The organism is Rickettsia honei RB (assembly GCF_000263055.1).
GTDB lineage: Bacteria > Pseudomonadota > Alphaproteobacteria > Rickettsiales > Rickettsiaceae > Rickettsia > Rickettsia rickettsii.
Window position 1 is genome coordinate 57,672 of sequence record NZ_AJTT01000002.1, and the last position, 57,671, is coordinate 115,342.

Consider the following 57,671-nt stretch of genomic DNA (forward strand, 5'->3'; position numbering starts at 1 on the left):
CGTATTTTGCTTGTTCTTTAGATAAATTATTTAGAGGTATATAGGTAGTACCATCAATTTGGTTGTGCAATACTGAATGACGATGCGAGAAAGTACCGCGTCCCGAATCTTGTCCGGTTAACCTTATATTTGTGCCTGAAGCAAGCAAGCTTGCAAAAGCTAGCTGCTCTGCCGTTGCCCAATCAATAGGTTGATCAGCTGTTAGAGTGGCTTTTCGAGCTTCAAATAGTTTTACAAGTTTTGGATTAACGGCAAAATCTTTCGGTATTTCGCATAGTTTAGTGCCTAAATCGTGTAATGTTTTTTTACTGATACCCGTTATTGTAGCTTGTGTACGAGTACGAAAAATACCTTGCCATAATCCGCCTAAGAAATGTGCTTCTTGCTTATAACTTTTTGCCTGCTCATATTCCTTATCTAGTTTTGCTTTAAATTCTTCTTTTAACTTAGCAAAATAATTATTGTCGATTACACCGCTTTTTACTAACTCATTTGCGTAAATATTTCCAGGGGTCAGTTTGTTTTTAATAATGTTATACATCTTGCCTTGAGTATACATCGGCTCATCGCCCTCATTATGCCCATATTTACGGTAACAAATAATTTCTACTACAACATCCTTACCAAATTTCTGTCTGTATTCTACCGCAATATTGGTGGCTTTTAACACTGCTTCTATATCGTCACCGTTAACGTGTAAAATCGGGGCAGCTATGATTTTAGCAAACTCCGTAGAATATCTACTAGCTCTAGTATCTGCAGCATTAGCCGTAAAACCTAACTGATTATTAATGACGAAATGCAATATCCCGCCGATATCATAAGCAGCTAAAGGTGACATTGATAGACTCTCGGCAACCACGCCCTGACCGCAAAAAGCAGCATCGCCATGCACTAAAATAGCTTTGACTTTGCTGCGTTTAGTATCTCCAAGAATATCTTGCTTTGCTCTTACTTTTCCTGCAACTATAGGATTTACCGCTTCTAAATGTGAAGGGTTATCGGCTAGCGACAAGTGTATTTTCTTATCCTCTAGAGTTCTATCGGACGAATAGCCTAAATGGTATTTTACATCGCCTGAAACATTTAGCTCATCAGGAAATACGCTGCCGCTTATGAAGCTCGCAATAACGGCTTTATATGGCTTACCTACTACTTTAGTTAGAGTGTTTAATCTCCCTCGATGTGGCATACCGATAACGATTTCTGAGACTCCCTGATGCATGGATAAATCTATAGCTTTACTCATAGCAACTATAGAAGCATCACCACCCTCAATGGAAAAACGCTTAGCTCCGGGAAATTTTGTATGTAAATACTGCTCAAACCCTTCTACTTCTACTAAATCATTTAAGATAGTTTTTTTGTCTTCAGAAGAAAACGTAACTTCGCTTTCTAGCTTATTATATAACCAGTTTTTTCCTGCTACATTTTCTATTTGCTCAAACTCTACACCTATAGAACCTGTATAAACTTTATCGAACTTGGTCACTAATTCAGATAATTTACAGTTCCAAGTACCGACAAATTCATCCGTAATATTGATATTTTCTTCTAGCTGACCGCTATCAAGACCAAAAGTTTCTATATTAAGCTTTAAATCATTTTTTGTTTTACGTAGCTCAAGACCAAGCGGATCAAGATTCGCTAAATAGTGAGCATGCTTGCGATAAGCATTGATCATTTCCTTAGCTTTTAAACTATTTAAGTCTTCAGAAGATAAATTATTATTTAACAATTCTTTTTTTATTTCATCAGGGATAATTATTTTTGCCGTACTTTTATTGAGTAAAGTATTATTATCCTTAATGCCGGCAAAAAATTCTTGCCAAGTTTGATCAACCGAGGCAGGGTTGGCTAGATATTGCTTATATAGCTCTTCAATAAAAACAGCATTCTCGCCAAATAAATAACCTGTTTTTTTAAAGTCTTCTTCCATAGTATTGTTTGTATTGTTTAGTTGTTGTCATAAGCCGTCATTGCAAGCGACTGCAAGGAGCGTGGCAATTTCAGCAATTTTTCCGGGATTGCTTTGTCAATTACTGTTTAATTTCCTCGCAATAACGATTTTATTACTATAAATACTTCCCTTCTAAATATCTTATATACACCTCAGGGCTGATTTTTTCCTCACCGCTAGCACTTTTTAATAAATCGACTGAATTTTTTAACGAACCGAGATTTCTAAAATTCTTATTTAGATAATTATTTAGATTACTAAAATCACCCTTTAATATATCATCTTTTATATTTGAATGCATCTCTTTTACTTTTTTCATCACCATTGATGCGATAATTGCACCGTTTGTATAGGCAGGAAAGTAACCGAAATTTCCGTGTGACCAATGAATATCTTGAAGACAGCCGTTACTAAAACTTACCGGTTTAACGCCTAAATATTCCTGCATCTTACTATCCCAACAGTTTGGTAACTCATCGAGACTCAAGTCGCCATTGATAAGCATTTCCTCTATCTCAAAACGTAATATTACGTGCATCGGGTAAGTTACTTCATCTGCATCTACTCTTATAAAATCAGGCTTCACTCTTGTAATTTTGCTATATAAACTTGCTGCTGAATATTCTTCGCTTTTAAAAGCAAATTCGTCTCTAAGTAATTTAGCTAAAAATTCGGTAAACTCTCTTGATCTACCTACTTGCATTTCCATAAATAAAGATTGGCTTTCATGGAAGGCCATACCTTTAGCAAGCCCAACCGGCTGCCCTTTATACATTTCCGGTAGATTCTGCTCATATAAAGCATGTCCTATTTCATGAATAATTCCCATTAAACCGCTTATGAAATTATTTTTATCATACCTAGTAGTTAAACGTATATCGTTTGGTGTTCCACCGCAAAAAGGATGAGTCGATTCGTCTAATCGTCCTTTTGTTAGATCAAACTGCATAATTCCCATAATGCGTTTTCCGATACGCTTTTGCATTTCAGGAGCTAGTTTGCTGTGTTTTACTAGTTCTTTCTCGGTTTTCTGTTTTTCTAAAACTTTATTTATGAGCTGCGGGAGTTCTTTTTTAAGTACTGAAAAAACTTGTTTGATCTCGCTACTTTTTCTGCTTGGATCAAACATATCTATTAATGAGTCGTATAATCCGCAATTAAAAGCATCTGCTCGTACTTTAGCAACTTCTTTCGTATAATCTAAGACTTTTTGTAAGTGTGATTTGAATAAATTATAGTCGTTATGTTTTCTTGCTTCTCGCCAAACAAGTGTGGCTTTAGTAGTAGCTGCTACCAATTTCTTTTGTAGCTGCTCGTCAATACAATTTGCATCTGTTACTTTTCTCTCAATCTCTCTAATATTACCATTCTGCCATTCATTAAGGTTCTTTGATTCTTCTTTTGCCTTGCTAAGTAGCTCCTTTAGAATAGGAGATTTGAGCATAGAATGAACTAGCGACGTTAAAGTTACTATTTCGTTTGTCCTACTCTCACCTGAACCCATAGGCATATTTACGGCAACATCCCAGTATAATATGCTCAAGATATTATTAAAATGTGAGATGGTTGCAAATTCGTTTTCTAATTTTGTGTAGTTGTTGTTCATATGTTCCCTATTATGTCATTCCCGCGAAAGCGGGAATCCAGTAAAACCTATAAAAAACTTGTTTTTTATAGGTTTATTTGTTAATTAATATGTAATTTCTTGTAGCAATATTAAGGTTATTTTTCTGGATTCTCGCTTTCGCAGGAATGACATAAAAACCGTACCGCTAGTGCATGTTACAAATGCAACAACTCCTTTGCTGCTTTTAAACTTGCTTTGGTGATTGTTTTACCTGAAATCATGCGGGCGAGTTCCTCCTGTCTTTCAGCTAAATTTAAAGCTTTTACCGTTACTTTTGTTTCTTTCTCTAGCTGTGTTTTCTCGATTTTTATATGCAAATCCGCTTTACCTGCTACTTGCGGCTGGTGCGTAATAACTATTACTTGAGTAACGCTACTAAGTTTTTTTAATCGCTCACCTACTTTATCTGCGACCTCTCCGCCAATCCCGACATCTATTTCATCAAATATAATAGATGGTTTTACCATTTTATCAAACAAAGAAGTTTTTAAAGCTAACATGAATCTTGATAATTCACCGCCGGAAGCGATTTTATTAATTGCTGCAGCTGCCGTTCCCGGGTTAGTAGACGCTTTAAACACAATATCGTCATTACCGTCGGCTGTTGGTTCTTTAGCATTTATCTCAATCTCAAAAATTGCTTTCGCCATTTTAAGCTGCTTTAGCTCCTGATGCAACGATTCTTCTAGATGTTTTGCAACAATAAGACGCTTTGCAGATAAATTACTCGCTAGTTCATAATATTTTTTCTGCAGTAGTACTTCTTGAGCTTTCAACTCATTACTATTTGCTATTTTGTTTTTTAATATACTGATCTGCTCTAAAGATTTATCTAAAAATACACCTAACGCATCAGCAGGAACATTATATTTACGGCTAATAGCTTTTATTAAAAATAATCTTTCTTCTGTTTCTTCAAGATTATATTCCTCATAATTGAAACTATCTAACAGATTTGATAATTCTTGGCGTGCTTCTTCTAGATTATTATAGGCTTCCTCTAAACTTGTAACGATAGCTTCAAAACGCTCATTGTTGCCTTGCCTTGCTAATAATTTCTCTGCTCTATTAATCGATGTATTTATTTCAGGGTTATTAATCTGTTCTAGAATATCTTTTATTAGCTGTAAATCCTTATCTTTATTTTGCAAATCTTTTCGTAGATTTGCTAATTTTTCTTCTTCACCTGTTTGAATGTTCAGTTTAGTTAATTCTTCCGTTGCAAAGCTCAAATAATCAATTTCTTGTTCTATAGAATTTTGCTTAAGTGTTATTTCGGCCATTTCTTTCCGAGTATTTTGCCACGCCTGATAGCATTTGGAAAGCTCCGCTCGAAAGGCCAAAAGATTTCCATAACTATCTAAAATATCACGCTGCGTATTTGCTTCTAGAAGAGAAATATTATTATTTTGTCCATGAAGCTCGAATAAATAAGTAGCTAATTGCTGCATAAGAGCTTTAGTAACCACTTGATTATTAATGAAAAAATTTTTTCGTCCTTCGGCTTTTTGCAGACACTTTACAAACAATAACTCTTCAGGTTCAATAAAATTTTGAATCAGAAAATTTTTTATTTCTTCATTTAAAGAGAATATTATATTAACAACAGCGTAATCTTTTCCACGCTTTATTATATTATTTGAAGTTTTATAACCTAAGCAAAATAAAATAGCATCAAGCAAAATAGATTTACCGGCTCCCGTTTCACCGGTAATCACACATAAACCTTTATTAAACTCAATTTCCAGCTCGTCTATCAGAATGAAGTTTTTAACTGAGAGACTGTAGAACATATGCCGCTTAATTTTGGTGGTTCTGAACTAGCCTGTACGCATAACTATACCATTGACTATCAGGATAGTTGTAACCTAGCACTGAGGCATATTTTTGTGCTTCATCCGGAAGTCCAAGCATCATATAACTCTCGGCTAAACGGTAAAGAGCTTCTACCGAGTGAGAAGTAGTTTGATAATTATCAATTACCTCTTCAAATCTATTTATAGCTGCCATCGGATTCTTTTTCTTTAAGTAAAACCGACCTACCATCATCTCTTTACCTGCTAAATGATCGTTTACTAGGTCAATTTTTAAAGATGAATCAATAGCATATTTAGTATTTGGGAATTTTGCTATTACATCTTCAAAACTATCTTTAGCTAGGAAAGTTCTAGATTGATCATGATTTACGTCTGAAATTAACATATAATATGATAATGCTTTAAGGTAATATGCATAAGCAATGTCAACATTTGCAGGGTGCAACTTAATGAACATATCAAGCACATCAACTGCTTCTTCATATTGAGCGGCGAGAAATAAAGAATAAGCCTGCATCAATTCGGCTTGCGGCGTCATTTCATTACCTGGATGCTGGTACAATACTCTTCCGAATTCTTCTGCAGCGTTCTTATATTTTTTCTTTTCCAATAAGGTAATACCTTCATTATAAAGGGTAGGGATAGGGACTACTATGTCATCACTGTTTTTTTTGTTTTTGCACCCGCCTAAAACTAACCCTATAACTAAAAGGGTACTCAATAATTTTGTTAATTTCATAAGAACTTAAATTCAGTTAATAACTAAATATACATATAGGCTTACAGAATTTCAAGGATTCAATTTAAAATCTCACAACCTTATAAATTAGACCTATTCAGAAACTCGTTTATAGGGAGGAATTTGAGGGAAACACAGAATGCAGAATCGCAGCGTATACTTGTACGTAAGGATTCGAGTAACGGATCGACGTACAAATTACCCCTAGAAGAATAGGTCTATATTCTTGGACTTATTTCTCTACCCAATGTCCTTTATCATTTTTATGGTATTTTTTTTCTACGGCCGACCATGCTACTTTATGTGCAACTGTCTCTCTAGAGTCATTTCCACATCTTTTCGGCATCCTTATATGGTTCAAATGCCATGATTAAAAGCTTCGTTATAAATATCCTTAGCATGGCTCGGAAGATGATTTTTAACTGAATCAGGTAAATCGTTATTATTCTTATAAGGCATAAAAACCTCCGGTAATATTAGAGGTTTCATTTCTATAGGAAAGGTAAATAAAATTTACGACCACAGACTTTTCATTTTATTAAAAAAGCTGCCGTCATTTTCTTTTTCATTTATGGATTCTTTTTTGAATTCTTCTAGTAATTCACGTTGTCTTTTAGATAAATTTTTAGGTACTTCGACATGAATATGCGTAAGCATATCACCCCTAATAGTTGATCTCATTTTAGACATACCTTTGCTGCGTAACCTTAATTGATCACCGTTTTGTGTGCCTGCAGGAATTGCTAAGTTTACTTTTCCGCCTTCAATTACCGGTACTTCTATCTCTCCTCCAAGAGCAGCATTCACAAAACTAATAGGTAGTTTACAATGTAGATTTGCTCCGTCTACTTTATAAATATCATGTGGTTTTATTGTTATATCAACGTATAAATCACCGCTATTACCGCCTCTAATACCTGCTTCCCCTTCTCCGGTATGTCTTATTCTAGTACCGTTTTCAACACCGGCAGGAATGTTTACCGATAAATTTCGTTGTTTATGGTAACGTCCCATGCCATGACATTTCTTGCAAGGATTTTTTATAATGTGTCCGTTACCTTGGCATTTATGACAAGCTTGTTCGATCGTAAAGAATCCTTGCTGCATTCTAGTCGCTCCAACACCGCTGCAAGCATCGCAAGTAGTTACGGTTTCACCTTTTTCAGAACCGCTACCGTGACAAGTATCGCATTTTACTGCGCTAGAAAAGCTAATATTTTTTTCTATACCGTGAAATGCTTCCTCTAGGTTGATTGTCAGATTATATTTTAAATCTGAGCCTCTAACTTTAGCTGAAGTTGGGCGTGATGATCTTCTGCTGCCTCCCATAAAGTCGCTAAAGAAGTCACCGAATATGTCGTTAATATCAGGGTGAAAACCGCCATGATTTCCTCCTCCCCCTCGTGATTGTTGATTTTGAAAAGCATCGTGTCCCAAACGGTCATAAGCAGCTCTTTTTTGCTCATCTTTTAGAACATCATAAGCGGCATTGATTTCTTTAAATTTCTTTTCAGCATCTTTAGCATCAGTAGTATCAGGGTGATATTGCTTGGCTAGCTTGAGGTAGGCTTTTTTAAGGTCAGCTTGGCTAGCTGTTTTACTAACCCCTAGTATTTGGTAATAATTTTGTGACATAATTTAATTTATAAAATGAGATTGTAACGTCATTACGAGGAAAATTACATAGTAATTTGACAAAGCAATCTCAGGATATTTAACGAGATTGCCACGTCGCTTCGCTCCTCGCAATGACGAAATTACTTCTACTTCTTCTCTACATCTTGAAAGTCGGCATCTACTATTTTTTCATCATTAGCGGTACTTTCTTCAGCAGGTTGGCTCTCGCTTTGTGCTTTATACATCGCTTCACCAATTTTCATGCTAGCTGCAGTTAAACTTTCGGTCTTTTCTTTAATCAAAGCAGTATCTTCCGACTCAAGCACGGCTTTTAAAGCGGCTAGTGCTTCTTCAACAGCTCCTTTATCGTCTGATGATAATTTATCGCCATATTCTGTAAGAGTTTTTTCAGTAGAATAAACTAAACTATCGGCAGCATTTTTTGCTTCAATAAGTTCCTTACGCTTTTTGTCTTCATCAGCATTTTGTTCGGCATCTTTAACCATTTGTTCAATTTCCGCATCGCTAAGACCACCGGAAGCTTGAATAGTTACTTTCTGCTCTTTACCGCTTGCTTTATCTTTAGCTGAAACATGCACTATTCCGTTAGCATCAATGTCAAACGTTACTTCTATTTGCGGCAAACCTCTTGGTGCAAGAGGTATACCTTCGAGATTAAACTGACCAAGTAATTTATTATCTTTTGCCATTTCACGTTCACCTTGGAATACTCTAATAGTTACGGCATGCTGGTTATCATCAGCAGTTGAGAATACCTGACTTTTCTTAGTAGGTATAGTAGTATTACGATCAATTAATCTTGTAAATACGCCGCCAAGAGTTTCAATGCCAAGGGATAGAGGTGTAACGTCTAATAATAATATATCCGTTACTTCTTTATTAAGTACTCCGCCTTGAATAGCAGCACCGAGAGCTACAACCTCATCGGGATTTACGCCTTTATGCGGCTCACGTCCGAAGAATTTTTTTACGGCTTCTTGTACTTTCGGCATTCTAGTCATACCGCCTACTAATACTACTTCTTGAATATCAGAAGCTTTAAAACCTGCATCCTGTAATGCTTTACGGCAAGGCTCAATTGTTTTTTCAATTAAATCATCTACTAATTTTTCTAGTTCAGCTCTAGTAAATTTAATATTTAAGTGTTTTGGACCGCTACTATCAGCCGTAATATAAGGTAAATTAATATCGGTAGTTACTGCAGAAGATAGCTCTTTCTTAGCTTTTTCCGCGGCTTCTTTCAAACGTTGAAGTGCTAAAGGATCTTTACTTAAATCTATACCGTTTTCTTTTTTGAATACATCTATTAAATGGTTTAATATTCTTGTATCGAAATCTTCACCGCCAAGGAATGTATCGCCGTTTGTTGATTTCACTTCAAAAACACCGTCAGCGATCTCAAGAATTGAAACATCGAATGTTCCGCCGCCAAGATCGTATACTGCAATAGTTTTACTTGCCGATTTCTCGAAACCGTAAGCAAGAGCTGCAGCAGTCGGCTCGTTGATTATTCTAAGGACCTCAAGACCTGCTATTTTACCGGCGTCTTTCGTTGCTTGACGCTGTGCATCATTAAAATAAGCAGGTACGGTAATTACTGCTTGTGTTACTTTGTCCCCTAAATAATTCTCAGCAGTTTCTTTCATTTTTTGTAAAATGAATGCACTAATTTGACTTGGTGAATATTTATTATTATCCGCTTCGACCCATGCATCCCCGTTATCGGCTTTAACTATATTATACGGTACAATATCTTGGTCTTTCCTAACCATAGGATCGATAAAATTTCTACCGATTAATCGCTTTACCGCATATATAGTATTGCGAGGGTTAGTTACTGCTTGCCTCTTAGCAGATTGCCCGACTAATTTTTCGCCGTTTGCAAAAGCTATTATTGACGGCGTAGTTCTTTCACCTTCTGCATTTTCTATTACCTTTGGTTCTTTACCTTCCATGACCGCAACACAAGAGTTGGTAGTCCCAAGGTCGATACCTATTACTTTTCCCATAAGATTCCTCGTTTTCTTTTTTTTATTTTATTATGACTTTTGATTTGATATAGTGCGGCTTAAATGATTTTACAAGAGGTGACAATGAAAAAACTACCGATTTTACTATTATTTATTATTAATTTAGTTTTCCTAAATAATATAGTTTTAGCATCTAGCGAAACAAGCACTATTATATTTGAAAAAGCAAAGAAAGCAATCGTAACGATCGATACTAGAATTGCCGTATCGGCATATGACGATACAAGTAGTTGGACTGGAACGGGATTTATCAACGATAAGAACAACGGTTATATAATTACTAATACTCATGTTGTCGGCGGTGCGTCTATCGGAACTTATTTTGTTACTTTTTATAACGGTGAGCAGGCAGAAGCAAAACTTATCTATTACGATATTTGGCAAGATTATGCCGTTTTAAAAGTAGAGAGTAAAGATATACCGGCATCAGCAACGCAAATATCTTTTGCAAGCGAATTTCCAAAATTAAATCAAAAGGTTTTTGTAGTCGGTAACACAGAAGCAAAAGGTTTTTCTTTCCATACCGGTTATTTGTCTGATCTTTATAATATTGAAGGTTTAATGCCGCAATGTACTTATGTTATTAATTTAAATACTACAGGAGGTGCTAGCGGTTCACCGGTATTAAACGATAAGATTGAGGCTATAGGAGTATTATATGGTGGCGGTAAAACTCATTCTCTAGCGCTGCACGGTGATTATGTAGCTCGCACTTTAGAAAGTTTAAAGAATAATAAACAACCAGGCAGAAAACATATAGGAATAATAAGCGAGTTATATTCTTTAAATAAAGCAGTTAGACATCACAATTTCCCTAAAGAAGAAATGGATAAATATATAAAGAAATTTCCTGATAGTAGAAATAGAGTGATAAGCATTAAGGCAGTTCTAGCTGGATCACCTGCCGAAAAATCTTTAAAAGCCGGTGATATTATTTGGGCAGTTAATGATAAGGAACTCGGCGGCAATCTAGCATTATTTGATAGAGAAATGGATAATTTCAAAGGAATAGCTATTAAACTTACTATATTTCGTGACGGAAAAAAGCTAGAACAAGCAGTAGATTTATATGATGTGAACAATAATAAAATCGCTAAAATGATAAATTTCGGCGGTGCAGTATTTTTTGAAGCCGATGATTATTTTAGTAATAAATCAGGTATTCCTCTTAAAGCTCTAAGTATAGCTTCCGTTCAATCCGGTAGTAGCTTTAGCTCTATACCAACGTTTTTTACTAAAGATTATAAAAATGTTTATAGATTGCAAATTTTTGAGATGAAAGATTTAGCTTTAAGTAATCTTGATGATTTGGTGAAATTCTTGCCTGCTATTACTAAAGAGAAGTTTATAACGGTTAGATTTAGAAATTATCAACCTTATTATGCTAATTTCGGTTATAATGAACTTATCTCGTCGCATGATGATATGATTGCTGATGTAACTCTAGATTCTATAGATACTAAGCCTTATATATTAAAGTATAATACTATTTCTCATGATTGGGATATGGAAAATATAAAACTTCAGTAACTAATGACATTGTGATAAATTAACAATTCTTAATCAATGAAGTAATATATAATTCAACTTGGTTTGTTGTGTTATTATTCTTAAATTTATAATCTTATATTTTAGGAGAATTGCAAATTAGCTCAGAGTAGTTCGCCAACTAGGTTATTTTTGAGTGGATTGATAAATCATTCTTTATGTTATTCCTGCAAAAGCGAGACAGCATTGTTGCGTGGATACATACTAAAACCATCATTGCGAGCAGCCGTAGGCTGCGTGACAATCTCATGAAATAATAACAAACTCTCCTGAGATTTTGTTTCGTCAATTGCTATGCAATTTCCTCGCAATGACAGAAAAAATGCCCCTTACTCACCACCTAAGAAACATAGCTAATTAACAATTTCTCCTAAAATAATTAATAAATTTAGGAGAATTAATGACTAAAGAACAAATACCTAAAGTAGATATAGATAAAACAAAAAACATCTTTTTTTAAGTTTTTTACAAAAAATAGTAATAACTCTAATACTCAGGATTCACTAACATCACCACGTTTAGATGATGATATAGAGAGGGATGTTTCTAAAAAAGAAGCTTCTTAAGAAAATTCAAAGCATTAATAGACAAGAATGATGAAGCTGCACTACATTTCTATTTGATAAAAATAATAAGTATATCTTACATGATGCGGTTGAGGATAAAACATTAGTTGAAAAAATATTAGAATTAGCTAAATACGTAACAGAGATAACCTATAACGATTCAACAGTGTTACATTCAGCAGTTACAGGAATTGCTAACAAAGAGATTATCAAAACTTTATTAGCAAAAAATCCTTATTTAGTAATGATCAAAGATGCTTCAGGTCTTACTCCATCATATTATAATAATAGTAAAGAAATATTAGAAATATTGCAAAATTGTGAACGAGATATTATAGACCGGCTTAATATAGAACCATGGCATGGTTGGGCAGAAGATAAAATATATTTAGAGATGATATGTCTATAATCGGAAAAAATAAGCATACAATAATGGAGCTTGTATAAAAATTTTGTAAATTACCGGACAAGCATCTTCCTTGTAAATTTAACATATAGTATTAGATTTGCAAGGAAGATATAAAGAATAAAAAACGGTAAGCATGTAAAACTTACCGATTAAATTTAAAGCTTAAAAGATTATAATTCGGTGATAGGGATATAATTGATATTTCCATCTTCTCCTATCAATGGGTAATACTCTGTTTGAGGGTTATAAGCATCATAACTAATTGATGTTTGTAATGATAGTTTTTGTGCTAATATTATCAATTTTTCTTCATATAACTCAAAAGATTTTTTTAAATCCTCTTTTGTAATCTTTACAGTTTTAGCTTCATCTGTATTTACTTGGAGCGTTTCAATATTTTCTGTTAAGCTAGTTTCAATATTTTCTGTTAAGCTATATTTTGTTAAAGTTATTTTTTCTAGTAGGGGAAGAAAATATGCTCTTATTGTTACCAATGCTGTAGGAATACCAAGTTTATTTAATAACATCTAATACCTTAACAATTTTGAAGTGGCAGCATACAAGCCTCACTTATTAATGTCAACATAAATTAACATATATAATATATAAATATTAAATGCTCATTATTATAATTTTCTTTCACAAAATCGAAATAAACTGTTATTAATATAAAAAACCAATCTTAATCTAATATATGCGTTCTTTATTTGTGATAATTATATTCTTTCTAATGAGCAGTTGTAATTTAAAACCGGTATATAGTGAAAAATACAGTAGAAATAATGATTTAGAAGCTATTGAAGTTGAACCAATTCGAACAATTGAAGGGGCTGAGTTTTATCATCGTTTAACTAGTATTTTACCTCAGAAAGCACAAGCAAAATACCTGCTTAAAGTAAAGCTTATCGCAACAACTATGCCTTCTACTATTGAAAAAAACTCCAATGTTTTAAGGGAATATATTAATCAATTAGTTAGATATAAATTAATTGATATAGAAAGCCAAAAGGTTTTAATTGAAGAGAAGTTTTACCAAAACACGTCATATAATGCTATTTTTAAACCATATGCGACAAATGTTGAAAGAGATAAAACAGGAATAGACTTGGCATATCAAGCAGCAGAAGAAATTCGTAGCAGATTAATTTTATATTTTACACGGAAATAGTTAAGCTATGAAATTTTATTTTTCACAAATAGGTAGATTATTTGAACTAATAACATCCGGAAAGATTAGAGCTCTTTTACTATATGGTCCTGATAAAGGTTATATAGAAAAAATTTGTAAGCATTTAGTAAAAAGCTTAAATATGCTACAAACTTCTATAGAATACGCAGATCTTAATATTTCATCTTTAGAAATATTACTTAATTCGTCTAATTTTTTTGGTCAAAAAGAATTAATTAAAATTAGATCGGTTGGGAATTCAATCGATCAGAATTTAAAAACAATTCTAAACAGTGATTATATAAATTTTCCTGTATTTATAGGTGAAGAAATGACTTCTAGTGGGAGCATTAGAAAGTTTTTTGAAACGGAAGAATATTTAGCAGCAGTTGCTTGTTATCATGATGATGAAGCAAAAATTGAACGAATTATTTTAGGTAAAGTAGAAAAAACTAATAAAGTTATAAGTAAAGAAGCTATCACTTATTTAAAAGCTCATTTAAAAGGTGATCATGATTTAATTTGTAGCGAAATAAATAAATTAATATATTTTGTTCACGATGCACGCGAAATTACTTTAAACGACGTTCTAGAAGTTATAAGTAGCGAAATTACGGCAAATGGCAGTGATTTAGCAATGTATTTTTCAAAAAAAGATTATAGTAATTTTCTGCAAGAGCTTGATATATTAAAGAAACAAAATATCAATGAAGTTTTAATTATTAGAGCATTAATAAGGCATTATTTAAATTTATATATAGTTTTGTCGAAAGTAAAAAACGGTGAGCGTTTGGAACTCGCAATAAAATCATTATCACCACCGATTTTCTATCAGTATATTAATGATTTTACGAAGATAGCAAACGGTCTTAGCCTCACTGAATGTCTAAAGACTTTAAAAGTGCTACAACAGGCAGAAGTGGATTATAAGTTAAATCCTGCTAGTTTCGATTTATTCCAAAGTATACTCCAAAGTAAATGAAGAGTAGACGAAGTTTAATGTGGAAAAGAGCAAGGAGACTATAAGGCGAGGAGCGGAGCGTATACTTGAATACGTGAGCACCGTAGCGCTTATAAGATGACGTAGCCAATTTTTCAAATTAAACGAGTATACATTATGCCTAGACCTGATTTTTCTGACCCTAACAAACAAATTCACGAGATAATTAGAGTTAATCATGCCGGAGAATATGGTGCAAAAAGAATTTATCAAGGACAGCTAAAATATATTAAATCTCAAAATGATCATATATTGATTAAAGAAATGCTTGACCACGAAGAAGTGCATTTAAATTATTTTGAAAAAAAATTACTGGAAAAAAAAGTGAGACCCACGTTTTTATTATTTTTTTGGCATCATTACGGATTTTTACTTGGTGCTTTATCTGCCTTGATGGGAATAAAAACGGCGATGCTTATTACCGAGAGTGTAGAAGAAGTAATAGAAAAACATTATGAACAGCAAATAAATTATTTAGAAAATAAAAATGTTGAGCCAGAATTATTAAATAATATTATTAAATTTCGACTTGATGAAATTGAACATAAAAATATTGCTATAATGAATTATAGTACTGAGGCAATATTTGTAGAAATAACTAGTAAAATAGTGAAGATAATTTGTCGTATCTCTATAATTTTAAGTAAGAAAATTTAGAGTTAACAACTTAATTAGTTAAAAAATCTAGAAATATTTTACTTCTAAGATATTAAGAAGATAAAACATTAGTAATATTATTAGAAATGGTGATGAAAAGAAAAACTTTTTTTAAATTTGTTCTTTATTTTTTGCATTTGTATTTTTTAGAATTAATAAATAAAGGGGCCAGGGGTTAAGATCCGTTGCTGTAAGACAACAACCTCCATTATACTTCATGATTTTACTCACTTATAATAATAGACTCTTGGCATAACTTAATATTAAGTTTTGACAGATTGGTCTTGTAACAATGGAGTTTAAACATTATTAGCGGTCTATATATTAGTTGAATAATATAAAGAGTCAAGAGATTTTAGTTGTCATTGATAATAAATAATGTAATTCTGAGTTGCGGGGTATATTTTCTATATAATCTCCTTCTAGCATTTGCTTTTACATCAATAATAATTTATATTTATTTTCACTCATGCGAATAGCAGATTACTTTTGTAGTTTGTTATTGGTGATAATTAGGAAATATAAAATAACAATATGAGTCAAAAGATAACTTTAAATAATTCATATTCTATTACTAAATCGCACTTATTCCATATAGTAGACCCAAGCCCTTGGCCCGTCCTAACATCTTTTGCTTTACTTCTTTTGGTTATAGGCGGCGTCTCGTTCATGCATGGCTACAAATTTAATATATATATTTTATCTGCAGGGATTATTTCAGTAGGTTACTGTTTATATTCTTGGTGGAGAGATATAGTGAAAGAAGGAATAGTCGAACATCAGCATACTAGTCCTGTTAGAAAAGGTTTGCAAATAGGTATGGCGTTATTTATCTTAACGGAAATAGTATTTTTTGGTGTATTTTTTGCTTCTTTTTTTAAATCAAGTCTATCACCCGTAGGTCTTTTAGACGGTGTATGGGTTGTAAAGCAGGGCATTTGGCCTCCACCTACAATTAAAACTTTTGAGCCGTTTGATATTCCTTTTATCAATACTTTAATACTACTCTTATCAGGCACTACCGTTACTTGGGCTCACTACGCCTTAGAAGAAAAAAATCAAAAAGATTGTGTAACTGCACTTGCTCTTACCATATTGCTTGGAATATTTTTTACAACTATGCAGGCATATGAATATTACCATGCGGCGTTTAAATTTACAGATGGCATATATGCTTCTAATTTTTATTTAGCCACGGGTTTTCATGGAGTTCATGTAATTATAGGTACTATATTTCTAATAATTTGCTACTTTAGAGCAAAAAGAGGAGATTTTACTACAGAAGGTAATGGACATTTAGGGTTTGAATGTGCTGCATGGTACTGGCATTTTGTAGATGTGGTTTGGTTATTTTTATTTACGTTTGTTTATATATTTGGAAGTTAAATTATACTATATGTGATTATAATGTTACTTAAAATAAGTGTTTTTAAAATATTTTTGCATATTAATTAAAATTGCATATATTTAGGAGTTGATTTATATATAAATAAATTATACATTATTTTTTAAATGCTAATTATTTTATTGAGGTAAAACATATGAACTTTCCTATTCGTAAATTAAACGAAGAATTAATCGATTATAATCTATCATTACGCATATTATTTACTATTCTAAGCGTGGCTATTATTATGGTAGCTTTTGATAGCTTAGGTGCTAATGTCGACGATCCTGTAGGTGATGCATTATGTAAGTTAATTAAAGTATTCAGAGGCAATACTGCAAAAGGTATAGCTGTTGTCGGTATAATTGTTCTGGGGATTCAAACATTAAGAGGAAAATTGCAGTGGGAAGTAGCTTTAGTGGTAGTTACTGCAATCATTATATTATTTAAAGCTCCAGATATTGTTAATATGGTATCAAGTGATACTAATAGCTCAAATTGTGGTGTTTCCTAATACACAAAAAAATTATTATCTCTTTAGTAATACCCATAAGCCGAAGCTTATGGGTATTTTTATTTTTTAAGTGATGTTGTTGCATAGCCCCTATGTCATTCCTGCAAAGGTAGGGACAAGACAACCTTAATATAGGTTACATATTTAATAAAAATAAACATATAAAAACAAGTTTTTATATGTTTTACTGGATTCCGCCTACGTGGGAATGACATCAATTGCCTTTATACTCAGGTCAACAGCAACATTCGTACAATACTCAATAGTGTTTTAATTGTTTTGATGGATCACGTGGTTAAACCACGGGATGACAGTAGATTTTGTCGGTCTATGCAACAACATCCTCACTTAAATAAAAGTCCTAATCTATTACCTATAACAATATCAATATATTTTGCTGTAATAGGGATCCCTTCAATATTCATTTCTAGATATATTGCTTGTTTTGCAGGGATTTTTGTTTGTAGTTTTGTAATTGATACATATTCATCTAAAGCTTGATTATTAGTATCCATTACTCTTACTTTGATTATAGGATCGGAAATTAAATAATCAGACTCATTAGATAATTTATAAAATATCTTCATACCGCCTATATGACGAGGTTTGCCTAAATTAATTTCTTCTATCTTTAATTGATCATATTTACCTAAGAATTGAAAGCTATCTATTAGTAATATCACTAAACAAAAAATTATAAAGCTAGTCCATAATATTGGAAATATATTATATTTTTTCTTAGGAGGAATATACGGTAAAATAACCGGCACATTAGCATTGTAATGATTTTTAATAGTTCCCGTGTTTACTTTATCTTTAAAGTCATTTAATGTACTAGTATTATAGTCTAATTTCTGATACCACAAATGGCTACATTTGGAACATTTTACTCGTCGTCCGTTAATACCTATTTGATTGCTTGTAACAATAAATCTTGTTTGGCAATTTGGGCAAGTAATATGCATAGTTAATTATAATTATTATGTTTGACTTCATGATAATCTCATTTATTATTTTTGGCAATAAAACAGTTAAAAGATATGTCCTCTCTTATTAAAGAAATTGAAGAAGTTTGGCAAATTAAGGACAAACTTCTTCAAGATTCTTCAAAGCTTATAACATTAAAGCAAACTCTTAATGATAGTATAGAAAGCTTAAATCAAGGTACGATTCGTGTTTGTGAAAAGAAAGAAAATAGTTGGTACGTTAATGAATGGGTAAAGAAAGCTATATTACTATATTTTATCACTACGGAATCACAACTTTATAATAACAATTATAATAGTTGGTATGACAAAGTTGCTCCTAAATTTTCTGCAGATACTGATAAAAATACATTTAAAGAAGCAGCTATACGCAAAGTGCCCGGAGCTGTTGTTAGAACCGGTACTTATATAGCTAAAAATGTTGTAATTATGCCTTCTTTCATTAATATAGGTGCTTATATAGATGAGGGAACAATGATTGATACATGGGCTACTATCGGTTCATGTGCTCAAATCGGCAAGAATTGTCATATTTCAGGCGGCACGGGAATAGGTGGGGTGCTTGAGCCGTTGCAAGCAAAGCCTGTTATCATTGAAGATAATTGTTTTATCGGTGCAAGATCGGAAATAGCAGAAGGTGTAATAGTAGAGGAAGGAGCAGTAATTAGTATGGGGGTGTTTATCGGTAGCTCTACAAAAATAGTATACAGAGATACAGGTGAAATTATTTACGGCAGAATTCCGGCTTATTCCGTTGTAGTTCCAGGAGTATTACCTGCTAAGGAAGCCGGTAAGCCTGGACTTTATTGCGTAGTTATCGTAAAACAAGTCGATAAAACTACTAGAGCTAAAGTAAGCATAAATGATTTACTGAGATAGATAGATCAAGGTGAGCGTTCATGGGTTTTTCACTGTCACCCCGTGGCCTGACCATGGGGTCCAGAAAAAATAACTTCAATATTGTTACCTACACTACATGTTTAACAAAATAAACATATAAAAATAAATTTTTATATGTTTTCCTGGATTCCGTGAATAAATCATGGGATGACAGAGAGGAATAATAAGCCGCTTAATACCAGTGAAAGGTCACAGATCAATAATATCGCCGATTATACCATTAAGATATCCCTCTCTTTGTTGTTGTTCTGAAATATCTGTTTGTTGAATTGCGTTATTATTTGGGTTTCCTAAGAATATTGTATGCCATAAGCATTGCATCTCGTTGTTTTTGAAAGCAAAGTTCGTTTCCTTGGGCCCATATATAAATCATATTTTATAGGCTTTTCAGCCTTATTTATAAGACTGTCATAACATTTTTAATATAGAGTCTAATTTATTATTCTTTCTATAAAATATGATAGCTGGGTCTTCACGTCCTAAGTTAAATAGCGTATCGTCGATTTTATTGTACATTTCTTTAAGTTCTTCATTACATGTTAAGCTGCATTATAATTAACTAAAGCTTCATTATAATCTTCTGCTTCGCTCAATATATCGCCTATTTTAGAGTAGCAGCTAGCTATAGTTTGAGTCACTTCTGCTTTGTCCGAGTACTTAGTTTACACTTTATGGCTTCTTTATAATATTGCACTGGTTGATCGTGTTTAGGTTCTATATTTTTTATAGAAGATAGATAGTGATTTTGTATGAATCATATTTCAATTAAGGAACTATAGCAATCATTGGATTGAGACCATGTTTTAGATAACATTTCTTCAAATAATGATAATTCTTTAATTTGTAAGTTTAATACATATCGGTAAGATTGAATAAACGGTTTATTGTCTGTGAATTTCTCAATAGAGTCTAAAATTTGCAATATTACCCCTATAAGGTTATTAGCTTGTTTGTTTAATATGATAGCTTGCAATTCTGATAATTGTGCTAATCCCTCAAAACAAGAAAGAGTTTTTTCTATAGCCGGTATTGTATTGGAGAACTTGGTAAATATGGTTTAATATAACCCTTATAGTTAAAAAATTTTGAGTAGTTAAGAGGTGTATATACATTAAAGTCTTCAAAAATTGATTGGATAGTATTAATTATAAATTCTAAATTTATCTGTATTTGTGTATGTAAATTTTCTATCAGACTGTCTTGTTCCTTTAACAATGCACTTAGCTGCTTTATCGCTAAATTTTGTACTCCTTTTTTCTCTTCTAGGTGTTTAGTTCTAGAGAGAGGTTTATGCCCCCATTTTGAGAAGTAGGTTTATAGAAAAATTTTATATCAGAGAATTCTAATGTATCCTTGTTAATAGCAATGCTATTTTGTACATCGGTATAATGTTTTCATGATTATTTTCATTACGTTGTGTTATTACGCATATAACATTTCCTTTTAATTTTTTGTGTTCTTCTGTAGGAAAAATATTTTTAAAGTCTTCTATAATCCTGTTAAAGATACTAGGGGATTTTACGGTCTCTTCTTTTGCTACTATGATAAATTTTAATTTATCGGTCATTTGAACTAGCTTTTGAATGAAAAATACATTGATTAACTCTTGCACTGTATCGGGTACTCCGTTAGAGCGTTCCCAAAATACTTTTTCTGCAATTTCAAATTTTTTGGGATCATATATAGCCGGTTCGTATTTATGCTGAATTTCCGGCGTTTTTTCAAAATCAAATAATTTATCAAATGTAAATTCTTCACCGTTAATCTTAAGGTTGTTCTCAAGAGCATTTAAAAATGTGTTTTTTCCACTATAAGGTAACCCTATTACTACTCTGTAGCTTCTGGTGTTTTTCCTGCTGGTATTAGTGAATAATTCACTTCAGTCAATGCATTGAGAATATTTGCTTTTAAAGAATCAAGAGCAGTTTCTTCTTCTGTGAAAGGTTTAATCTCAATTTCTGTGGGAATTTTAAATTTCATATATAACCGCTAATCTATTCTTTAATATAAATTTTTATACTGTCGCTTTCGCCGCTATCGCTGATAGCTCTAATAATAAATTCACCGGCTTTTGCTTTCCATATTACTGCTTCGTTTGGTTTCGCGGTTGCTATTAATTCATTTTCCACAAACCAAAAAATGTTGTTGGTTTTATTATCGCTAATCGCACTAAAAGTAATGTTATCGCTATTTTTAATTGAATGTACGGAATTTTTTAACGGGTATATAATTTTAGGTTTTTGATGATGCCAATTTATCAACCTATTGCAATGGTTTGTAGGTATCGGTTTCGGTAATATATGTATTCCTGCTTTTTGATAAACCGCAAGCATATCTGTTGGCCATAAATTTACTGTTTTATATTCTGTTTGTCCTTTAATAAAGTTACAAGCAGGCATACCGGTTTTTAAATCTATCAACATTTTTCTATAAATACCGGATTGTTTTATCGGTGATTTGCCTTGAATGAATAAGGTTTCTGCTTTAACCGGACACATATCGTTATCGATATCTCCCGTATCTGCACAAACTTTTACTTTAGTAATATTTAGTGCATTAATTTTTGAAAGGATTAAATCCTCATCTTTATTTGGTCTAGCTATGGATTCGATAATATTAAAGAATAAAGGGGCTGCAGCAATATTACCCGTAAATGTTCCGTGAGTTTGTCCTTTGAAATCCCCAACCCAAACAGCAAGTACGTATTTCCCGAATATGCCAACGCTAAGTGCATCTCTAAATGAGCTGGAAGTACCTGTTTTCCAATAAATCGGTAAGTTATGCCTTGTATTATTATAGGTAATAGGACGGGTCGTATCTTTTATAATATCAAGTGTTAAATAGCTTGCCTCGGGGGATAGTAGTACGGTGTCTGTGTCATCCTTGTCCTCTCCTGTGTCATTCCCGCGAAAGCGGGAATCCAGTAAATCATATGAAATTTTTGTTCCAACATTTAGGTAATTTTTTATGGATTCCTGCTTTTGCAGGAATGACATAGTAGAATCCAATACTTTTCTAAGCGGTTTATAAGTACCGAAATTAGCAAGCATAGCATAAAGAGTAGTTAACTCTTCAAGAGTAATTTCTGCTGTGCCGAGCACTATAGATAAACCGTAATTTTCAGGTTTTCGTAAGCCGCTAATTTTTGCTTGTTGTAAGAACTCATAAAAATTCGGGTTTTTTAACTTAGACGCTAGAAATATTACAGGTACGTTACGGCTCTTTATTAACGATTCTCTAGCACTTAAACCGCCTGCAAACCTACTATCAAAATTTTCCGGTTTATAATAATCATAGTAAGTAGGTGTATCCTTTAGTAAAGTTAACGGATGTATTAGTGATTGATCAAAACTAAGTGCATAGACAAACGGTTTTAAAGCTGAGCCTGGAGATCTATGGCTTTTAGTGCCGTTAATCTGTCCACAAATATCGTTATTAAAAAACTCTCCGGAGCCAATACTTGCAAGCACTTCCATAGTAGTAAAATCAATAAGAATTACTGAGGCATTATTAATGCCATATTTTGTCCGATCATTAATATATAGCCGAACTTGTTGTTCTATAGCAGCTTGCAGATTTTTATCTATAGTAGTGCGTATAATAGGGCTATCATTATTTGCTAATATGTCTAAAGTAAAATGCGGTGCAATAAAAGGAAGCTTTTTATTTTGATTAAATTTAACCGGCAAACTAATTAACTTATTATAAATAATATCTTGTGGGTGAATCGTGAGCCACTCGGTAAATAGATATTTACGTGCTTTAAAAATATTAATATCATTCCCGCCTCTTTTAAGCGGATTTTGTGGGATTACTGCAAGACTTAGAATATCGATCAAATTTAAATCTTTTATGTCACGATTGAAGTAAATATAACTGCCGGCTGCTATCCCTTCAATATTACTACCGTAAGGCACTAGATTTAGATAAGCTTCTAGGATTTCATCTTTTGAATAATGTAGCTCTACATGAATAGCTTTAATGATTTGATGGATTTTACCAAGAATAGTAGAAGAGTTTATTCCATATCTTAAACGTGCTACTTGCATTGTTATAGTAGAGCCGCCTATTTTACGATTATTCTGTAAATAAGTAGAATAAAAAGCTTTGGCTAAAGAAACGGGGTTAACGCCAAAATGCGCATAAAAATGCTTGTCTTCATATAATAGTACTGTTTCTATAAAACTTGTCGGTATTTCACGTATAGGAGTGAATATCCTATATTTATCGTCTTTAGAAAGCGAAATACGCATTAACTCGCCGTTTCGGTCAAATACTCTTTGTGAGAAACTTACGTCTTTAAGTAAAGGTGCAGGAGGAATAGCAAAATATAATATTATAATGCCGCTGATTGTAATAAAAAGTAATTTGGTTTTGAGAGACAAAGTAATATACCTTATAGGTTAATGTCATTCCCGTGTAGGCAAGAAAGCGCGGTTGCGTGGAACGATTTTTGCGTCATTGCGAGGAAAAACTGCAAGTTTCGACTAAGCAATATTGGAACAATTCCTGAGATTGTCACGCTCACTAACGTTCGCTCGCAATGACGACTTGGGTATTCATGCGGGAGTGACATCATGTTATATAACAATCATTATAAAGCATTTTAAAAATAATGAAAATTTTAATAATATAGTTTGCATGTATAAATATCGTATAATATTCTACGAGATTTTAATAAATTAACTAAACGTAAACGTTAACAAAAATAACATTTCCTATAAATACTAAAATATCATATAAAATCCACTTTACTATCCTATTTTATAACTCATCAATGTAAATTTTTGACATAATATTTTTTATGTATCATTATCTTTAATAACAAAAAAGTATTAATATTTTAAGTAATTGCTAAGATTTATTAAAGAGAAATTAGATATTATGGAAAAAATATTAAATCTATAAATTCTAAACTTACAAAATTATTCTTACTTAACTGTGCTAATGCTGCAATCCTTACCGCTGTGACTGGGGAAGCAAGAGCAGATATAGAAATCTATGATATATTGAACCATACTGCTGACTACCAAATATTAACTCCTGCTCAAAAGCTTAATGTTATAAAAGGAATTCAGGACCGTACAGATTTTGGTGACCTTGTTGACGATCTTATGCCGGGGGAAAGAAGATTATTCAATAACGCAATAATAGAAGTCACTCTTCAAGTAGTTGCTCCTGTACTTAACGGTGCTAGAGAAAGAAGAGAAGCACGTGCAGCCGGTGTTGAAGTTGTTGATTTAACAGGTAATACAGCAGTAGAAACAGGACGTAACGAGCAAGAGATGGCTCTAGAAAATAGACTTCAAGTATTGGAAATCCTTGCTAAAGCTGAAGGGGCAAATGCTGTCAGTATTAGCGATAAAATTAAAAAGGCTATACATTTTATAACATAGAAAATTTAAATACACCTTTGGAGCAGTTAAAATATATATCTATGACAGGCGGTGTAGATGCTAATGACGATTTAAAAGTTGTAAAGAATCTGTAAGAAGCATCGATATTAATGCTAAATACTCTGAATCAGGAAACAGCCCTTTATTAAATAAGTTTAAAAGTGTAGCTACTCCGGAAGCAAAACATAAATTATTAGATCAATTTAAAAACTATGTTAATCAAAACTTAGTTGAGCTTGAGTCTAAACAATCTAGTATTCCCATAAGATAATCCGTAATGAAGTTAGCTGATCCTGCAATAGTAGTTAATTATTGAGAGCAGATGGCTAAATTAAAAGAAGCATATATTGATAACGGTAAAATTAAGATAGTGAATGAAAACGATAAGGTAGTTGATGAGCAAGGTCTAAAAAGTTATAACAAGATTTTAAAAGATGTCGGTTTAATAACTAAAGATTTGGATGGTAAGAAAGTGCAGGCATTGATAAATAATTTCGATGCTTTAACAATGAGTGATCTGGCACTTGTCCTAAAAAAGACTGTAGGTGAAATAAGAATAGATAATGAGGGTCTAGTAGGTCTTGTAATATAGCACCTCAAGCAATGGCAGAAGTAGTACCGCCTCCTCCGCCTCTACTGGGTGGAGTAGCAGCTCCTCCTCCGGCAGGTGTAGGTATAAGACTTGCAATAGCTAGGGATATAGCAAATCTAGATGCCATAGGTGATGATGAACTAAAATTAGCAGGTTATAAATCTAAAGGCAAAAGAAGACGCTGCATTAAGAGGAAGAATAGCTGCACCGGCACCGGTTGTAGGCAGAGCAGTTGCAGAAGTTCTTGTAGCTCCGAATACTTTAGACAGAATATTTCATAATGAGATGTATTTAGCTAAAAATAATGGAAATCCCGGAAAGCTAGAAGTAAGAACATTAGATTAGGTGCAGAAACAGATTTAGGGATTACTATCAAAACACTTGTAACTTTAGAAGAAAGGAAAAGTTCACTTGAGTCTTTAGCATTATTTTCAGAAGCAAAGCCTGATAAAGCACAATTAATGATAAAAGCTGAGAATATTTGGAATAGACTAAAAGATGATGATGTAATAAAGCAAATTTCAAGGCAAGCTTTAACTTTAAATAATAAAATAGCCAACAAGGAATTTTTTAAAGAGCTATTTAATGAAGAAGAACATAATGCAATAGACCGTTAAACTATACTTTTGATAAATTACCGCTGGACTTACAAAATCATATTACGGCAAGAAGTACTGAAATAAAAATAAAAGATGAACTACAAGATAAGAAAACAATTATATCAAGAATAGATTATATTGCTAAAAATGAAAATGTTTTAGGAGCAAATTCTTTAAATAATGAAATAGAGATAAAATTTTCCGATGTACTAGATCTAGCTCCTAATAAAGGAGAAGTATGAGATAATATAGTCCTTACTCCTAAAGCAAACGAAGTAAATACTCAAATAAATAATTGGATTAATAACAATATTGTTAATTTAACAGTGGAAAGTAATATAGATAGAGGCTAACATTTTTACAAAATAAAGCTGTACCGGCAACATTATCAAGAATTTATGAAACGGCAATTGATACTAACTCTAGATTACTAAGAAAAGTTTTAGCCGATAATGCAGTTGGTTTATCTAAAGCTTCTAAAACCATTACAGAGAAAAATATAACAGATGCCGTACAAAATAATTTTAATGCAAAAATGAAAGCTTTAATACCTAATACTAAAGATTTCTTAAAAGAGGCAATTGTAAAATTTCTTAATATAATAAGTAATGAGAAAATAGAAGCGGTATTAAAAGGAGTAAAAGCAGCGAAAGCTGCTAATACCCCTGTTATTGCACCAGTAATAGTGGTAGCAGGTGGACTGCCACTACTCACCTGCGAGGATAGGATATAATGGGCTTGGTATGGACGGTTTAGTCAGAAAGAGGAACAGTCTAAAGCCTATCGTAAATCTTTTTCCTAAAAAAAATGCTGCGGTTGCAGTGGCAGTAGTTTATATTGCTCCTACTTCTAAAATAGGGGAAAAAATACGAAACCGTTGTTCAAGCTATAGCAGATTCAGTTGACACGGATTTCAAAAGAGAGTTAGCAATAAAGACTTAAGGAAAGGAAAAACTAAAAGCATTAATTGTAGAAGAAGTTTTTGAGAAATATACAACTAAAAATGCAGATGCACTTGATGGTAATATAAATCAATTAGCTCAAGCTATAAAAGAAGGCACCAATATTGAGTTCATAGGTCCTAAAAGAGAAGTAGCAAGTGGTATAGATCAGGAAACAAGAAATCTATGTGTTAGAATGAATCAAGATGCAGGATTAATGCAGCAACTTAAAGCGAATAATTCTAGGTTAGCAGCAATTATAGAAGCGGCAGCTGTAAATGAAGCAGAAGTTGCTACAAGACATCCTGAGTCAGCAGCAGTACAAGCAGTAACAAATGGAGATGTAAGCTATGGTGGAGTAGTTGTAGTAGCTCCTGCTGTTGCTTCTGTGGTTCCTGTTGCACCGTTGGTTTTACCGGCAGATCCTGAAGAGGATGCAGAAGAGGTAATAGCTGTTCCTGCAGTTGCAGCTCCATTAGTACCGGCACCGGTAGTTATTAATATGGAAGATGTAGGGGTAGTTCCGCCTCCGGTGGAAGAAGCTCCACATACTGATGCAGAAATTATGATTGTTCAACGTGTAGAGAGGATTGTTCCTGTAGAGGGCAATATTGAAGGCTTTGATGATAAAGATGATGATTTTAACATTGAAGAAGATTATGAAAATGATGATTATAATATAATACAGGAGCGAACAAAAGAGAAGTATCTAGTAGTACAAATAAATCAGAATCTAAGGATTTTGAAGTTAGCCTTGAAAACTCGAAGCAAGAGGAAGTTAGACAAGAAGAGGAGGCAAAAGTAGTTGCTTCTATAAAGGAAGCCGCAGAAGCAAGCATTGCTGAAGCTGTAAGAGTTGAAGCTGCTGAAATTGTAGAAATGCAAAATGCAGTAAAACAAGACGAAGAAATGATTGGAGCAATATATAATCCGATTCATGATATCACTCAAATAAGCTGTAATATTATATCGCATAGAATGTTCTCTAGTGCTGTGGTTGCTGCGGGTGATGAAGATGAAAAAGTGTTAGATAAAAGCCTTTGGATTACAGGTACTTACGGTACTAATACGCAAAAAGGTTTTGCCGGTTATAAAGGTCATGCTGCGGGTGGCACTATAGGTTTTGATATTGGTTCTGATAACTACAAAGATTTAGTCGGTATTGCTTGTACTAAATTGGATTCAAAGTTTAAATCTAACGGTAGCAGGTCAAATACTAATATCGATAGCCATATCGTAACTTTATACGGACAAAAAGAATTACCGAAAAACTTTATGATACAAGCTATGTTTGCTTACAATCATAATATAGTAAAGAGTAAATCAACCGTTTAGGTACTATTGCAACCGGTAAATATAAGAATAATAATTATAACTTTGAAACTTTATTAAGTTATAATCATCTTATGAATGGTGATATTACTCTTACTCCAAATCTTGGTATAAGATACGGCCACTCTAAAGACGATACATATCAAGAAAGTGATGTTGTAGGTATTCAGCATTTGAGTATTGCTTCTAAAAGCAGCATTATAGAGCGGTATTTTATAGGCGGTAAGGTAGCTCTTTAGCACCGCAGAAAATAGCTGAAGGTTTCAGTGTTATGCCTGCACTTTAAGCATCTGTAGAACATTACTTAATGATAATAGTAAAAAACTTAATGCTAAAGTAAAATGGCAAGATAGAGAAGTTAATGAAACTATCGCATTACCGAAGCAACCTAAAGTCGCTTATAATAGCGGTGCTAGCGTTTTAACTGAAAAAGATAATGTAAGCGTATTACTTGAATATCACTGTCATTTACAAAAGAAATATCAAAGCTATCAAGGCTTTGTGAAGTTGAAAGTGAAGTTATAACAGCCAAAATAGTCATTGCAAGAAAAAACTGTAAGTTTTGACTAAGCAATCCAGTAAAAAATGCTAATTTATAGCATTTTTTTTATTTTTTGTGGATTACCACGCAGCCTACAGTTGCTCGCAATGACGATTATGGACCCACGCTAGCAATGCACTCCCAAGAGTCGTAAATAATACTTATTACTCGTCTCTTACTACTAACACTGATATATCTGAATGACGGACGATTTTAGAAGCATTAGGTCCAAGCATATAATCTTTTAATTGTAGTCTGACTGCAGAGATTATGATTAAATCGGCTTTAATTTCATTAGAGTGCTTAATTATTTCATCATAAACGGCACCGCTACCTATATAATAATCTGTTTCAATTTCATCGGGAATATATTGTTTGATAAGCTCTTTAATTTGAGCTTTATACTTTTCTTTTTTCTCTGTTCTCCAATGTTTAGGTAAATAATCTTCAAACATTTTCGTACCGAATTCAGGAATTACATACATAAAATGTAATTTTGCTTGAAAGTTCGTCGCAAGCATTAAAGCCTTAGAAAGAATACCTTTTATAGATTTTTTATCATTTAAATCTATAGGTATCAGTATATTTTTAAATATAGTATTTTCAGACATAAGATATTGTTAGTTTTTGTTTCTTACTGAATCATGTTTTGGTAGAACAAAATTTTTAGTATCGGCGAAATAGTTAATGTCCAGGTTATTTAATAAGTAATTAGAAAGTTTAAAATTTGCTACGTTTCTATGAAAAGCTCCGATAAATTTATCTAAAATATCACGATTTGCCTCATCTCTAGTTACTAGGATTGCCGATACTTTTACTGTAGTTTGACTATCGGTAATCCATGGATATAAGCCCTTATGAAGTATGGCTTTATGAAAAGCTCTATTTTGTTTTATTAATTCCGTTATTTTATCATTGTCAATAGAAATGAAATCAATTTCACACTTATTAGCTATTAAATTTACTAAGGGGTTAGAATGTCCAACCATCATTATTATAGCATCTATTTCCTTATTACAGAATTGATCACTAGAATCTTCATAATTAATGTGTAGCTCTTCAGGTTCCTTAGCAAATTTATATAAAGAACGTACGACATCATAAGTAATATGACTACTGGAAAATGCTGGACCGTTAGTTATTTTTTTTCCGTCAATATCAGCAAAACCCTTTATTTTATCCTCATCTTTTACAATAACCGTAAAAAACTCATCATGTAGATTAAGCACCTGACGTAAATTTTGCATTTTTTCTTGATCGTGATAATAACCTATGCCCTCATATGCTTCTACTGCAATATTAGCTTGCACTAGGGCTAAATCAATTTTGCCTTGTTGTAATAATTTTAAATTTTCTATACTACCGTTTGTTGCAACAACTTCGCATTTAATATGTTCATTATTTTTATTGTCATTTGTAATAGTCTTGCATAAATCAAGTCCAATAGCATAATATCCTTTTAAAATAGAGCCGGTACCGATTTTAATGACTTTTGGAGCAGCATAAATATTACTGCAAATAAGAAATATGCTAATAATAGTCGCTAGTTTAAAATTGTTCATAAAGCTAATTTGAATTATTTGTGGTATTTTGGTTTTCTTTATGTTCACCAAGTTTTAGTTCTAATAAATTAATAGCACCGATATTTATTCCTTTGTCTGAAAACTCAATATCAAACTTAGCTTTTTCTATATTGTTGTAAGCCGAATTCGAATCATTTTGCTCTGTATTTAATTGCACGTCGGAAGCTTTATTAATTGCTTTAGCAATAATTGTTTTAATTATTTTCTTAGAAAAAATAATATTATTCGGTAATAATTTATCAACTATGGAATTATAATTTTCCAGCTCAAAATATAGTTTTCCTTTCGGTAATTTATTGGCAAAGAGTTGTAAATCACCGTTTAAATTAACTTTAGAATCATTATCACAAGTAAAAATAAATCTTTCTATATTAAAATTTTGTAAAATAGCTGAATCTTCTCCGTCTTCAGCAAATTTTAAAGAAGCAGCAATATCTAAATTAGCATTTTTAAAATTCAAAATATCTTTTTCTGAATAATAATTCATGTTTAAAAATAAGGATATATTTTCCTCACTTGCTAAATTCTGTTTTCTTATAAGAAATGCTAAATCATTAATTTTAAAGATTTCTTGATTATCTTTAAATATCAATAATGCTTTATTATTTAACTGAATGGATTTTAATATTTCTTTTAAATTATCATCTTTTAATATTTTATATAAAGGTTTATTAAATTTTCCTATACCCTTTATGTCATCATCGCTGCGTACATCATAGGTAAATGTTTTGTCGCCGTAATTATCAACTTCTCTAATAAAAGGACCGAAATTAAGAGCGGTTCTTTTAGTACTAAAAGCTATATTTAGGACAATATTTTCGCATGTAAATTCTTTAGAATTTACATGATCAATTAATTTTACTTTAGGGTCCGTTACGGTAATTTTCCAATTAAAAGGATAGCCTGAAAACTTAACTACATTATAAGATATTTTAAGATTATCGGATTCAGAATTCTTCATTAAACTTATAACGTTATTTTTTATAGTATATGCAGTTGCAAACCATATTATAGTAAAGGCTAAAAACACAAAAAGAAGTATTTTACGTATCACTTTTTTAATCCATTATAATTTTATATTACGAGTAGCAGCAGGAAGGCGTACTTTTATGCCGTCTAATTCTTCGGTTAAAATAATTTGACATCCCAATCTAGAAGTATCGGTAAGACCAAAGGCTAAGTCAAGCATATCTTCCTCTGCTTCCGTAGGTTTTTTTAATTTGTTGTAAAATTCTTCTTCTAAAATAACGTGACAAGTAGCACAAGCAAGCGATCCTTCACAAGCTCCCTCAAGGTCTAGATCGTTACTATGGGCAATTTCTAAAATAGAAAGCCCTATCGGTGCTTCTACTGTTTTTTCTTCTCCATCATTTATAATAAATGTTACTTTTATTTTTCCTGACATTCTTCTTATTTTTCCTTATCTAAATTAGTTCGATTATATATAATATTTTATATATAACTGAGGCTATTTAATTTGATTGATATTTTTGCCTTTTAGCAAATCATTAATTATTATATTAAACTTTGTATCCATAGATTTTTTTATTTTGGATTTAAACTCGTTAATAGAATTATTAATTAAGATCCAATCTCTAGCGTGTACGGCTTCTTTTATATTATCTAATAAAGAATTAATTATAGATATCTCACTTTCCGATAATAAAGTTGTTAATTCCGCTATAGCACGTTCTATGCTAAAGATTAAAGCCTCTGCTTCAATTACTGCTTCTTGTAATAATCTTGTAGTATAATCTATTTTAGCATTTTTATACGCGTTTTCTAACATAATATCAATCTCCGTTTTATCAATACCGTGATTTGGCTTTACTTCTATAGTATGTGATGTATTGCTGATTTTCTCATAAGCAGAAACGGATAATATACCGTCTGCGTCAATAGAAAAAGTAACTTCGGCTCTAATATATCCTGCTTTCATAGGAGGAAGTCCCTTTAACTCAAATCGGGCTAAACTGCGGCAATCGGCAGCCATTTCACGTTCACCTTGTAATATATGAAATTGTATACCAGTTTGATTATCGACATAAGTCGTAAATTCTTTTACGACCGAAATAGGAATCGGAGTATTATGCATGATGATTTTTTCAACTATACCGCCATATAATTCCATACCCAGCGATAAAGGTGCTACATCAATCAATAATGAATTTGTATGGGGTGCTATTAAATTTTCTGCTTGTAATGCAGCCCCCCATACAACTGCTTTATCAGGATCGATATCTGATAGAATATCTATTTTAAATGCTTTATATAATTCGTCTTTTATTAAAGGAATGCGGGTTGCACCCCCTACTAAAATAACTCCGTCTATATTTGGATTTCCTGCTTGTTCTAAACACTCTTGAGCTATATTGATAGTACGTTCTACTAATGGTAAAATTAATTGCTCTAATGTTTGCTTATTAATTGATACATTATCATTATTAAAACTATCTTTATATGTTAAAGTTTCTTTTGCTTTTTTTGCAAGTTGTAAAGTATCTATAGAATTAGGTAAATCAAATTTATTGCAAAGATATTGTGTAATTACTACATCTATATCGTTGCCACCAAGCATATTATCGCCGTTTGTTGCTATAACTTGAAAAATACCTTCTTGTATATTAAGAATAGATACGTCAAAAGTGCCGCCGCCTAGGTCATATACTAAATAACAGCCTTTTTGATTTTTGTTTAAGCCGTAAGCATAGGCAGCTGCAGTAGGTTCGGCAATTAGCCTTAATACTTCAAAACCTGCTATTTTAGCCGCAAGCATTACTTCGCCTCTTGCTGCATCGTTAAAATGTGCAGGTACTGTTATTACTGCTTTAGTTAGATTAGTCTTTAATTGTTCTTCTGCTTGATTTTTTAGGTAAATAAAAATTTCTGCTGCAATTTCAGGGACTCTCAGTTGTTTATTTGCAAAATTTAGCTTAAGCTCACTACTATTGGTATCTAGATAATCTTTAACTAACGAAAAAAGTGCCGGAGTATTTAGAATTTCTTTTAATGTTTTACCGAATAGTCTTTTAATAGAACGCAGTCCTTTATTATTACCTATAGTAAAATTGTTACTTGTAAAATCTATAGTAGTTGGGATTAATTCTTTATCATCTATAGATTTAATCACTGTAACTTGTCTATTAGCTGCAATAGCTATTAATGAGTTAGTAGTGCCAAAATCGATACCGACTGCTATTTGCCGTTCTTGCTTAAAATCAGCTTGCTCCGGTTCCCTAATTTCTATTATTTGCATGATTTTATTTTTTCTTGCAGTTTATGCAGCAATGTCCCAATATATTTAAGCTTGCTAATTTTTATAGTTGCGTCTGATAGATTTTGTTCTTCAAAAGCTTGTTTTAAAGAATCAATTTCAAGCTTTTTCATTAATTCATATTTGTCTTTTATTTTTTCTAAATCACTAAATAAGATAGTATTTTCGATTATTTCCATTTCATCCCAGAATATGCTTAATTCTAGCGGGGAAAGTAAACTACGTGTTTTTTCGTCATTCAAATTTATATTTTGCAAAAGCAGCATATATTCAGCACGCTTTAAGGCATCTTTAAGAGTAGAGTAAGCGTTATTTAATTCAGCCGCAGTAATTAGATTGTGTTCCTTTTCCTGCAAAGTTTTTGCTTTATCGGGATGATATTTTACCTGCATAGCAAAATATTGCTTTTCTAATATCTTTAAATTAATATTATACTCTTGCGGAAGTCCTAATAATTGAAAATAATTTTGCACTTTTCCTTTTTTGTAATTCTAAACTGCTCTATCATATATCAAAAATTAAAAAAATACAATTATGGAAGTAGATCTATTACATTTTGAAAAAAAATATCATAACTGTATTGTAGCAGGTATAGATGAAGCAGGTAGAGGACCGCTTGCAGGTCCGGTAGTAGCAAGTGCCGTTATAGTAGATAACGCCAATATTATAACGGGCATTAAAGATTCTAAAAAGCTTTCCAAAAAGAAAAGAGAATTACTATATGAACAAATCACTAGTAATTATGTTTGGGCAACTGCTATTATTTCTCATACCGAAATTGATGATATTAATATATTAGAGGCAACTAAAAAAGCTTGTTCTATTGCTGTAGCAAATCTTAGCCTTGAGCCAGAAATAGTGTTAGTTGACGGTAATATGCAGTTTAAGGATGAAAGATTTGTCAGTATAATTAACGGTGATAATTTATCATTATCGATTGCTGCGGCTTCTATTGTTGCAAAAGTTACTAGGGATCGTTTGATGCTAGACTTAAGTGCTGAATTTCCCCAATATTTATGGCACAAAAATTCCGGCTACGGTACCAAAGAACATATCGAAGCTATTAATATACACGGCTTATCACCGTATCATCGTAGGAGTTTTAGGTGTTGTTAATGGTATTGCCTGTGTGGACACTGAATCGTCATTGCGAGCAGCCATAGGCTGCGTGGCAATCTCATGAAATAATAACAAACTCCTGAGATTGTCAAAACTTACAGTTTTGCCTCGCAATGACGATGACGATTTTGGTATCCACAATGCACACCATTAACTCAACTCGAGTGCCGCCTCTTCTAGAGTTTTTAGCTGATCACGAAGTTTTACGGCTTGTTCAAATTCAAGATTACTTGCGGCTTTAAGCATTTCTTTCTTTAATTTATCAATATGAGTTTTTAGCTTAGCAGGATTATCAAATAAAGTATGAGCTTGTTTTTTATCAAGCTTACTATCGATTTTCTCAAATTCTGCTAAAGCGTGAATAGCACGGTTGATGGTTTTTGGAATTATGCCGTGTTTTTCATTATATTCCTGCTGAATTTGCCTTCTACGCAACGTTTCACTAACGGCTTTATCGATAGATTTAGTCATTTTATCGGCATAAAGTATAACTCTACCCGCGCTATTTCTTGCAGCTCTTCCTATTGTTTGTATTAACGATACTTCCGACCGCAAAAACCCCTCTTTGTCTGCATCAAGTATAGCAACTAAGCCGCATTCAGGGATGTCAAGCCCCTCCCTTAATAGATTAATACCGACTAAAACATCAATAGTACCTTGTCTTAAATCTCGTAAAATCTCTATACGCTCTAGAGTATGAACGTTAGAATGTAAATAAGAAGTTTTATATTTTAGCTCCTGCAAATAGGCGGTTAAATCTTCTGCCATTTTTTTAGTTAAGGTGGTGACTAGAACACGAAAACCTTGAGCGATAGTGGTTTGAATTTCGCTAATTAAATCCTCAACTTGGTTAGTAGCGGGTTTGATAATACATTCAGGATCAAGCAGCCCAGTAGGTCTGATAATCAATTCTACAACCGTGCCGCCGGTTTCTTCTAACTCGAACGGTCCTGGAGTTGCAGATACAAACACAGTTTGTGGTCTAAATTTGTCCCATTCTTCAAATTTTAAAGGTCTGTTATCAAGTGCAGAGGGTAGACGAAACCCATGCTCTACCAAAACTTTTTTCCTTGCTCGATCGCCGTTATACATCGCTCTAATTTGCGGTACGGATACATGGCTTTCATCAACAAATAATAATGCATCTTCTGGTAGGTATTCGAATAATGTAGGAGGCGGCTCACCGGCATTACGTCCTGTGAAAAAGCGAGAGTAGTTTTCAACGCCTTTACAGCTGCCGGTTTCCGTTAACATTTCAAGATCATATTGAGTACGTTGATTTAGCCTTTGAGTTTCAAGTGGTTTGTCTTGTGACTTTAAAAACTCTAAGCGTTGTTGTAATTCTTCTTCAATACCTGATATGGCATTATTGACCGTTGCTTGAGGCATCACAAAATGTGAATTACCAAAAACCATAGCTTTATCGAGCTTAACAAGTTTTTCACCTGTTAGGGGATCAAATTCATGGATATATTCGAGTTCATTACCGAAAAACGATAAACGCCAAGCTTTATCGCTGTAATGTGAGGGGAAAATATCGATGTTGTCGCCTTTAACTCTAAAACAGCCACGCTCAAATCCGATATCGTTACGCTTATATTGTAGATTTATCAAATCGTTTAGTAGCTGATCACGAGGGTAGCTTTGACCAGGCTCTAGATTAACCATCATTTGGTAATATAAATCGGGAGAGCCAAGGCCGTAAATACAGGAAACGGAAGAAACTACTATAACGTCACGACGCTCTAATAGCGATCTTGTAGCGGCATGACGCATTAAATCAATTTGTTCGTTAATTGATGAGTCTTTTTCTATAAAAGTATCGGTACGTGCTATATAAGCTTCGGGCTGGTAATAATCATAATATGAGACAAAGTATTCAACGGCATTCTTTGGAAAAAGCGATTTCATCTCTGAATAGATTTGGGCAGCTAAAGTTTTATTATGAGCCATAATAAGAGTAGGACGATTAGTTCTCTCTATAATATTTGCCATAGTAAAGGTTTTGCCTGATCCCGTAATACCAAGCAACATTTGTGAGCGTTTTTTGCTACTTAACCCTGCTATAATTTCATCTATTGCTTTTGGTTGATCGCCTGCCGGTTTATATTCTGAGATAATAGAAAAATTATTCATGCATTTTTACTTGCTTTAAAAACTATAGTTTAAGATAATATATTAAAATCTAACAAAAAAATATAACATTATGAATAAAGCTATATTACACACAATTATTGTTTATACTCTCGGTAGTTGTCCTTATTGTATAAAAGCTAAAGCATTGCTTGATGAGAAAAATGTTGCTTATGAGGAAATTGAAGTAAGTAATTTTACTCAGGAAGAGAAAGAAAAATTTATTAAGAAATCCGGTGGAAAAAAGACTGTCCCGCAGATATTTATAGATAATATGCATGTTGGCGGTTGTGATGCTCTGTTTGATCTTGAAAAAGAGGGAAGGCTAGATAAGCTGTTAGAAAATCAGCCAAAGACGACTTCACCTGCTGCCGGAGCGTAATTAATAAAAACGTCATTGCAAGGAAATTACGAAGTAATTGACGAAGCAATCTAAGGAGTTTGTTATTATTTTATGAGATTGCCACGCTCCCTACGGTCGCTCGCAATGACGATTTAGTATCCACGCGAGCAATGCCCGCTTTCAATGATGCTGAAAACTACCAAAACTTTAAAATGTTCAAAAACAAAACTCGCAAAAATTCATTCTCTCTACTTCTGCCGTATTTATGGTCGAAGGATTTTGATATACGCCTGCGTATTGTTACCTCTCTTATTTGTCTAGTCATAGCTAAAGTAATAAATATTTTCGTTCCTATTGTTTAATATATAATAGATGGGCTAAATAAAAACTTTGCTCTTTCGGTTATTATCGGGATTATTGTTGCATATGGCGGAAAATACTTGTTCAACAGTGAATTATGAAATATCATTTTTTCAAAAGTAGGGCATTAAGCAACTCGCTTAGTTGCTCTAAATGTCTTTAAGTACATGCTTTAAGTATGTGTTTTCACATTACTAGAAAAACAGAGGGCTTAAGTAGGTCAATAGAGCGTGGTACTAAAGGTATTGAAGCGGTACTGCGGTATTCGTTATTTTATATTTTTCCGACAAGCGTAGAAATTATATTAGTAAGCGGGATGTTATGGTATGTTTACAGTATTTGGTTTGCCGTAACTATTTTAATAACAATGATAGTTTATGTTGGTTATACTTGCCTAATCAGTATTTGGCGTATTTCTTTTGCAAGGGAAATGAACCAAAGCGATAACACCGCCCATAATAGAGCAATCGATAGTTTACTGAATTTTGAGACCGTTAAATATTTCGGTAATGAAGAATATGAGGCGATAAAGTTTAATGAGGTTTTACAAACTTATGAAAAATCAGCTACTAAAACTACTAACAGCATATTGATTTTAAATATCGGGCAGGATGTTATAATATCCTTAGGGCTTGTTATCCTTATGATACTTTCAGCAAATGCTATTAACCAAAATAAAATGATCGTCGGCGATTTAATAATGGTTAATACTTATCTATTTCAGCTATCAATTCTGCTTTCAATACTTGGCTTTGCTTATAGAGAAATTAAAAACGCTCTAGTTAGTATGGAAGATATGTTTAAGCTGCTTGATATACCTGTAGAAGTAGAGGATGCTTTGAACGAGAGCTAATTATCTTAAAAGGTGCGGTTAGTTTCGATAATGTTAGCTTTGCTTATAATCAGGAACGTCCGATTTTACATAATATAAGTTTTACGATCAAGAGCGGTAAAACTTTAGCAGTAGTCGGTAGTAGCGGGGCAGGGAAATCGACGATATCAGGCTTGCTTTTTAGGTTTTACAATATTAATAGCGGCAATATTACTATTGATGGTCAGGATATAAGAGAAGTCGCGCAACAATCGCTGCGTAAATCTATTGGAATTGTCCCGCAAGATACGGTACTGTTTAACGATACGCGATATATTACAACATCGCATACGGTAATAATGCAGCAAGCTACGATGAAGTTATAGCAGCCTCAAAAAATGCTCATATTCATGAGTTTATTAGCACGTTACCCGAAGGGTATGAGACGCAGGTAGGCGAGAGAGGCTTAAAGCTTTCGGGCGGTGAGAAACAGCGTATTGCAATTGCAAGAACCATCTTAAAAAATCCAGCAATATATGTTTTTGATGAGGCAACAAGTTCGCTTGATACTAAAGCCGAAAAGCTAATTCAAGCAAGCCTTAAAGAGATCTTGGCTCACCATACTACCCTTATCATTGCCCATAGACTCTCAACTATTATCGATGCAGATGAGATTATCGTTTTAGATAACGGTTATATAGTTGAGCGGGGCAACCATAAAACCTTGCTACAGCACAAAGGCTATTATGCCGAACTGTGGTATAAACAGCAAGAAGAGGAACATTCTTAAAATTTATCATTATATCAACTACAAGCTTTGTTAAGTGGTTTGGTAAAACCAGCTCGATGCCATTCCCGCGGAGGTTTTGTTGCGTGGATATCAAGTTGTCATTGCGAGCGAACGTTAGTGAGCGTGGCAATCTCAGGAATTCTTCTCAAGATTGCTGCGTCAAATTACTATGTAATTTTCCTCGCAATGACAAAAAAACTGATCCACGCAGGAATGACATGGATAGCTAATTGATATTTCAAAAAATTGGCTAAAATCTCTTGCAAGAATAGCGGTGACGTTATTCCGGGGTTTCAAGCCTCTATCCTAAGCGGTATTATCAGCCGTATATGGTATAATCCTCGACTTCATGGTCGGGGGATAGTAGCTATGTACAAGGTTTAAAGTGTAAGCTTTAAACCTAAAAGCTATTATAACTGTTCTGTGACGGTTCTTTGAACGTCCCAACCACCCGAAGTTAAAATCTTCGGTGGTTAAAACTTGAGCAATTTAAGTGTAATCACGGGAGCAACTACATGTTCAACAAAAATAATAAATTATTATCTAAAATATTACCGTTCTCTAAGAAAAATAAAGATTTAGAAAAACTAAGATCTAAGTTTAAACAAAGGTTAACAGAACAGGTAACGGTAGATGAGATAACAAGAATAGAGCAGCGTTCATTATATTTAGAAAGTATAAAATAATTCTAATATATAAAAAGTTTGTTAACTTTTACGATTATGTTATTGCATAGAAACGGTTGATGTCGTCATTGTAAGCGACTAAAGACCTTGTTTGTATGGATCGTTTATGTCATTTCCACGCAAGCGGGAATCCAGTAAAAAATGATCAAACAAAGAAAATTACATAAAAATTTAGTATATAATTTGCTTAAAAAACTAGATTTCTGCTTTCGCAGGAATGACATCGGCATCCGCGCAACAATGCCACGATTATAAATACAAGCAATTCTTGAAAGAAATTTATTATGTCTCTATTATTAAATATAATTCATTAAATTTAAGGCTAAGTAATCGTGACTGATAAATCTTCTTCTAATTTAGTACCGGTAAATATCGAAGATGAGATGAAAGTATCTTATCTTGATTATGCTATGAGCGTTATAGTAAGTAGAGCTATACCGGATGTTCGGGACGGCTTAAAGCCGGTACATCGCCGAATTATCTATTCCATGCATGAAGCCGGTAATCATGCTAGTAAACCTTATAGAAAATCCGCTAGAATAGTCGGTGACGTGATGGGTAAATACCATCCGCACGGCGATAGTGCTATTTACGACGCGTTAGTACGTATGGCACAAGATTTTTCCTTGCGTTTACCGCTTGTAGACGGGCAGGGTAATTTCGGTTCGATGGATGGTGATGCGGCGGCAGCAATGAGATATACCGAATCTCGAATGGCCAAAGTTTCGTATAAGCTCGTAGAGGATATCGATAAAGAGACTGTCAGCTTTAACCCTAATTACGATGGTTCTGAAGAAGAGCCTTCCGTACTTCCTGCAATGTTTCCCAATTTATTGGTGAACGGTAGCGGAGGCATTGCGGTCGGTATGGCAACTAATATCCCGCCTCATAATCTTGGTGAGGTTATCGATGCGTGCTGTTTATATATAGATAATAACGATATAGAAATATTAGATTTACTTGAAGTTGTTAAAGGACCGGATTTTCCTACAGGTTCAATGATTTTAGGCATTAGCGGTATTAGATCGGCATATCTTACCGGTAGAGGTAGTATCATTATGCGAGGTCGAGCCGAGATTGAGAATATCGGTAATAGCCGTCAAGCAATTGTTATTACCGAAATACCGTATATGGTAAATAAGGCAAGGCTCGTTGAGAAAATCGCTGAAATGGTTAAGGAAAAGCGTATAGAAGGTATAAGTGATTTACGTGATGAATCGAATAAAAACGGTGTAAGGATTTTTATTGAGTTAAAGAAAGACGTAGTTGCTGAAGTAGTCTTAAATCAAATATACGCATGTACGCAGCTACAAACTAGCTTCGGTGTTATTATGCTTGCTCTTAAAGACGGGCTACCGAAAGTGATGAATTTGAAAGAAGTAATTGCAGCTTTCGTTAGTTTTAGGGAAGTAGTAATTACTAACCGTACTATATATTTACTCAATAAAGCAAGAGATAGAGCTCATATTTTACTAGGACTAACTATTGCCGTTAGTAATATCGATGAAATAATACGTATTATTAAAACTTCAAATGACCCGAATGCAGCTAAACAAGAATTAATGGCTCGTCAGTGGGAAGCATTAAATATCCTACCGCTTGTAAAGTTGGTTGATGATAAAGCAATGTTAAACGAGCAGGATAAATGTAACTTTACCGAAGTGCAAGCTAAGGCAATCTTAGAAATGAGATTGCAACGCCTGACCGCTATGGAGAAAAACAAGCTTGAAGAGGATTTAAAGAACCTCACTACGGAAATCACCGAATATCTTAATATACTTGGCTCTCGTACAAGGTTACTTGAAATTTTAAAGGAAGAGCTCATTAAAGTTAAAGAAGAATTTGCGACTCCTCGTCTTACTTCAATTGAATTCGGTGAATTTGATCAAGATATAGAAGATTTAATTCAGCGTGAAGAAATGGTTGTAACCGTAACGCTTGGCGGGTATATCAAGCGTGTACCTCTAAGTAGCTATCGTGCGCAAAAACGTGGCGGTAAAGGAAGATCAGGGCTTTCAATGCGTGATGAAGATATTACCACGCAAGTTTTTGTCGGTAATACCCATACTCCTATGTTGTTCTTCTCAAATATCGGTCAGGTTTATAGTTTAAAACTGTATAAACTGCCTTTAAGTAATCCGCAGGGTAAGGGTAGACCGATGGTTAATATATTACCGCTGAAAGTAAATGAGCATATTACGAATATTATGCCGCTACCTGAAAATCAGGATGAGAGGGATAATTTAAACATTATGTTCGCAACTGCCAAAGGTAATATCAGAAGAAGCGATTTATTAGATTTCAAAAAGCTTCAGTCGAACGGTAAAATTGCTATTAGGCTTGATGAGGACGATAAATTAATAGACGTAAAACCATGTAAAGAAGACGAGCATATTTTACTTGCTACCAAAGCCGGTAAAGCTTTAAGATTCCCTGTTGAATCGCTGCGTGTTATTAAGAGCCGTACTTCTGATGGGGTACGAGGTATGAAGCTTGCCAAAGAGGATGCCGTAATTTCTATGACTGTGCTTAAAGGTATTAGTAGTACAAAAGAGGATAGAGATGCTTATTTATCCGTGCCGTGGGAGCAGAGATTAGAGATTGCTAAAGGTGAGGCGTTTAATCCTGAAGAACTTGGCGTAAGCTTAACTGCCCCGGCTATTGTAGAAATGGCAAATTCCGAAGAATTCATTTTAACCGTAACTGAGAACGGTTTTGGTAAGAGAAGCTCAGCTTATGGCTATAGAATTACTGACCGTGGCGGTAGCGGTATAATCAATATGGATATTAACGACAAAACTGGTTTAGTCGTCGGTGTTATGCCGGTTAAAATAGATGATGAGTTAATGCTGATTACCAATAGCGGTAAGTTAATTCGCTGTAAACTTGAGTCAGTACGTATTACGGGACGTAACACTAGCGGCGTAATCCTATTTAAGCTAGATGATGGTGAAAAAGTCGTGTCTGTCTCTTTAATTGCTGAAACTGCTGAAAGTGAAGAAGATAGTGAGTTAGAGGAAGAGGGATTAGAGCAATCTGAATAGGTGTAAGGGCTGAGGCGTTGTTATTCCCGCATAGCTCTTAAAAAGCTCTCGATGTCATTCTTGCGAAAGCATTTTGCATAGATACCTAAGTCGTCATTGTGAGGAGGTATTGTTGCGTGGACCGGTAAAACCCACTGTGTCACCCCGTGGTCAAGCCACGGGATGACAGAGGTGAAATTGCTTCACGCAACAATGCCTTGCGAGCAGCCATAGGCTACGTGGCAATCTCATGAAATAATAAAACTCCTGAGATTGCGGACGTACAAATTACTTTGTAATTTTCCTCGCAATGACGTTAATTTAGTAATTGATCTGCTTTTAGTTAACAATACCCCCCCAAAGAGCTTCTAGAAAAATATTGCAACACTAATTTTTCTCTCTATAATAACTGTATATTGAATTTATGAATATGCAAATATTAACTTTCCAGTCTTTTTTTACTACTATAACCGGTCTAAGCCGTTAACAATATCTCTTATCTTTCTTTTAATTATATTCATCTATTTAAATTAATTAATTATTAGGTAAGTTTTATGTTGCGTAAAATGCCACTTATTTTAATGGCTATTATCATAGCTATCATATTGTTAAACCCACTAATGAGTTTAGAAGTACAAAGGTTATTGTATTCAATAATATCTATTTCTATAATTGGATTATTTCTGTCTTTAATTATTTTTGGTTTACTTTTTAAATCTGTTGTAATGCTAGCCAAAGATGCAACACGTATAGTTTTCTTAATATTATTACTAGTATGTGGGTCTAATGTTTGTTCTACCTTCATAAGTCATTATGTAGGTATATACATATATCAATCGCTTTATCAATGATTTCTCCTATAGAAAATGATAGCTTAAAGCCTTTATGGTTGCTTAATTTTCCTAATATTATTTCTAATGATAAAGTCGTATTTAGTAGTAGTATCTTAGGCTTTATTTCCTCAAAATTGTGTGCTGAAGTTGCAATTGGATTGGCTTGTAAGCTAGAAGCATTTGTTGCAAAAATATTGCGATTGTTGATCTATATAATGCCCTTATTTATAATGGGCTTTATCGTAAAACTACAGTTTGATGAAGTATTAGATATAATTATTAAAGATTATATGTTCATTTTTGTGACGATCGTATTTGCTCAGTTTGGTTATATCTTTCTTGCTTATTTTATTTTAAGTAACTGTCGAGTTAAGGAATGCATAGTTAGCCTTAGTAATATGATGCCAGTGTCTATAAGTGGATTTAGTGCAATGTCTAGTGTTATAAGTATGGCACTTAGTATAATAGGAGCGGAAAATAATACAAATAATAAAGCACTCGCTCGTACCGTTGACCAATAACAGTCAATATTCATCTTGTTGGCGATTGTTTTGCCATATCGATTTTGGCTTATGCTATACTAAAAAGTTATGGATTAGCTGAACCTACTTTATTTAATTATTTTACTTTTTATTTTGTATTGGCAAAATTTTCAGTAGCAGCTATACCAGGTGGTAGAATTATTGTAATGCTCCCTATACTTAAACAATATCTAGGTTTTAATACTAATATGATGTCTCTGATTACAGCTCTTTATATCTTATTTGATCCTGTGATCACTTGTGCTAATGTTTTAGGAAATGGTGCTTTTGTTAAACTGATAGATAATATATATAGTGTAACTCAGAAAGCTTAATTTAAGCAAATTTGCACAGAGCAAGTCATGTTCCACCGTGAGCATTAATAAATATTTTAGCAATAGGACGAGGTTTCTCAAAATACTCTAGGTTCTTGCGTGCAGAAAATTAAATTATTTGTATTTTTAGATATTTTTGAGCAAAAATTAATAAGAACGCAAGAGCCTAATATCTATTTTGCTTTTAAAGTAATTGTTGAATTATCTATATTTGATAAATTAGATATTTGTGTTCCTTGAATTATTATTTTTTACGAAGAATTAGTGAATTTTTTAATCAAATCTCAAATATTATATAATTGATTTAAAAGAGAAAAAGCATATAATCTTTGTGTGGAAAGTGATATATTGGTAATAAATTATGATGTGGTTATTAATTACGATTGGTTTAACCGTTGCGGTTCTTATTATAGGGGTAGTATCGATGGCTATCGAAGGAAAGTTTGATAAGAAATTTAGTTCAAAGTTAATGACTTTAAGGGTTTTTTTTCAGGCAGTTGCTATATTTTTATTGATTATAATGTATTTTTATAAAGTTAATTTATAAATGTCTGAAAATAACTCAAAAGCTACTTAATCGATTTCTCTAATTTCTTCACGTAATTCTTCCCATTTGTCTAAAATTTCTTCTAATGTAACTTCTTCGACTTTTTTCTCTCCATCTTCAAAGTCCTTTAAATCTCTAATCAGTTTCCCTAGCTTTAATAATGAAATTTTTTTTCATTATACTGATCGCTACAATGTTCTTCGAGTTGTTCGGCAATTTCTTCAATATCACCCCAATGCATTATTATTCCTCCTTAATTTTATGCAGGCCTTATTTATTAACATGTTATCTGATATTTGCTATTATTTTTTACTAAATATTATTAATTCGACAAATTATTGCAAATAGGTGAGTTTATTATGCAACTATTGCCGGAATTAGGCAGGTTTGCTTTCTTTACATTTTGGTGATTTTATAGTATATTAAAATTAAATATTAAGATTTAATTATGTCAATATTACCGATAGTAAAGGCACCTGATGAAAGATTAAAGCAGAAATCTCAGCCGGTTTTAGAGTTTACCGATCAAACACGAAAATTTATGGATGATATGCTTGAAACTATGTACAATGAAGACGGTGCAGGGCTTGCAGCAGTACAAGTAGGGGTATTGAAACGTATTTTAGTAATTGATATACAAGATCATGATTCGGTAGCAAGACCAAAAGATTTTTATCCGCTTTTTATAGTGAATCCTGAAATAATAGAAAAAGCAGAAGAGCTAGTTACGGCTAACGAAGGTTGTATCTCATTACCGGAGCAACGTATTGAGGTGGCAAGACCGGCATCTATAAAGATTAGGTATTTAGACTATCAGGGTAAATCGCAAGAGCTTAAAGCAAATGATTGGCTTGCAAGAGTTATCCAGCATGAGTATGATCATTTAGAAGGTAAGCTTATGATTGATTATTTAAGTAATTTAAAACGAGATGTAGTACTTCGTAAGCTTAAGAAACTCAAAAATAATATAGTGTGAAAGTAATCTTTATGGGAACGCCTGAATTCGCTGTTCCCGCTCTTAAAAAACTTATAACTCATCACGAAGTTAAAGCTGTTTTTACACAGCAACCTAAAGCTAAGGGCAGAGGACTTAACTTAGCTAAATCTCCAATACATCAATTAGCATTTGAGCATCAAATTCCTGTTTATACTCCTTCTACTCTTCGTAATGATGAAATAATAAATCTAATTAATAAAGTTAATGCTGATATTATAGTTGTTATTGCCTATGGTTTTATTGTGCCGAAAGCTATATTAGAAGCTAAGAAATACGGCTGTCTTAATATCCATCCATCCGATTTGCCTCGTCACAGAGGAGCGGCTCCTCTGCAGCGTACTATTATAGAGGGTGACCGGAAAAGTAGTGTATGTATTATGCGTATGGATACAGGGCTTGATACAGGTGATATATTGATGAAAGAAGATTTTGATTTAGAAGAAAGAATAACATTGGAAGAACTGCATAACAAATGTGCAAATCTCGGAGCGGAGTTATTAATTAAAACACTTGCAAATATCGATAATATAGTACCAATAACACAGCCAAGTGACGGCGTTACGTATGCTCATAAATTAACTAAAGAAGAAGGAAAAATTAATTGGCATGAATCCGCATATAAAATAGATTGTAAAATAAGGGGCATGAATCCTTGGCCCGGAGCATATTTTAGTTATAATGATAAAATAATTAAAATCCTTGAAGCAGAATATTTAAATGCGGATCATCACTTTACTTCCGGTACCGTTATTAGCGATAAGCTGGAAATAGCTTGTGGAAGCGGTATATTACGAGTGAAAAAACTTCAGCAAGAGAGTAAAAAAGCTTTGAATATAGAAGAATTTTTACGTGGTACAAATATTTTAAAAGATACAGTATTAAAATAAGAGTATTATTATGGGTAAAGATAAAAAAGAAGTTAGGTTTAATGATAATTGAGATGTTAAGGAGTGTACCTCAAAGTTTGAAAAGAATAGTGATATTTATTCTTTAAAAAGGAAAGTAATTAATATAGTAGATGATGAAGTAGAGGATCAAACTAAGCTACTTACGGAAACTCAATTTCTTGTGAAAAAAACTCCACATGGTAAAACATCTCAATATGAAATTAGCGGCTTTATTAACAAAGCCGGCGAACATATAAACGATCCAAAGCAAATAAAAGAAATTTCAAAATTATACGCTCATGCCGTATTTGCTGATTTACAGAAAAATATTTTAGGTAAATTTGATAAGAACGGTAATTTAAGTATAACTAAAGATTTTGCAATTAATGAAAATCCAGTTTTTAGAAAAGACGGTAAATTATTATGGGTTAAAACTCAAAGCGGTTTGATAAAAAGAGAAGGAGAAATGACAGCGGTAAATCATATTTTACAAAAAGGCAGATTTTTGTGTGAAGATTTAGGCGGTAAGGTAGATACAAAATTAGGGACCACAAATCTAAACAAAAAGCCGACAAAGCCTACTTTAAAAAGAGGTTAAAATAACTTGAAGCCCTCTCATAAGAAATAAAATTAAAATTATTTGAAATTAGTGTTTGACAAGGTTTAAAAATATAGATATAAAATCATCACACAAAGTTTGAAACGTAAAACTTTGTAGCTGTTTAAAAAGTTGATAAAGCTAAAAACTAAATACACCGCGATAATAAAAATTTATATCGTGAGTAGATGCTGAAAATAAGAAAAATAATTGTGAAATTAATTCTGTATGCATTGTGTAATCTCAAGTTAAAAGCATAAGTAAATATAATAAGAGCATTTGGTGGATGCCTTGGCACTAGAAGGCGATGAAGGACGTAATACGCTGCGATAAGCTTCGGGGAGTTGCGAATAAGCCTTGATCCGAAGATTTCCGAATAGGGAAACCTACCTAATTTATTAGGTATTGTATAGTGAATACATAGCTATATGAGGCAAACCCAGCGAACTGAAATATCTAAGTAGCTGGAGGAAAGGACATCAACCGAGACTCCGTTAGTAGTGACGAGCGAACGCGGACCAGGCCAGTGGCTTCAAAAAAATAACTAAAACAACATGGAAAGGTTGACCATAGAGGGTGATAGTCCCGTATAGGTAAAAAGTTTGAAGTCCTTGAGTAAGGCGGGACACGTGAAATCCTGTTTGAACATAGGGGGACCACCCTCTAAGCCTAAGTACTCTCTAGTGACCGATAGTGAACAAGTACCGTGAGGGAAAGGTGAAAAGTACCCCGACAAGGGGAGTGAAATAGTATCTGAAACCAAATGCTTACAAGCAGTCGGAGCAAGCATATTTATATGTCTTGTGACGGCGTACCTTTTGTATAATGGGTCAGCGACTTAGTTTATCTAGCAAGCTTAAGCCGTTAGGTGTAGGCGTAGCGAAAGCGAGTCTGAATAGGGCGTTTAGTTAGATGAATTAGACCCGAAACCGGGTGATCTAGCCATGGCCAGGTTGAAAGCGGAGTAAAATCCACTGAAGGACCGAACCCACTACTGTTGAAAAAGTAGGGGATGAGCTGTGGTTAGGGGTGAAAGGCCAATCAAACTCGGATATAGCTGGTTCTCCGCGAAATCTATTTAGGTAGAGCGTTATAGCGATTACCATCGAAGGTAGAGCACTGAATGAGCTAGGGGGTCCCACAGACTTACCAAACTCAATCAAACTCCGAATGTCGATGAGTACAGCATAGCAGACAGACTATGGGTGCTAAGGTCCATAGTCGAGAGGGAAAAAGCCCAGACCGCCATCTAAGGTCCCTAAATCATGACTAAGTGTTAAAGGATGTGAGAAGACCAAAACAACTAGGATGTTGGCTTAGAAGCAGCCATCATTTAAAGAAAGCGTAATAGCTCACTAGTCTAAATAAGTTTTCTTGCGCCAACAATGTAACGGGGCTCAAGTCATGTACCGAAGATGCGGGTTTATGCATTTGGCATAAATGGTAGCGGAGCGTTCCGTAAGCCTGCGAAGGTGAACCGTAAGGTTTGCTGGAGGTATCGGAAGTGAGAATGCTGACATAAGTAGCGATAAAGAATGTGAGAAACATTCTCGCCGAAAGTCCAAGGGTTCTTGCGTAAAGTTAATCTGCGCAAGGTTAGTCGGCCCCTAAGATGAGGCTGAAAGGCGTAATCGATGGGAATCAGGTTAATATTCCTGAACCTGAAGGATGTGACGAAAATAGTAAATTGTACAGTCTTATTGGATTGATTGTGCGGTGAATATTTCCCAGGAAATAACACCTTCATTATAGACCGTACCCGAAACCGACACAGGTGGACAGGTAGAGTATACCAAGGCGCTTGAGAGAACGATGCTGAAGGAACTAGGCAAATTGCATCTGTAACTTCGGAAGAAAGATGACCTGTATATGGGCAACCATGTGCAGGTGGCACAAGCTAGGGGGTAGCGACTGTTTATTAAAAACACAGGGCTCTGCAAAGTCAATAGACGATGTATAGGGTCTGACGCCTGCCCAGTGCTGGAAGATTAAAAGGAGGGGTGCAAGCTCTGAATTGAAGTCCCAGTGAACGGCGGCCGTAACTATGACGGTCCTAAGGTAGCGAAATTCCTTGTCGGGTAAGTTCCGACCCGCACGAATGGCGTAACGATTTCCCCACTGTCTCCAGTATCGACTCAGCGAAATTGAATTCTCCGTGAAGATGCGGAGTTCCCGCGGTCAGACGGAAAGACCCCGTGAACCTTTACTATAGCTTTGCACTGGTGTTAGGAATCAGATGTGCAGGATAGGTGGGAGACTACGAAGCGAAGGCGTCAGCCTTTGTGGAGTCACCCTTGAGATACCACCCTTTTGGTGCTTGACATCTAACCGAGATCCTTGAATCAGGATCCGAGACAATGCATGGTGGGTAGTTTGACTGGGGCGGTCGCCTCCCAAAGAGTAACGGAGGCGCGCGATGGTTAGCTCAGGTTGGTCGGAAATCAACTTTTAGAGTGCAATGGCATAAGCTAGCCTGACTGCGAGTCTGACAAGACGAGCAGAGACGAAAGTCGGTCATAGTGATCCGGTGGTCCCGAGTGGAAGGGCCATCGCTCAACGAATAAAAGGTACTCCGGGGATAACAGGCTGATGATTTCCAAGCGTCCATAGCGACGAAATCGTTTGGCACCTCGATGTCGGCTCATCACATCCTGGGGCTGGAGAAGGTCCCAAGGGTTCGGCTGTTCGCCGATTAAAGTGGTACGTGAGCTGGGTTTAGAACGTCGTGAGACAGTTCGGTCCCTATCTGCCGTGGGTGTAGGAAGTTTGAGAGGATCTGCCTTTAGTACGAGAGGACCGAGGTGGACGTACCCCTGGTGGACCAGTTGTCGTGCCAACGGCACAGCTGGGTAGCTAAGTACGGAAGGGATAACTGCTGAATGCATCTAAGCAGGAAACCCACCTCAAAACTAGACTTCCCCATTAGAGCCGTGGAAGACCACCACGTTGATAGGTCGGGTGTGGAAGCACAGTAATGTGTGTAGCTAACCGATACTAATAGCTCGATTGATTTACTTTGCTGTGAGATTACATATGCATATAGTGTTAATGCTATAAGAGTGTAGTATCTACTCACAAGGTTATCAGGTTAAATAGTTTTATCAACTAATAAAAATGTTATTGCATAACTAATTTTATACTGTAGCCTTGCCACGATATCCAGCGAAAATTATTTTGCTGAGTATCGTAGTAAAAGTTAAGATATGATGTTGAGGATTTTTTTGAGTCGTGCAACAACATTAACAGCAAACTATAATACAAATCATTTTTAAAAGTTTGTATTGCTAGCTTGGTGGTTATAGCATGAGTGAAACACACGATCCCATCCCGAACTCGAATGTGAAACCTCATAGCGCTAATGGTACTATGTCATAAGGCATGGGAGAGTAAGTCGCTGCCAAGCTTGCAATGCAAATTTTTAATTATCTTTCTTTCTCTTGATGAGAATATTTTATATTCATAATTTTTACCTTTCTCTATATTAGTAATGCTTACGCATTAAAGAATAAACATCAATTTATTTCCATAGAATCGCTAAAATATAACATAGAAATTAAAAAGCTGTTTAAAGAAAAAAATACTGGTCAATTTATTTTAGAGTTACCAAACGTCACAGTAATTAATGAAGGTGGAATTTTAACTAAAGAAGGTTATATTCTACAAGATACTCAAACAAGCTTAGGTGATCAACATCGTTTATTAAAAAAACGAGATATTAATACTAAAAATCCTTTATATTTTAATGGAAAATTAGCAGTAATTTTATCTTTTGGTTCTGAAAATTGGTATCATTGGCTGCTACAAATTTTGCCTAGATTAATTATATTAAAAGAATCAGCTCTTGAATATGATCGTATCTATATTAATAATTTAAAATATTCATGGCAAATTAAGTCATTAGAAATAGTATTAAATTATTTAAATATAACGGAAGATAAGCTTTTTGTAGTAGATAGTGACTGTATAATTCAAGCTACTAGACTAATTGTTCCATCTGTACCGTTTATTCTGGTAAAAGGTACACCTTTTCCTTTATGGTTAAAAAAAGATTTAAGAAATATTTTTATTAAAGATAATAGTAAAGCATACGATAAAATATATATTTCTCGTAAATACGCTTCTACCCGAAAAATAGTTAATGAAGAGGAATTAATAGAAAAAATTGAGAGATCCAGTTTGAAAGTAATATATCTAGAGCTATCCTGCCCGTATGAACAGGCCCAGCTTTTTAATAAAGCAAAAATAATAGTTGGATCGCACGGATCAGGATTTGCTAACTTTATTTTTGTGGCTCCAAAATGCAAAGTAGTAGAGATTGATCACGGTACAACTCCCTCTAGAAGTTTTTATAAAAGAATGGCAAATTATATGTCATGCGATTATTATCCTTTTTATGTAGATCATCAGACAACAGAAGAGCATTTAGAGACGATATAAAGATCAATATTGATGAATTTATTAAGTTTCTTAGAGGTCATCTGTAAATATAAATTTTAATTAGTAATTAAAGAGCTTTTTTAGCGAAAATTGAAGTTAATTCTTAAAATCATTATTTAATAAATAAGATTCGCTATTCATTTCATTTAGTCTTGAAATAGTGCGTTTAAATTCTGCGGCTCGTGCTGAACCTTGATATATTTTATTTGGGTTATCTTCTAGGCTCATAAATAAGAGTATTTTATAGAAATAGGCATTATCGATAAAGTTGATAAATCTAACGGCTGTATTTGTATCGTTAGCATCGATAGTATGAACGTTCCCCACTATAATAACGTTGAAATTTTGGCAAATATTAACATAATCGATATAGCTTAAGCCTCTTGTAAATAATTCATTATAATCTGTTACTAATATTCTTTTATGCACTTTTTGAAAGGATATTTCTCTACCTAGAACCTGTATATTTTGAGGAGCAAGATTATTGTCACTAATATCCGTGATAATTTTTTCAAGTTTGTTTTGGTTTTCTAAAGTTAAAGGATAAATTATCCTTGCCTCTTTAACTCTTAACGCTTTATCAAATCGATAATCATGTTGATTATCTAGATATTTAACATAAAATGTATTATTGATTATCTTTATAAAAGGTAAGAAAGATTCTCGTTGTAATCCGTCTTTGTACAGATTATTGGGACTCGTGTTAGAAGTTATAAAAATAAAAATATTTTGCTTTATTAATTCATTAAATAATCTACCGATTATCATTGCATCAGTAATATCTTTAATTTCAAACTCATCTATACATAACACTTTAGTTTGTTTAGTATAATTTTTAGCAATTTTAGGGATGATATCTTTCTGATTTGCTGTTTGTAATTTATGCATAGATTTATGAATTTCCTGCATAAAGTTCTGATAATGTATTATTATTTTAGGTGTGGTTAATTCTTCACAAAAAGAATTCATGAGCATAGTTTTACCGCTGCCCACCGGACCGTATAAATAAATTCCGCTTTCTAAGTTGTTTTGATTAAAGAATTTGAATAAACTTTTAGGCTTATTAAGTGCTGCTGCCAGCTGTTTTAATTCTTCTCGTAAAGCAGTTTGTTTTGAATCTCGTATTAATGAAGTAGAGGATTTAATCATCCAAAATATTTTTTATCTAGTTTGTTATAGGTTTTTTCTAAAATGTCGTTCCTAGCTAAAAGCAGGAAGGCTTTGTTGCGTGGATCAATTTCACCTCCGTCATCCCGTGGTTTGATCACGGGATCCAGTGAAAAATGCTAACCTTTAGCATTTTTTGTTATTTTTGCTAGATTGCCACGCTCCTTTTAGTTGCTCGCAATGACGGTTGTGATTATCATTTCCTACATAAAAGCGTTGCATCGCCGTAGCTAAAAAAACGCATTGCTTCTTTTATAGCATATTTATATAATTCATGCATCTCTTTAAATCCGGCAAAAGCACATATAAGCATAAATAAAGTAGATTTAGGAAAATGGAAATTAGTAAGTAGCATATCGGCTGTTTGAAATTTAAAACCTGGGGTTATGAAAATATCGGTTTTAAAGCTACCTGCTTTTACGATGCCGTTATTGCAAGAACTCTCAAGTGTTCTAAGTGTTGTAGTGCCGACTGCGATAATACGTTTCCCTTCTTGCTTTGCTTTATTGATAATTTCAGCAGTGTCAGGAGTAATAGAGCAATATTCGGTATGCATTTTATGTTCATGAATATTTTCGGTTTTTACAGGTAAAAAAGTTCCAGCTCCCACATGTAATGTTAAAAATGTGGTTTGTATGCCTTCTGCCTTAAGCTTATCAAGTATATCCTTTGTAAAATGCAAGCCTGCTGTCGGTGCTGCAACTGAACCTTCTATTTGGCTATAGACAGTTTGATAGCGGTCGTTGTCGTTTTGAGTGTTTGTCATCCCGTGGTTTGACCACGGTATCCAGTCATTATTTAAATATTTTTTGGATCCCGTGTTCGTAGCCACGGGATGACATAATGAGTGTGAACGCCTAATATAAACCGGTAGCGGCATCTCACCGTATTTATTTAAGAACTCGAATACAGCAATATCATTAAGCTCAAATTTTACTTTAATCTCACCCATTGCAAGTTTTTCGGTAATAATTACCTTATGATTATCAAAATAAAATTCATCATTTACATGAAGCTTTCGAGCTGGTTTAGCAAAAGCCGACCAACTATCATCTGATAATTTTTGATTCAAATTTATTGTAATATTTTTCCCCAAATGTAACTTTGCTTTTATTACCTTACTATTATTAAAGACTAATAAGTCCCCTTCTTTTAAGTAATCTATTATGTTGTAGAATTTGGTTTTAATAGGCGGCGTAACAGCAATTAGTAAATCTGAGTTATCACGTTCACTAGATGGATATTGTGCGATCAGTTCGCTTGGTAAATCAAAGTCAAAATCAGATAGTTTCATTGTTTAATATTAGTAGCTAAAAAAGTGATTATAACAGCATATGACAATATTTAATATAATATTTTAGTTTATTGATTGCTTACTAATAAATAAACTATTTGTTGATAAAATGATTTTTTTTGTACGATACAAAATACTATCAATTGAATCATTAAGGGAAATACTTGATAACCGATGATATAATTAGAAATAAATTTCATGAGATATTAAGCAGTAAAGATATAGAAGAAAATATGGGATTTAATAAAATATATAAAATAAAAAGATATGAATTTTTTAGAGAAAGTTTTGTCAAAGAATTCAAAGCTTTGATTGAAGATCCAAATACAAATATTTCTAGTGTGTACAATATGGCATACTGCACTTTAGATAAAATAGCAAGATCTCCTGACACTGCTATAGTTAAAGCAATTTGTCAAGGTGATTATGATTTAGTTTATAGTATGTTAACCGCTTTAAATATTGATCCAAATACAGAAGTATATACATTGGAAGGTGAGGCTAAATCTTTTTTATATTTTGCGTGTCAATAATCAGAAAGGGATAGTAAGGCTTCTACTTGCAAAAGGTGCAAATATAATCCTTGACCACAACAGCGGTATGACCGTTTTTCACACTGCCCTAACAGCTCAATATTTTGATATGGCAGCATTTCTAATTGAAAATGGTGTGGATCCTAAATTACGTAACAGGTGACAATATGACTTATTTAGAAATATGTACGTCCTATATCTAAATATAGCCATGGTAACTAAATTGCTCGCTTATGGTGCTAATATGGAATTTATCCGTTGTGAAAAAACCGCATTTAAAAGTTTAGTAGACCTAACTAGAGAGCTTAATGATAGTAAGCAGAGTACAGATATGGTAAAAGTATTGTTACAATATGGTGCTAATCGGATATACTCGATCCTGACGGTCAAATGGTCCATGACAAGGAAGCAATTTATGAACCTCTGAAAGCTCTTTTAACGCTTGAATCCACATTGCGTAAGAATGATTACAAGAAAATTAAGGCTATTGACAAGAAAGATTTAGCTGCATTTGTTCAATGGAAAGCAGCAATATTACCGGTTGTAAAAGATGTTTCTAAGGATGAGTATATAAAAAGCCTATTAGAACTATATAATATTTTCAAATCAAATGAGTTTGGATTCGGATGATTCTATAAAACAACCATTAATAGAATTAGGAGGAAAGATAGCTAAATTGATACCGCCTTTAGAGTTTTTATGCATTTTAAAAATTGAAGATATTATTGATAGTAACGCTACAGATAAGATAGAATTACCTGAGAGTGCAATAAAAGCGATGACAGAGTGTGTGCGGACTACTTCAAGTTGAAGCAACAGGAGAAATAGTGGCTCATAATGATTTAGTTTAAAGGTTGAGGCTGGTTTTATGTCATTCCTGCGAAAGCAGGAATGACATAAAACATGGGTAATACCTCCTCACACTATTAATCCTTTAACTTGAGAGTTCCATAATTTTTGATATAGCTTACTATTTTTTAGTAATTCTGCATGGTTACCGTCATCGATTATACTTCCCTTTTCAAAAACTAAAATTCTATCCATATTGAGTAAAGTAGATAATCTGTGGGCAATGACTATCACGGTTTTATTTCGCATTAAATAATCCATTGACTCTTGAATCAGGCTTTCCGTCTCGCTATCTAAGCTACTTGTTGCTTCATCGAGAATTAAAATAGGAGCATTTTTTAAGATGGCTCTTGCTATGATAATTCTTTGACGCTGACCGCCTGATAAGTTATTACCCCGTTCACCGCACATAGTATCGTAACCGTCCGGTAGATTATCGATAACATCATGAATATGTGCAGCTTTTGCTGCTTCTATAACCTCCTCAAGAGTAGCTTCTTTTTTCCCATATCTGATATTGTCCAAAATGGTACGATGAAAAAGCACCGGTTCTTGAGGTATAAGGCTAATGGCTTTTCTTAAAGAATCTTGAGTTACGTTTTTAATATTTTGATTATCTATTAAAATCATTCCTTCTTCTATATCATGTAACCTAGTGAGTAAACTAATAAAAGTGGTTTTCCCTGAACCTGAAAATCCAACTAGTCCTACTTTTTGTTTACTTGGTATTAATACCGATTTATTATAAAATAGATTGTTATTATGATGATAATTAAATGTAACATTTCTAAATTCAATAACCCCTTCTTTGATATCTAATGGAGTAGCGTTTGCAATATCAGTTATAATATGCGGTGCCATTAAAGATAAGCCTTGATTAAATGCCCCGACCTGCTCGAACATATCACCGATTTCTTGTGTTAAATCCCAAATATCGTCTGCTACATTTATACATAATGTTAGTACTAATACGCAATCACCTATGCTTATAGATAATTCGCTACGAAGTTTAGATAAATAATAAATCATTATAAAAATCATTATTGAACAAGAAGTCCCAAGAGCATAACGCAATTTGAACATAAAGAATTGCATAGTCTGTTCATCGGCTACGGCATTTTCTACTCTTGTTTCGAGATGTTGACGTTCAAATTTATGGGCTGTAAACATTCTAACCGCATTAATGTTGCTAATTGCATCTACGATACTACCGGCAACAAAAGATTGGCTTCTAGCATAATTTAATGAGTATTTATTGATTTTATCGGAGAAAAGAACACTAAGTCCTAAAAAAACCGTAATCCATAAAATAAATATCGTAGCAAAAACGTAATGTACCGAATATAAAGCAATTAATGCAAATACAATAATAGCGAGTTTACGAAGAATTTTTTCACCGAATATTGAAATAATCATCTCAAACGATCTTGCAGTTTCGGTAATACGATTGCTAATATGTCCTGCTAGATTATCCTGAAAGAATTTATGGCTATGATATTGGGTATAATTATAAAGTTCATTTAGTATTTTCCCTTTTATGACGGGCATAGTCTTGAGATACAAATAATCATATGAACGATATGCTATATTAATACTCTCCCACCAAAGAGCATAAAATACTGCCCAGTAAATCATGGAAGATAAAAGATTATTAGCGTTCTTATCGCTGAAAGATTCTATTAAATCAATGATTTTCTGAAGTAATATACTATCAATCGCCGGAATCATACCGAGTAAAATACAAATTACAGTCAATAAAGTCATTTTAACTTTATCGAATTTTAAAAAATAAATACTTAAGCTAAATGTTGATTTAGATAAAGTAGGGTATTTTATCACGATAATGTACCTCGATTTTAAAATAATATATTAATTCGTGTTATTTTGGAGCATATTTTAATTTAATTATTTTAAAATATACCTAAAAATATTAAATCTGTGGAAAAATAATAAACAAGCCTTGCTTCTTACCTTAAATAATGCTACAAAATTCAGAAAATAACTTCAACATCATTAGAAATGCAAGAAAAAGAATTATCTAATAATTTTTTAGAAGAACAAGAAAAGTCTAAGGAAGACGATTCTCCGTTCTTTGATGTAAAATATATTTGTCAAGCAAGTTTATTAATTACGGATTCTATCCGAAAAGGGTATGATGTAACGCAATTGCCCAATGGTGATATTAATGTTACAGAAGTAAGAAT

The 57,671-nt window shown here is 33.5% G+C and carries 60 protein-coding genes, 2 rRNA genes and 3 pseudogenes (2 of these 65 cut by a window edge); 38 read left to right on the forward strand and 27 right to left on the reverse strand.

Going from position 1 to position 57,671, the window contains the following annotated elements:
• The 4 genes from WSW_RS0102565 to WSW_RS0102580 all read right to left on the reverse strand — a co-directional run.
• Positions 1–1,939, reverse strand: partial view of a 2-oxoglutarate dehydrogenase E1 component gene (locus WSW_RS0102565; protein WP_016916955.1) — the 5' portion only. It extends 848 nt beyond the left edge of the window; 1,939 of the gene's 2,787 nt are visible here — the first part of the coding sequence; the start codon lies at positions 1,937–1,939; the stop codon falls past the left edge of the window.
• Between the two features lie 136 nt (positions 1,940–2,075).
• Positions 2,076–3,566: a carboxypeptidase M32 gene (locus tag WSW_RS0102570; RefSeq protein ID WP_016916956.1), complete on the reverse strand. Its 1,491-nt coding sequence runs from the start codon at positions 3,564–3,566 to the stop codon at positions 2,076–2,078.
• A gap of 176 nt (positions 3,567–3,742) precedes the next feature.
• Entirely contained in the window at positions 3,743–5,380 is a 1,638-nt protein-coding gene (gene recN, locus WSW_RS0102575; protein ID WP_016916957.1) for a DNA repair protein RecN, read from the reverse strand.
• A 7-nt stretch (positions 5,381–5,387) separates the two neighbouring features.
• Positions 5,388–6,143: an outer membrane protein assembly factor BamD gene (locus WSW_RS0102580; RefSeq protein ID WP_016916958.1), complete on the reverse strand. Its 756-nt coding sequence runs from the start codon at positions 6,141–6,143 to the stop codon at positions 5,388–5,390.
• A gap of 123 nt (positions 6,144–6,266) precedes the next feature.
• Between WSW_RS0102580 and WSW_RS1000000114120 the strand changes: the two genes are divergently transcribed.
• On the forward strand, positions 6,267–6,359 hold the full coding sequence (locus WSW_RS1000000114120; protein WP_410525657.1) for a palindromic element RPE1 domain-containing protein: 93 nt from the start codon (positions 6,267–6,269) through the stop codon (positions 6,357–6,359).
• 16 nt (positions 6,360–6,375) lie between these two features.
• Here the strand turns inward: WSW_RS1000000114120 and WSW_RS1000000113855 are convergent, their stop codons facing one another.
• The 4 genes from WSW_RS1000000113855 to dnaK form a co-directional block, all read right to left on the reverse strand.
• A complete protein-coding gene (locus WSW_RS1000000113855; protein ID WP_338000716.1) occupies positions 6,376–6,489 on the reverse strand; it encodes a ChaB family protein in 114 nt (37 codons plus the stop codon).
• An 11-nt stretch (positions 6,490–6,500) separates the two neighbouring features.
• Positions 6,501–6,602: a ChaB family protein gene (locus WSW_RS1000000113545; RefSeq protein ID WP_083832921.1), complete on the reverse strand. Its 102-nt coding sequence runs from the start codon at positions 6,600–6,602 to the stop codon at positions 6,501–6,503.
• Between the two features lie 54 nt (positions 6,603–6,656).
• Positions 6,657–7,778 (reverse strand): molecular chaperone DnaJ, encoded by a 1,122-nt coding sequence (gene dnaJ / locus WSW_RS0102590; RefSeq protein ID WP_016916961.1) that lies wholly within the window; start codon positions 7,776–7,778, stop codon positions 6,657–6,659.
• Positions 7,779–7,906: 128 nt separating this feature from the next.
• Positions 7,907–9,790 carry a molecular chaperone DnaK gene (dnaK, locus tag WSW_RS0102595; RefSeq protein WP_016916962.1) on the reverse strand — a complete coding sequence of 628 codons (1,884 nt, stop codon included), beginning with the start codon at positions 9,788–9,790 and terminating at the stop codon, positions 7,907–7,909.
• Positions 9,791–9,853: 63 nt separating this feature from the next.
• Here dnaK and WSW_RS0102600 point away from each other — a divergent pair, with 63 nt between their 5' ends.
• Together WSW_RS0102600 and WSW_RS01000000108090 are read left to right on the forward strand one after the other, a co-directional pair.
• Positions 9,854–11,341, forward strand: coding sequence for a S1C family serine protease (locus WSW_RS0102600; protein WP_016916963.1), 1,488 nt, complete (start codon positions 9,854–9,856; stop codon positions 11,339–11,341).
• Between the two features lie 750 nt (positions 11,342–12,091).
• A pseudogene (locus WSW_RS01000000108090) lies at positions 12,092–12,372 on the forward strand (hypothetical protein).
• Positions 12,373–12,504: 132 nt separating this feature from the next.
• Here the strand turns inward: WSW_RS01000000108090 and WSW_RS0102610 are convergent.
• Entirely contained in the window at positions 12,505–12,861 is a 357-nt protein-coding gene (locus tag WSW_RS0102610; RefSeq protein WP_016916964.1) for a hypothetical protein, read from the reverse strand.
• Between the two features lie 167 nt (positions 12,862–13,028).
• Between WSW_RS0102610 and WSW_RS0102615 the strand changes: the two genes are divergently transcribed.
• The 5 genes from WSW_RS0102615 (at position 13,029) to WSW_RS0102635 (ending at position 17,060) form a co-directional block, all read left to right on the forward strand.
• A complete protein-coding gene (locus WSW_RS0102615; RefSeq protein WP_016916965.1) occupies positions 13,029–13,502 on the forward strand; it encodes a hypothetical protein in 474 nt (157 codons plus the stop codon).
• A 7-nt stretch (positions 13,503–13,509) separates the two neighbouring features.
• A complete protein-coding gene (gene holA, locus WSW_RS0102620; protein ID WP_012736533.1) occupies positions 13,510–14,484 on the forward strand; it encodes a DNA polymerase III subunit delta in 975 nt (324 codons plus the stop codon).
• Positions 14,485–14,619: 135 nt separating this feature from the next.
• Positions 14,620–15,159: a demethoxyubiquinone hydroxylase family protein gene (locus tag WSW_RS0102625; protein ID WP_016916966.1), complete on the forward strand. Its 540-nt coding sequence runs from the start codon at positions 14,620–14,622 to the stop codon at positions 15,157–15,159.
• A 534-nt stretch (positions 15,160–15,693) separates the two neighbouring features.
• A complete protein-coding gene (locus WSW_RS0102630) occupies positions 15,694–16,545 on the forward strand; it encodes a cytochrome c oxidase subunit 3 (protein WP_016916967.1) in 852 nt (283 codons plus the stop codon).
• Between the two features lie 155 nt (positions 16,546–16,700).
• On the forward strand, positions 16,701–17,060 hold the full coding sequence (locus tag WSW_RS0102635; RefSeq protein WP_016916968.1) for a TrbC/VirB2 family type IV secretion system protein: 360 nt from the start codon (positions 16,701–16,703) through the stop codon (positions 17,058–17,060).
• A gap of 344 nt (positions 17,061–17,404) precedes the next feature.
• On the opposite strand, the gene WSW_RS0102640 is transcribed toward WSW_RS0102635, so the two are convergent.
• Positions 17,405–18,025, reverse strand: coding sequence for an MJ0042-type zinc finger domain-containing protein (locus tag WSW_RS0102640; RefSeq protein WP_016916969.1), 621 nt, complete (start codon positions 18,023–18,025; stop codon positions 17,405–17,407).
• Between the two features lie 75 nt (positions 18,026–18,100).
• On the opposite strand from WSW_RS0102640, the gene dapD reads away from it, so the two are divergent.
• Positions 18,101–18,925, forward strand: coding sequence for a 2,3,4,5-tetrahydropyridine-2,6-dicarboxylate N-succinyltransferase (gene dapD, locus WSW_RS0102645; RefSeq protein ID WP_016916970.1), 825 nt, complete (start codon positions 18,101–18,103; stop codon positions 18,923–18,925).
• A 775-nt stretch (positions 18,926–19,700) separates the two neighbouring features.
• Here dapD and WSW_RS1000000111520 read toward each other — a convergent pair.
• From WSW_RS1000000111520 to pbpC, 4 genes are all read right to left on the reverse strand, one after another.
• Positions 19,701–19,919 (reverse strand): hypothetical protein, encoded by a 219-nt coding sequence (locus WSW_RS1000000111520; RefSeq protein ID WP_156793053.1) that lies wholly within the window; start codon positions 19,917–19,919, stop codon positions 19,701–19,703.
• A 369-nt stretch (positions 19,920–20,288) separates the two neighbouring features.
• Positions 20,289–20,558 (reverse strand): hypothetical protein, encoded by a 270-nt coding sequence (locus tag WSW_RS0102660; protein WP_016916973.1) that lies wholly within the window; start codon positions 20,556–20,558, stop codon positions 20,289–20,291.
• Positions 20,559–20,773: 215 nt separating this feature from the next.
• Complete coding sequence (locus WSW_RS1000000111940) at positions 20,774–20,926, reverse strand: hypothetical protein (RefSeq protein WP_016916974.1); 153 nt, start codon at positions 20,924–20,926, stop codon at positions 20,774–20,776.
• A 14-nt stretch (positions 20,927–20,940) separates the two neighbouring features.
• Positions 20,941–23,331 (reverse strand): penicillin-binding protein 1C, encoded by a 2,391-nt coding sequence (gene pbpC, locus WSW_RS0102670; RefSeq protein ID WP_016916975.1) that lies wholly within the window; start codon positions 23,329–23,331, stop codon positions 20,941–20,943.
• 582 nt (positions 23,332–23,913) lie between these two features.
• On the opposite strand from pbpC, the gene WSW_RS0102675 reads away from it, so the two are divergent.
• From WSW_RS0102675 to WSW_RS1000000112295, 4 genes are all read left to right on the forward strand, one after another.
• Positions 23,914–24,342: a hypothetical protein gene (locus WSW_RS0102675; protein ID WP_016916976.1), complete on the forward strand. Its 429-nt coding sequence runs from the start codon at positions 23,914–23,916 to the stop codon at positions 24,340–24,342.
• Positions 24,343–24,664: 322 nt separating this feature from the next.
• Complete coding sequence (locus WSW_RS0102680) at positions 24,665–24,934, forward strand: hypothetical protein (protein ID WP_016916977.1); 270 nt, start codon at positions 24,665–24,667, stop codon at positions 24,932–24,934.
• 11 nt (positions 24,935–24,945) lie between these two features.
• The gene (locus WSW_RS0102685; RefSeq protein ID WP_016916978.1) at positions 24,946–25,215 is read left to right on the forward strand and encodes a hypothetical protein; all 270 of its coding nucleotides are present in this window, start codon (positions 24,946–24,948) and stop codon (positions 25,213–25,215) included.
• Positions 25,216–25,395: 180 nt separating this feature from the next.
• Entirely contained in the window at positions 25,396–25,551 is a 156-nt protein-coding gene (locus WSW_RS1000000112295; protein WP_004996505.1) for a hypothetical protein, read from the forward strand.
• Between the two features lie 378 nt (positions 25,552–25,929).
• On the opposite strand, the gene WSW_RS1000000109240 is transcribed toward WSW_RS1000000112295, so the two are convergent.
• A complete protein-coding gene (locus WSW_RS1000000109240) occupies positions 25,930–26,247 on the reverse strand; it encodes a hypothetical protein (RefSeq protein ID WP_016916979.1) in 318 nt (105 codons plus the stop codon).
• On the opposite strand from WSW_RS1000000109240, the gene WSW_RS1000000111525 reads away from it, so the two are divergent.
• The 4 genes from WSW_RS1000000111525 (at position 26,229) to WSW_RS1000000113555 (ending at position 28,045) form a co-directional block, all read left to right on the forward strand.
• The gene (locus WSW_RS1000000111525; RefSeq protein WP_156793054.1) at positions 26,229–26,438 is read left to right on the forward strand and encodes a hypothetical protein; all 210 of its coding nucleotides are present in this window, start codon (positions 26,229–26,231) and stop codon (positions 26,436–26,438) included. The two genes, WSW_RS1000000109240 and WSW_RS1000000111525, sit on opposite strands and share 19 nt — an antisense overlap.
• A gap of 232 nt (positions 26,439–26,670) precedes the next feature.
• Entirely contained in the window at positions 26,671–27,279 is a 609-nt protein-coding gene (locus WSW_RS1000000112845; RefSeq protein ID WP_016916981.1) for a hypothetical protein, read from the forward strand.
• Positions 27,280–27,353: 74 nt separating this feature from the next.
• Positions 27,354–27,809: an autotransporter outer membrane beta-barrel domain-containing protein gene (locus tag WSW_RS1000000113550; protein WP_016916982.1), complete on the forward strand. Its 456-nt coding sequence runs from the start codon at positions 27,354–27,356 to the stop codon at positions 27,807–27,809.
• Positions 27,810–27,814: 5 nt separating this feature from the next.
• On the forward strand, positions 27,815–28,045 hold the full coding sequence (locus WSW_RS1000000113555; RefSeq protein WP_083832913.1) for an autotransporter outer membrane beta-barrel domain-containing protein: 231 nt from the start codon (positions 27,815–27,817) through the stop codon (positions 28,043–28,045).
• Between the two features lie 466 nt (positions 28,046–28,511).
• On the opposite strand, the gene WSW_RS0102720 is transcribed toward WSW_RS1000000113555, so the two are convergent.
• The 6 genes from WSW_RS0102720 to hscB form a co-directional block, all read right to left on the reverse strand.
• Positions 28,512–28,958 (reverse strand): universal stress protein, encoded by a 447-nt coding sequence (locus WSW_RS0102720; protein WP_012736528.1) that lies wholly within the window; start codon positions 28,956–28,958, stop codon positions 28,512–28,514.
• Positions 28,959–28,967: 9 nt separating this feature from the next.
• Positions 28,968–29,909 (reverse strand): TAXI family TRAP transporter solute-binding subunit, encoded by a 942-nt coding sequence (locus WSW_RS0102725; protein ID WP_029374957.1) that lies wholly within the window; start codon positions 29,907–29,909, stop codon positions 28,968–28,970.
• Positions 29,910–29,913: 4 nt separating this feature from the next.
• Entirely contained in the window at positions 29,914–30,984 is a 1,071-nt protein-coding gene (locus WSW_RS0102730; protein ID WP_016916985.1) for an RP198 family tick cell line-upregulated protein, read from the reverse strand.
• A 12-nt stretch (positions 30,985–30,996) separates the two neighbouring features.
• Complete coding sequence (locus WSW_RS0102735; protein ID WP_004996492.1) at positions 30,997–31,335, reverse strand: ferredoxin family 2Fe-2S iron-sulfur cluster binding protein; 339 nt, start codon at positions 31,333–31,335, stop codon at positions 30,997–30,999.
• A 63-nt stretch (positions 31,336–31,398) separates the two neighbouring features.
• Positions 31,399–33,186: a Fe-S protein assembly chaperone HscA gene (gene hscA, locus WSW_RS0102740; protein ID WP_016916986.1), complete on the reverse strand. Its 1,788-nt coding sequence runs from the start codon at positions 33,184–33,186 to the stop codon at positions 31,399–31,401.
• Positions 33,177–33,677, reverse strand: coding sequence for a Fe-S protein assembly co-chaperone HscB (gene hscB / locus WSW_RS0102745; protein ID WP_016916987.1), 501 nt, complete (start codon positions 33,675–33,677; stop codon positions 33,177–33,179). The genes hscA and hscB overlap by 10 nt, the downstream gene beginning before the upstream one ends.
• A 61-nt stretch (positions 33,678–33,738) precedes the next feature.
• Here hscB and WSW_RS0102750 point away from each other — a divergent pair, with 61 nt between their 5' ends.
• Positions 33,739–34,320, forward strand: coding sequence for a ribonuclease HII (locus WSW_RS0102750; protein ID WP_010976924.1), 582 nt, complete (start codon positions 33,739–33,741; stop codon positions 34,318–34,320).
• A gap of 153 nt (positions 34,321–34,473) precedes the next feature.
• On the opposite strand, the gene uvrB is transcribed toward WSW_RS0102750, so the two are convergent.
• Positions 34,474–36,459, reverse strand: a complete 1,986-nt coding sequence (gene uvrB, locus WSW_RS0102755; protein ID WP_016916988.1) for an excinuclease ABC subunit UvrB — start codon at positions 36,457–36,459, stop codon at positions 34,474–34,476.
• Between the two features lie 70 nt (positions 36,460–36,529).
• On the opposite strand from uvrB, the gene grxC reads away from it, so the two are divergent.
• The 5 genes and pseudogenes from grxC to gyrA all read left to right on the forward strand — a co-directional run bounded on the left by grxC (position 36,530) and on the right by gyrA (position 42,490).
• A complete protein-coding gene (gene grxC, locus WSW_RS0102760; RefSeq protein ID WP_016916989.1) occupies positions 36,530–36,838 on the forward strand; it encodes a glutaredoxin 3 in 309 nt (102 codons plus the stop codon).
• 173 nt (positions 36,839–37,011) lie between these two features.
• A pseudogene (locus WSW_RS1000000113560) lies at positions 37,012–38,760 on the forward strand (ABCB family ABC transporter ATP-binding protein/permease).
• A 246-nt stretch (positions 38,761–39,006) separates the two neighbouring features.
• Positions 39,007–39,144: a hypothetical protein gene (locus tag WSW_RS1000000111945; RefSeq protein WP_167316245.1), complete on the forward strand. Its 138-nt coding sequence runs from the start codon at positions 39,007–39,009 to the stop codon at positions 39,142–39,144.
• A gap of 131 nt (positions 39,145–39,275) precedes the next feature.
• Positions 39,276–39,446, forward strand: a complete 171-nt coding sequence (locus tag WSW_RS1000000111950; protein ID WP_016916990.1) for a hypothetical protein — start codon at positions 39,276–39,278, stop codon at positions 39,444–39,446.
• A 332-nt stretch (positions 39,447–39,778) separates the two neighbouring features.
• A complete protein-coding gene (gene gyrA / locus WSW_RS0102775; protein WP_016916991.1) occupies positions 39,779–42,490 on the forward strand; it encodes a DNA topoisomerase (ATP-hydrolyzing) subunit A in 2,712 nt (903 codons plus the stop codon).
• Between the two features lie 520 nt (positions 42,491–43,010).
• On the opposite strand, the gene WSW_RS0102780 is transcribed toward gyrA, so the two are convergent.
• Positions 43,011–43,274: a hypothetical protein gene (locus tag WSW_RS0102780; RefSeq protein WP_016916992.1), complete on the reverse strand. Its 264-nt coding sequence runs from the start codon at positions 43,272–43,274 to the stop codon at positions 43,011–43,013.
• A 42-nt stretch (positions 43,275–43,316) separates the two neighbouring features.
• Here WSW_RS0102780 and WSW_RS1000000113565 point away from each other — a divergent pair, with 42 nt between their 5' ends.
• The 4 genes from WSW_RS1000000113565 (at position 43,317) to WSW_RS0102805 (ending at position 44,705) form a co-directional block, all read left to right on the forward strand.
• On the forward strand, positions 43,317–43,823 hold the full coding sequence (locus WSW_RS1000000113565; protein WP_193427812.1) for a cation:dicarboxylate symporter family transporter: 507 nt from the start codon (positions 43,317–43,319) through the stop codon (positions 43,821–43,823).
• Between the two features lie 44 nt (positions 43,824–43,867).
• Positions 43,868–44,158 carry a cation:dicarboxylate symporter family transporter gene (locus WSW_RS1000000113570; protein WP_029374959.1) on the forward strand — a complete coding sequence of 97 codons (291 nt, stop codon included), beginning with the start codon at positions 43,868–43,870 and terminating at the stop codon, positions 44,156–44,158.
• Positions 44,159–44,257: 99 nt separating this feature from the next.
• Positions 44,258–44,398 carry a hypothetical protein gene (locus WSW_RS01000000108110; RefSeq protein ID WP_016916993.1) on the forward strand — a complete coding sequence of 47 codons (141 nt, stop codon included), beginning with the start codon at positions 44,258–44,260 and terminating at the stop codon, positions 44,396–44,398.
• A gap of 121 nt (positions 44,399–44,519) precedes the next feature.
• On the forward strand, positions 44,520–44,705 hold the full coding sequence (locus tag WSW_RS0102805) for a twin transmembrane helix small protein (RefSeq protein ID WP_016916994.1): 186 nt from the start codon (positions 44,520–44,522) through the stop codon (positions 44,703–44,705).
• Positions 44,706–44,731: 26 nt separating this feature from the next.
• Here the strand turns inward: WSW_RS0102805 and WSW_RS1000000113860 are convergent.
• Positions 44,732–44,946: pseudogene (locus WSW_RS1000000113860) on the reverse strand (Fe-S cluster assembly protein IscX).
• Positions 44,947–45,153: 207 nt separating this feature from the next.
• On the opposite strand from WSW_RS1000000113860, the gene def reads away from it, so the two are divergent.
• From def to WSW_RS1000000109260, 6 genes are all read left to right on the forward strand, one after another.
• Entirely contained in the window at positions 45,154–45,681 is a 528-nt protein-coding gene (gene def / locus WSW_RS0102815; RefSeq protein WP_016916995.1) for a peptide deformylase, read from the forward strand.
• On the forward strand, positions 45,678–46,589 hold the full coding sequence (gene fmt / locus WSW_RS0102820) for a methionyl-tRNA formyltransferase (RefSeq protein ID WP_010976939.1): 912 nt from the start codon (positions 45,678–45,680) through the stop codon (positions 46,587–46,589). The genes def and fmt overlap by 4 nt, the downstream gene beginning before the upstream one ends.
• A gap of 181 nt (positions 46,590–46,770) precedes the next feature.
• On the forward strand, positions 46,771–47,187 hold the full coding sequence (locus tag WSW_RS0102825) for a hypothetical protein (RefSeq protein WP_016916996.1): 417 nt from the start codon (positions 46,771–46,773) through the stop codon (positions 47,185–47,187).
• 258 nt (positions 47,188–47,445) lie between these two features.
• Positions 47,446–50,206 (forward strand): 23S ribosomal RNA (locus WSW_RS0102830).
• Between the two features lie 269 nt (positions 50,207–50,475).
• Positions 50,476–50,590: ribosomal RNA gene (rrf, locus tag WSW_RS0102835) — 5S ribosomal RNA — on the forward strand.
• A gap of 404 nt (positions 50,591–50,994) precedes the next feature.
• Positions 50,995–51,624, forward strand: coding sequence for a glycosyltransferase family 61 protein (locus tag WSW_RS1000000109260; protein ID WP_016916997.1), 630 nt, complete (start codon positions 50,995–50,997; stop codon positions 51,622–51,624).
• Positions 51,625–51,720: 96 nt separating this feature from the next.
• On the opposite strand, the gene zapE is transcribed toward WSW_RS1000000109260, so the two are convergent.
• Complete coding sequence (zapE, locus tag WSW_RS0102845; RefSeq protein WP_029374960.1) at positions 51,721–52,773, reverse strand: cell division protein ZapE; 1,053 nt, start codon at positions 52,771–52,773, stop codon at positions 51,721–51,723.
• Between the two features lie 214 nt (positions 52,774–52,987).
• Positions 52,988–54,085: a tRNA preQ1(34) S-adenosylmethionine ribosyltransferase-isomerase QueA gene (gene queA / locus WSW_RS0102855; RefSeq protein WP_016916999.1), complete on the reverse strand. Its 1,098-nt coding sequence runs from the start codon at positions 54,083–54,085 to the stop codon at positions 52,988–52,990.
• A 164-nt stretch (positions 54,086–54,249) separates the two neighbouring features.
• Here queA and WSW_RS1000000112875 point away from each other — a divergent pair, with 164 nt between their 5' ends.
• The 4 genes from WSW_RS1000000112875 (at position 54,250) to WSW_RS1000000112890 (ending at position 55,429) form a co-directional block, all read left to right on the forward strand.
• Positions 54,250–54,618, forward strand: coding sequence for a hypothetical protein (locus tag WSW_RS1000000112875; RefSeq protein WP_016917000.1), 369 nt, complete (start codon positions 54,250–54,252; stop codon positions 54,616–54,618).
• The gene (locus WSW_RS1000000112880) at positions 54,581–54,781 is read left to right on the forward strand and encodes an ankyrin repeat domain-containing protein (RefSeq protein WP_238528464.1); all 201 of its coding nucleotides are present in this window, start codon (positions 54,581–54,583) and stop codon (positions 54,779–54,781) included. Before WSW_RS1000000112875 ends, WSW_RS1000000112880 begins: the two co-directional genes overlap by 38 nt.
• A gap of 227 nt (positions 54,782–55,008) precedes the next feature.
• On the forward strand, positions 55,009–55,248 hold the full coding sequence (locus WSW_RS1000000112885; protein WP_029374961.1) for a hypothetical protein: 240 nt from the start codon (positions 55,009–55,011) through the stop codon (positions 55,246–55,248).
• A complete protein-coding gene (locus WSW_RS1000000112890; protein ID WP_238528465.1) occupies positions 55,235–55,429 on the forward strand; it encodes a hypothetical protein in 195 nt (64 codons plus the stop codon). The genes WSW_RS1000000112885 and WSW_RS1000000112890 overlap by 14 nt, the downstream gene beginning before the upstream one ends.
• A gap of 107 nt (positions 55,430–55,536) precedes the next feature.
• Here the strand turns inward: WSW_RS1000000112890 and WSW_RS0102880 are convergent, their stop codons facing one another.
• A complete protein-coding gene (locus tag WSW_RS0102880; RefSeq protein WP_016917002.1) occupies positions 55,537–57,306 on the reverse strand; it encodes an ABC transporter ATP-binding protein in 1,770 nt (589 codons plus the stop codon).
• A gap of 180 nt (positions 57,307–57,486) precedes the next feature.
• On the opposite strand from WSW_RS0102880, the gene WSW_RS0102885 reads away from it, so the two are divergent.
• Positions 57,487–57,671: the 5' portion of a DUF2671 domain-containing protein gene (locus WSW_RS0102885; protein ID WP_010976947.1), read on the forward strand. 88 nt of this gene lie beyond the right edge of the window; the window shows 185 of its 273 coding nt (coding positions 1–185); the start codon lies at positions 57,487–57,489; its stop codon lies beyond the right edge, outside the window.

Excerpts from the sequence above, each read along its gene's own strand:
- WSW_RS0102635 (WP_016916968.1), top strand. The coding sequence starts at position 16,701 with ATGAACTTTCCTATTCGTAAATTAAACGAAGAATTAATCGATTATAAT.
- dnaK (WP_016916962.1), bottom strand. The coding sequence starts at position 9,790 with ATGGGAAAAGTAATAGGTATCGACCTTGGGACTACCAACTCTTGTGTT.
- WSW_RS0102725 (WP_029374957.1), bottom strand. The coding sequence starts at position 29,909 with ATGAACAATTTTAAACTAGCGACTATTATTAGCATATTTCTTATTTGC.
- WSW_RS0102680 (WP_016916977.1), top strand. The coding sequence starts at position 24,665 with ATGGCTAAATTAAAAGAAGCATATATTGATAACGGTAAAATTAAGATA.
- queA (WP_016916999.1), bottom strand. The coding sequence starts at position 54,085 with ATGAAACTATCTGATTTTGACTTTGATTTACCAAGCGAACTGATCGCA.
- WSW_RS0102570 (WP_016916956.1), bottom strand. The coding sequence starts at position 3,566 with ATGAACAACAACTACACAAAATTAGAAAACGAATTTGCAACCATCTCA.
- WSW_RS1000000112885 (WP_029374961.1), top strand. The coding sequence starts at position 55,009 with ATGGTCCATGACAAGGAAGCAATTTATGAACCTCTGAAAGCTCTTTTA.
- WSW_RS0102625 (WP_016916966.1), top strand. The coding sequence starts at position 14,620 with ATGCCTAGACCTGATTTTTCTGACCCTAACAAACAAATTCACGAGATA.
- WSW_RS1000000112845 (WP_016916981.1), top strand. The coding sequence starts at position 26,671 with ATGAATCAAGATGCAGGATTAATGCAGCAACTTAAAGCGAATAATTCT.
- WSW_RS0102610 (WP_016916964.1), bottom strand. The coding sequence starts at position 12,861 with ATGTTATTAAATAAACTTGGTATTCCTACAGCATTGGTAACAATAAGA.
- WSW_RS0102640 (WP_016916969.1), bottom strand. The coding sequence starts at position 18,025 with ATGCATATTACTTGCCCAAATTGCCAAACAAGATTTATTGTTACAAGC.
- WSW_RS0102805 (WP_016916994.1), top strand. The coding sequence starts at position 44,520 with ATGATGTGGTTATTAATTACGATTGGTTTAACCGTTGCGGTTCTTATT.
- WSW_RS1000000113545 (WP_083832921.1), bottom strand. The coding sequence starts at position 6,602 with ATGCCTTATAAGAATAATAACGATTTACCTGATTCAGTTAAAAATCAT.
- WSW_RS0102750 (WP_010976924.1), top strand. The coding sequence starts at position 33,739 with ATGGAAGTAGATCTATTACATTTTGAAAAAAAATATCATAACTGTATT.
- WSW_RS0102630 (WP_016916967.1), top strand. The coding sequence starts at position 15,694 with ATGAGTCAAAAGATAACTTTAAATAATTCATATTCTATTACTAAATCG.
- WSW_RS1000000113565 (WP_193427812.1), top strand. The coding sequence starts at position 43,317 with ATGATTTCTCCTATAGAAAATGATAGCTTAAAGCCTTTATGGTTGCTT.
- holA (WP_012736533.1), top strand. The coding sequence starts at position 13,510 with ATGAAATTTTATTTTTCACAAATAGGTAGATTATTTGAACTAATAACA.
- zapE (WP_029374960.1), bottom strand. The coding sequence starts at position 52,773 with ATGATTAAATCCTCTACTTCATTAATACGAGATTCAAAACAAACTGCT.
- dapD (WP_016916970.1), top strand. The coding sequence starts at position 18,101 with ATGTCCTCTCTTATTAAAGAAATTGAAGAAGTTTGGCAAATTAAGGAC.
- hscA (WP_016916986.1), bottom strand. The coding sequence starts at position 33,186 with ATGCAAATAATAGAAATTAGGGAACCGGAGCAAGCTGATTTTAAGCAA.
- WSW_RS0102580 (WP_016916958.1), bottom strand. The coding sequence starts at position 6,143 with ATGAAATTAACAAAATTATTGAGTACCCTTTTAGTTATAGGGTTAGTT.
- WSW_RS0102600 (WP_016916963.1), top strand. The coding sequence starts at position 9,854 with ATGATTTTACAAGAGGTGACAATGAAAAAACTACCGATTTTACTATTA.
- WSW_RS1000000111950 (WP_016916990.1), top strand. The coding sequence starts at position 39,276 with ATGTTCAACAAAAATAATAAATTATTATCTAAAATATTACCGTTCTCT.
- WSW_RS0102685 (WP_016916978.1), top strand. The coding sequence starts at position 24,946 with ATGGCAGAAGTAGTACCGCCTCCTCCGCCTCTACTGGGTGGAGTAGCA.
- recN (WP_016916957.1), bottom strand. The coding sequence starts at position 5,380 with ATGTTCTACAGTCTCTCAGTTAAAAACTTCATTCTGATAGACGAGCTG.
- def (WP_016916995.1), top strand. The coding sequence starts at position 45,154 with ATGTCAATATTACCGATAGTAAAGGCACCTGATGAAAGATTAAAGCAG.
- WSW_RS1000000113855 (WP_338000716.1), bottom strand. The coding sequence starts at position 6,489 with ATGCCGAAAAGATGTGGAAATGACTCTAGAGAGACAGTTGCACATAAA.
- WSW_RS1000000111940 (WP_016916974.1), bottom strand. The coding sequence starts at position 20,926 with ATGAAATTTAAAATTCCCACAGAAATTGAGATTAAACCTTTCACAGAA.
- WSW_RS0102780 (WP_016916992.1), bottom strand. The coding sequence starts at position 43,274 with ATGAAGGTAGAACAAACATTAGACCCACATACTAGTAATAATATTAAG.
- WSW_RS0102720 (WP_012736528.1), bottom strand. The coding sequence starts at position 28,958 with ATGTCTGAAAATACTATATTTAAAAATATACTGATACCTATAGATTTA.
- WSW_RS1000000113550 (WP_016916982.1), top strand. The coding sequence starts at position 27,354 with ATGCAAAATGCAGTAAAACAAGACGAAGAAATGATTGGAGCAATATAT.
- dnaJ (WP_016916961.1), bottom strand. The coding sequence starts at position 7,778 with ATGTCACAAAATTATTACCAAATACTAGGGGTTAGTAAAACAGCTAGC.
- WSW_RS0102615 (WP_016916965.1), top strand. The coding sequence starts at position 13,029 with ATGCGTTCTTTATTTGTGATAATTATATTCTTTCTAATGAGCAGTTGT.
- uvrB (WP_016916988.1), bottom strand. The coding sequence starts at position 36,459 with ATGAATAATTTTTCTATTATCTCAGAATATAAACCGGCAGGCGATCAA.
- WSW_RS0102735 (WP_004996492.1), bottom strand. The coding sequence starts at position 31,335 with ATGTCAGGAAAAATAAAAGTAACATTTATTATAAATGATGGAGAAGAA.
- grxC (WP_016916989.1), top strand. The coding sequence starts at position 36,530 with ATGAATAAAGCTATATTACACACAATTATTGTTTATACTCTCGGTAGT.
- WSW_RS1000000112295 (WP_004996505.1), top strand. The coding sequence starts at position 25,396 with ATGATAAAAGCTGAGAATATTTGGAATAGACTAAAAGATGATGATGTA.